This is a genomic window from Pseudomonas sp. UM16, from assembly GCF_050312595.1.
Lineage (GTDB): Bacteria > Pseudomonadota > Gammaproteobacteria > Pseudomonadales > Pseudomonadaceae > Aquipseudomonas.
This window is the reverse complement of the sequence record NZ_JBNPJT010000015.1, coordinates 1-56,602: the sequence shown is the minus strand read 5'-3', so window position 1 is coordinate 56,602 and position 56,602 is coordinate 1. Positions and strand designations below refer to the sequence as shown.

Sequence of the window (56,602 nt, the reverse complement as noted above, 5' to 3'; positions counted from 1 at the left end):
TGCCACGGATCATCTGTTCGCCCTGAGTCCACTGGCCCATCCAGTCGAACAGGCTGACATCGTCTTCGAAGTCGTGGGCGTGGTCCTGAGCGTAGTAGCCCAGCTCCGCGCTTTCGGTCCACTTGATCGCACCGGCATCCGGGCCCAGCTCACCGACCAGGGTGCGCAGCAGGGTGGTCTTGCCGATACCGTTCGGGCCAATGATCGCTACGCGCTCGCCGGCTTCAACGGTGAAGCTGAAGTTCTGGAACAGGGTCTTGCCGTCGAAGCCTTTGGACAGCTTTTCGATGGTCACGGCCTGACGGTGCAGCTTTTTGTTCTGCTCGAAGCGGATGAACGGGCTGACCCGGCTCGATGGCTTGACTTCGGCCAGCTGGATCTTGTCGATCTGCTTGGCGCGAGAAGTAGCCTGCTTGGCTTTCGAGGCGTTGGCCGAGAAGCGGCTGACGAAGGTCTGCAGCTCAGCGATCTGGGCTTTCTTCTTGGCGTTGTCCGACAGCAGCTGCTCGCGCGATTGGGTCGCGGCGGTCATGTACTCGTCGTAGTTGCCTGGGAACAGACGCAGCTCACCGTAATCCAGGTCAGCCATGTGCGTGCACACGCTGTTGAGGAAGTGACGGTCGTGGGAAATGATGATCATGGTGCTGTTACGCGCCGTGAGGATACTTTCCAGCCAGCGGATGGTGTTGATGTCCAGGTGGTTGGTTGGTTCGTCGAGCAGCAGCACTTCAGGGTCGGAGAACAGTGCCTGTGCCAGCAGCACGCGCAGTTTCCAGCCTGGTGCTACTTCGGTCATCGGGCCGAAATGTTGTTCCAGCGGAATACCCAGGCCCAGCAGCAGTTCACCGGCACGGGATTCGGCGGTGTAGCCGTCCATTTCGGCGAACTCGGTTTCCAGCTCGGCCACGGCCATGCCGTCTGCTTCGGTCATTTCTGGCAGCGAATAGATACGGTCGCGCTCAGCCTTGACCCGCCACAGTTCTTCGTGGCCCATGATCACGGTGTCGATCACGGTAAATTCTTCGTAGGCGAACTGGTCTTGGCGCAGTTTACCCAGGCGTACGTTCGGCTCAAGCATGACCTGGCCTGCGGAAGGCTCCAGGTCGGCGCCGAGGATTTTCATGAAGGTCGACTTGCCGCAGCCGTTGGCGCCGATCAGGCCGTAGCGATTGCCGTTGTTGAACTTGACCGAGACGTTCTCGAACAATGGCTTGGCGCCGAACTGCATGGTGATGTTAGCGGTAGAAATCAAGTGCTTATCCTGCGGGGGTTCCAGAGGTGTGTTTAGGTGCCGTCGTCTGTTTTGGGCCAGTTTTGGGCCAATCAGACTCTAGCCGGCAGCTTCTCCAGCTCCCTCCAATCCGAGGAGGAGCTGATCCATTTTGCGTAAGTAGAGAGCAACATCTCGACGCTATGGCCGAGCTGGTTCGCGATGAACGCGGGGTTCATCCCAGCCATTAGGCACATGGTTGCGTAGGTGTGGCGCGTGTCGTACTGACGACGTTCACGGATGCCAGCGCTGCGAGCGCGAGCTTGAAAGGCGCGATTGTACCACTTGACGCACTGATCCACATCCCGCCTTTGCCCGGTTGGAACACAAATGGACTGGTCGGGTGGCGGAATTCGAAGCCATCGGATGAAGATCGACCAAGCAGCGGGGCTTGCCTTGGGCATGCATTGGACTGAACCTATGTCTGCAAGGCAAGGTGCTCAGCGTCGCTAATGGTGCGGTCAATGCTGAAGTGGTGATCGAGTTGGCGGGTGGTTCGAAGGACTATCATTCTGGGTGTGCCGGTCTGATAACCCATCTGCGGCGGGGCGGTTGAGATCCCGCCGCAGGTGAACACGGTTTCAGCTTACTTGCTTCGCCCCACCTTGTAGATGCCCAACGCACGTTCGGCCGAAGAGTTGCACAACGCCTCATCCCCTGCCTTCTGCGCCTCTTTAGCTTGCTCCAGCAATTCGCGGAACTCGCCAGCCTTACCCCCGTCAAGGGCTTGACCATCACTTTTCGCTATGTCTTCCAGCTGTTTGATCTTGTCGTCGCAGTCGGTGGCAAAGGCACTGCTGCCGAAGGTCAATGCGACGATTAACGCTGCCAAATACCTCATAACGGTTCTCCCGAAAGGAATGAAGCCAGCCATGACGACGCGAGAAGAGCACGCTCGTGTCAACGTGCTGAGAATAGTTCACGCTCGAACCATTGAGTAGGAGCGTGTGTGGGCGGGATCAGACAAAAACCTGGTCATGAAAGCCTCGGGGTAAGCGTTGCAACCCAGGCATGGCAGTCAGACGTTCAACCCAGGCGGCGCGCCAGTCGTTGGCGGTATGTTGCGTCTTGGCCTTGCGTGCGGCACGGCGGGCAGCGTTACGCTGTTCGCGTCGTGCGTCCTTGTAAGCATCGGTGTTGCGACAGCTGCGGCACTTGACGCGGTTGAGTTCGCGGGTTGAGATCAGGTTGTTGCCATGGTGACCGCAAGCGAAATGGCCGGCGACTTTGAAGTGAGTGACCATTGGAAGTGTCCTCTGCACAGTTCACACAGGTTGTGACTGTCGCGCTGATCGATCGGTTCAGGACGAAGTGTGTTGTTGCACCGCGAATTGTTTGCGGAACCACTCATCGAGCATGGCCTTTTCCGCGTACAACCGATCATTGCTGGTGCTTCGGCCTGGACGCTGCAAGTAGAATTTGTCTGTCACGCGCGCATCGGCCTGACTTAGCGTCTGACCTTGTTGCGACAGCACGTAATGCAGGTCAATACTGGGCCAGGTGATGTCGCGCATAAAACGGATTGAGTAGGCCTGCGCGTGCCAGGGTTCGTAACGGCCTGCCAGGTCGATATCGGTTATATCGATACGCAAGGTCTGACCGGGCGGCAGGTAGCGTTTGCCCAGTGCCTGCAGGTAGCTACGCAGTTCCTTCATCACCTGCTCGTCGGCACCGCGTTCGTAGCCGTTACTGTTCAGGCTTGCATCGCGAAAGTGATCGGGCTTGTCGTAATTGACCTCGACCGAGGTGCTTGGCGGCGTTTGCGCCAGGCTGCTCGACGCCAATAGGCTCAAGGCGACAAAGGTCAGGGCAGGGCGCATGATTCACCTCCAGGTGCCACTGTATGCACAGCTTTTATTGTACGCCTGCCAAAGCCGCTGGTGAGGGGAGAACAGCGTGAGTCGGATCGAGCGGTTTGCCATCAATACACGGGGCCGGGATTATGCCGTGGGTGACATCCACGGGCACTTTCAGCGCCTGCAGGCAGCGTTGCGGGCGATCGGTTTCGATCCGGCGGTAGACCGCCTGTTCAGTGTCGGTGACCTTGTCGACCGTGGGCCGGAGTGCCTTCAGGCGCTGCACTGGCTGGCACAACCCTGGTTCCATGCGGTGCAGGGCAACCACGAGGCACTGGCGGTGACCCATGTCAGCGGTGGCTGGCTGGATTACGCTCAGTACCGGGCTGCTGGCGGAGGCTGGTTCCTTGACTTGCCAGCGCCCGAACAGGGTCGTTTTGCCGAGCGTTTTGCGCGCATGCCGCTGGCTTTGGAAGTCGAGACAGCGGATGGCCCTGTCGGTGTGCTGCATGCCGACTGCCCTTGTGCCAGTTGGGCCGAGTTGTGCGAACACCTGCAAGGTGAAGTGCCGCCCAAACTTCAGGAATATTGCCAATGGTCGCGACGCCGGCTGCAGGTGGCTGATCACCACCCTATCAGCGGCTTGCGTGCATTGATCGTCGGCCACACCCCGCTGCAGCAGGTGAAAGTGTTAGGCAACATCTGGCACATCGATACCGGCGGTTGGTCCCGTGGTCATTTCAGCCTGCTGGCGCTGAACAGCCTGAGCCTGGTTAACGCCACAGCAAGTGGATGATCACCGCCAGCGCTAATGCGATCAGCACAGCGCCCGCTACCCGCTCAAGCCATGGCAAATACCGCGAGAATTGTCGCCTTATGCGCAAGTTGCCGATGGCCATCGCCACCAGCACATCCCAGGCCAACACCACGCTGAACATCCATAGGCCGTAGAACAACTTCCAGCCTAGGCTGGCCTGGCTGACCATGCTCGCCAGGCTGACGTAGAACAACGCGTTCTTGGGATTGAGCAGCCCCGACAGCAGGCCCATACCCAGGCCTTGCCGCCAGGTTGCCTGAAGGGTTGGCGGCTGGCGGTTGTCGTCTGCGTGCAGTGAACTGCTACCGGCATGGCGGATGAACAGGCTGCCGATGTACAGCAGGTAAGCGCAGCCTGCCAACTGAATGACGATAAACAGGGTGCAGTGCGGCTGTAGCGCCGAGAGGCCGGCAAAGGCCGCCAGGATAAACGCACTATTGGCCAGCGCAATCCCCAGGCAAGCACCCGTGGCAACGCGCCAGCCGGCACTCATGGCGCTGCGTGTTACCAAGAAGAAATCAGGGCCGGGCGACAGTAGGGCAAGAAAATGCGTTGCGGCAACGATCAGAAACTGCTCCATGAGGCTCAATCTTCAGCAAGAGGGCTGGCCATTGTCCGGGCAGGATGCTGTGGCGGTATTGAAGAAAATTGCACGGCTTTAGTTGCGATAAAGCCCTGGGGTCACGCCGGTATGGGCTTTGAATACGCGCTGGAAATGACTTTGGTCGGCAAAACCCAGATCATAGGCGATATCCACCACGGGTGTGCCGCGACGCAGCCAGTCACGCGCAAGGTTGATTCGCTGATTCAACTGGTAAGCATGTGGGGTCAGCCCGGTGGCGGCGCGAAAGGCGCGGATCAATTGATAGCGGCCCATGCCCGCCAGTGCGGCCAGCTCGCCAAGCGTCAACAGCTGGTTGGCTGGCTCTTCAAGGCGCAGCAACAAGGCCTTCAGCGTGCTGTGCGGTAGCTGCGGCAACATAGAGCTTGCCAGTGGCGGATGTGCACTGGCGTCGTAGTCGCCGACAAATTCGATTAATGCCGCTTCTTTTGCAGCCGTATCTGCGTGGGAAAACAACATGTCGTTGAGCCGACAGAAGCGCTGGTAGAGACCCGCGTCACCGCTTATTCGCGCCGGTTCACCAGCGCGGGTCGCCTGGCCAGACTCCAGGCGCAGGGCCTGCAACCAGGCGCCATCCAGGTGCACCATTTGATAGCTCCAGAAAGCATCGAGCTCTGGGTTGCAGGCGTGTACACAGTACGCTGGGATAAACACCAGCGTGCCGGGCAGCAGGCGGCTCTGGCCTGTGCCGGCGCCAGTGAACAGGCTGCTGCCGTCGTCAACTGCACCGATGGAAAAGGTCGGGTGGCTGTGCGCCTTGTAGCACGCCCGGCTTTGGCAGGCCTGGCGGCTTTCGACGAAGGGCAGGGCCGGGTCACGCCAGAAGGCGCAGTGCTGCTCCGTGGCACGCGGGATGATCTTGTCCGCTTGCGGTGGCGAGTGCTGCACCCTGCTCATGAGTTGTCTCGACGGCAATGAAGGGGATGAACATGCAAGTTCATTGCGCCGTAGAAGTCAACCTTCAGCAGGTAAACACAGTTTCTGTGCACAACTGTACCTTGACACACAGGGGCGCTGGACCCGAATCTGGCGTTTCACGCTGTTGGAGAACCCTCATGGACCTGGCGTTACTCGCCCTGTTCGTACCTGCCTGCTTCGCCCTGAACATGGCGCCGGGTCCGAACAATCTATTGTCGCTGAACAATGCCAGCCGCTATGGCTTGCGTATTGCCTGTGTTGCCGGGATCGGCCGGTTGTTGGCGTTCGCCGGGATGATCGTTCTGGCGGCCATGGGCCTGGCCGTGGTGCTGCACACCAGCGAGTACCTGTTCCTGACGATCAAGTTGCTTGGCGCCGCGTATTTGTTCTACATCGCCTGGCAATTGTGGCGAGCCCCGGTGGCAAGCACCAGTGACTGTACCGTACGCCAGGCTGGCACTTTGCTTCTGGCGCGCCAGGAATTTTTGGTGGCGGCCGGCAATCCCAAGGCGATCCTGATTTTCACCGCGTTTCTGCCGCAGTTCGTGCAGGTCGCGAGCCCCATGCCGGTGTCCGAGCAGTTTGCCTGGCTCGGTGGCTTGTTCCTGCTGTTGGAATGGGCGGCGATTGCCATTTATGCCTGGCTCGGTGCCTACCTGCAACGCTGGTTCAACCAGCCTGGGCCACGGCGCTTGTTCAACCGGGTCAGCGCCACATTGCTCGGTTGCGCCGGGATCGGTCTATTGGCAGCACGCCGGGCCTGAGCAGGGGGTTCAATCGCGATAGAAGACCTGGACCAGGTGATAACCGAACTTGCTCTTGATCGGGCCGTGCACCACCCGTAGCGGTTTTTTGAAAATCACCTGGTCGATGGCGCCTACCATCTGCCCTGGGCGGACTTCGCCCAAATCGCCGCCGCGCTTGCCTGAAGGGCAGGTCGAATACTTTTTGGCCAGCACATCGAACGCCTCGCCTTTGGCGATGCGTTGCTTGAGCTGTTCGGCTTCTTCGGCGGTTTTGACCAGAATGTGCCGGGCCTGTGCTTTCATCTCGAGGTACCTTCGTAACGCGCTAAAACCGCGCATTATGCCTGATCACGCAGCTCCGGTCGGTCACGAAATTGTTCAAGGGCTTCGGGGTTAGCCAGGGCGTCGGTGTTTTTCACCGGTTCCCCGTGCACGACATTGCGAATCGCCAACTCAACGATCTTACCGCTGATGGTGCGTGGGATATCGCTGACGGCGGCAATCACCGCCGGCACATGGCGTGGCGTGGTGTTGCTGCGGATGACCTCGCGGATCTGCGCCTGTAACGTCTGGTCGAGCTGCAGGCCTTCGCGCAGGCGCACGAATAGCACCACGCGCACATCGTTGTGCCAACGCTGGCCAATGGCAACGCTCTCCAGCACCTCGTCGATTTTCTCCACCTGGCGGTAGATTTCCGCAGTGCCGATGCGCACCCCGCCAGGATTGAGCACCGCATCCGAACGGCCATGGATCAGCATGCCGCCTTCAGGCGTCTGCTCGGCGTAGTCACCCTGAGCCCAGACGCCGGGGAATTGGCTGAAGTAAGCGGCATGAAAGCGTTCGCCTTGCGGGTCCTTCCAGAAGCCCAGTGGCATGGCGGGAAAATGCCGGGTGCAGACCAGTTCGCCTTTTTCGCCGATCAGCGCCTGGCCGTTATCATCCCAGACCTCCACGGCCATACCCAGGCTCTTGCCCTGGATTTGCCCACGGCGTACCGCTAGCAGCGGACTGCCGATGACAAAACAGGAACAGATATCGGTACCGCCAGACATCGAGGCCAGGCACAGGTCCGCCTTGAACTCGCGGTAGACATAATCGTAGCTCTCCGGCGACAGCGGCGAGCCGGTAGACAGCAACAGCTTGAGCGAATCCAGACGATGGCTCAGGCGGGGTTGGACATGCGCATGCTCCAGCGCCGCCAGGTACTTGGCGCTGGTGCCAAAGGCGCTGATCTTTTCGTCGTCGATCAGATCGAGCAAGCGCTCGGGGCCGGGGTGCAAGGGCGAGCCGTCGTATAGCACCAGTGTGCTGCCGACGGCCAGGCCGCTGACCAGCCAGTTCCACATCATCCAGCCGCAGGTGGTGTAGTAGAACAACACGTCAGCCGGGCCCAAATCATTGTGCAGGCCATGTTCCTTGAGGTGCTGCAGCAGTACGCCACCGGCACTGTGGACGATGCACTTGGGCACCCCGGTGGTGCCACTGGAGTAAAGAATATATAGCGGATGCTCAAAGGGCAGCGGGGTGAACTGCGGCTCGCCGCCAGCCTGGTAAAAGTCGTCCCACAAGCTGACGCGGGCACTGCTGTGGAACTCATCGCTGCGGGTATGCGTACGGGTGTAGGGCACCACCAGCAGTTGTTCAAGGCTCGGCAGTTGGGCCACTACCTCGTTAATCTTGTCAACCTGCTCGAGGGTCTTGCCGGCGTACTGATAGCCTGCGCAAACCAACAGCAACTTGGGCTCGATCTGGCCGAAACGGTCGATGACGCCATGGGTGCCAAACTCGGGGGAGGAGCACGACCAGATGGCGCCCAGGCTGGTGCAAGCGAGCATGGCCACCAGGGTCTGCCAGGAGTTGGGCATACAGGCGGCAACGCGATCACCTGCGCCAATGCCAGCGGCCTGGAAACTACGCTGCAAGCCGGCGATCTGTTCGGCCAGTTCGACATGGCTGATGATTCGTCGCTCGCCATCCTCACGCACGGCAATCACTGCCGGGTGCGCGTCTCGCCGAAGCAGTAGGTGTTCGGCAAAATTCAGGGTGGCGCCGCTGAACCAGCGGGCATCGGGCATTTGTGGGCCCTCGTCGAGTACTTGTGTGCCAGGTTGATGCCAGCGCACGTGAAAGAACTCGGCGAGGGTTTGCCAGAACGCGGCACGCTGGTCGATGCTCCAGCGGTGCAATGAGTCATAGTCGCTAAGGTGCAGATCGAACCGGCGATTGACCTCGCGGCGAAAGGCATCCATGCGACTGGCCTGAATGCGCGCCTTGCTTGGGCGCCAGAGCACTTCACTCATGCCGCGTTCCTCTGTTGTTGTAGCTGCAGCGTCTTATTCCACTGTAGCGTGCTTCACGTCCTCTGAGGCCGTCCAGATGCGGTAGCGGACTTCGACGCCTTCAGGCACGTAAACCACCACCGGCAGCTTGCTGTTATAGCGCAGCAGGAAGCCGTCACCGACCACCGGTACGAAGGCTTGCTTGTTGGTGGTGTCCGGGCAGGCCATCAGCGTCGACGCCGGGCCCATGACCTTTTCCAGGCGATAGTAGCTGTAGCCCCAGCCTTGCAAGGTTTGCTCTTGCAGGCTGCCGCCCAGGTGCTGACGGTTGCAGTCGACCTGCAGGGTTTTGCCCGCCAGGACTTCCAGTTTGAGCGCCGACTCGTCGGCTTGCTGGGGCAAGTGGATGACCTGACGGCTAAAGCCTTTTTCGGCCTCGGGGTAGGGCGCGACATCCTTGAGGCTGGCAGCCTGTACCGCAGTACCGACAGCCAGGGTCAGGGTGAGCAACGCAGTGAAAGGGATTGGGCGCATAAGGCCTCCTTGCAGGTAAAAAAGACGACGCCGCAGCCAGATCCCGGGCCGCCCGTCATTGGGCCAACCAGCCGCCATCGATGTTCCAGGCTGCACCACGAACCTGACTGCCAGCCTCGCTACAGAGGAACAATACCAGCTCGCCCAGATGTTCGGGAGTGACGAAGGCCAACGACGGTTGCTTCTCGGCGAGCAGATCGTGTTGTGCCTGTTGCGCATCGATGCCGCTGGCGGCGCGGTCGTCGATCTGCTTTTGCACCAGTGGGGTCAGCACCCAGCCCGGGCAAATGGCATTGCAGGTGATGTTGCTGGTGGCGGTTTCCAGGCCCACCACCTTGGTCAGCCCGACCACGCCATGCTTGGCGGCCACGTAAGCGGCCTTGCCAGTGGAGCCGACCTGGCCGTGCACCGAGGCGATGTTGACGATCCGCCCCCAGTTGCGCTGGCGCATGCCAGGCAGCGCCAGGCGCGTGCCATGGAACACGGCAGAGAGGTTAATGGCGATGATTGCGTCCCAGCGCTCGACCGGAAAGGCTTCAACGGCGGCGACATGCTGAATGCCAGCGTTGTTGACCAGAATGTCGACGCCACCAAATTCACGCTCGGCGTAGGCAAACAGGTCTTCGATCTGCACTACGTCGCTCAGGTCGGCCGGATGGTGACCGACTTTGCCGCCGTGTCGGGCTACCTCGGCGACCGCCAGGTTGACATCGCCGAAGCCATTGAGAATCAGGTTGGCGCCCGCTCGCGCCAACACATGGGCAATACCCAGGCCGATGCCGCTGGTAGAGCCGGTGACCACTGCTGTTTTGCCGTTGAGTTGCATGGGATGCTCCTTAGACGATGCCGGTGGCGTAGAAGGTGGCGATGACCACAAACACTGCCAGGGTTTTGATCAGGGTAATACCGAAAATGTCTTTATAGGCCTCTCGGTGGGTCAGGCCGGTGACTGCCAATAGGGTGATCACTGCGCCGTTGTGCGGCAGGGTGTCCATGCCACCGCTGGCCATGGCAGCGACCCGGTGCAGGACTTCAAGGGGAATGTTGGCGGCATTGGCGGCGGCGATGAAGCTGTCGGACATTGCTGCCAGGGCGATACTCATGCCGCCGGAGGCGGAGCCGGTGATGCCGGCCAGCAAGGTCACCGTGATGGCTTCATTGACCAGTGGGTTGGGAATGGCGCGTAAGGCATCGGCGAGCACCAGAAAGCCTGGCAACGAGGCGATCACCGCACCAAAGCCGTACTCAGAAGCGGTGTTCATCGCCGCCAGCAACGCACCGCTGACGGCGCTTTTACTGCCTTCGGCCAGGCGGTTCTTGATCGCGCCAAAGCCGGCTATCAGCACCAGCAAGATACCCAGCAACAGTGCGGCCTCGACCGCCCAGATTGCGGTCAGCTTGGCGATGTCGGTCTGCACCGGCGCGCTCATGCCCGGCAGGCTGAGGCTATGGGTCTTGCCATACCAGGCCGGGATCCAGTGGGTGAACAGCAGGTTCATCACCCCCACCAGCAGCAGCGGTGAGAGCGCGAGTAAGGGATTGGGCAGTGTCAGGTCGGCGGCGGTTTCCGGTTCGTTGCGCAGCTCCGTGCCATAGCCTTCACCAGCACGTTGGGCCTTGTTGCGCTGGCGTTGCAGGTAGAGCATGCCGGTGCAGAACACGAACAGCGTGCCAATCAAGCCCAGCCAGGGGGCAGCCCAGGCGGTGGTGTTGAAGAAGGTGCTGGGAATGATGTTCTGAATTTGCGGGGTGCCGGGCAGGGCATCCATGGTGAAGGAGAACGCACCCAGGGCGATGGTCGCCGGAATCAGGCGTTTGGGAATATTGCTCTGACGGAACATCTCGGCGGCAAAGGGGTAGACCGCAAACACCACCACAAACAGCGAAACCCCGCCGTAGGTCAGCAGTGCACAAACCAGCACGATCACCAGCATGGCCTGACGCGTACCGAGCAAGCGGATCGCCGCGGCAACGATTGAGCGTGAGAAACCGGACAGCTCGATCAGCTTGCCGAACACGGCGCCGAGCAAGAACACCGGAAAGTACAGTTTGATAAAGCCAACCATTTTTTCCATGAACACCCCGGTGAAGGCTGGGGCCACGGCAGAAGGGTCGGTGAGCAGCACCGCGCCGAGGGCGGCGATGGGGGCGAAGAGGATAACGCTATAACCACGGTAAGCAGCCAGCATCAGCAGCGCCAGGGCTGCCAGGGCGATGATCACACTCATCGAGTGTCTCCTTGGGGGTATCTTGTTTTTGTTGATCGCCGGAGATAGCGGGAATCGTGCCAGTTTTATAACTGATTGAAATATAAGGTAAAAAAGTAATTTAATAGAAGGTCATGAATTCAATATCTCCATATCGAGACTGAGCCTGTAGGAGCCGGCCTTGTCGGCGATGGGCTGCACAGCAGTCCTAAGTCTGGCAAAGCGTTGCCTTGCATCGCCGGCAAGGTCGGCTCCTACAGGAGACGATGCAAGTCTCTTTTTAGAGATTTGAGTTTCTTTATTAAGACTTGATCCCCAGTGCGACCAGTTTTTTGTACAGAGTCGAACGACCCAAGCCTAACTGCTGCGCGGCGTGCGGCACATTGCCGGCGCAGCGGGCGAGGGTATCGGACAGCAACTGCCGTTCAAACGTAGCGCACGCTTGTTTATAGCTCAGTTGCGCTGCCGGCACCTGCAGCGGCATCAGTGTGCCTAGCGCAGCCTGCAGGTCGCGCGTACTCAACCGTTGTTGATCGGCCAATAAGGTTGCCCGCTCCAGCACATTGCGCAGCTCACGGATATTGCCCGGCCAGGCATGTCGGCTCAGTAGCGCTTGCGCCTCTTCATCCAACTCATGCTGGCTGCCAAGCTCTTCAAGAATGGCTTCGCTCAGCGCCGGCAGGTCATCCAGGCGTTCACGCAACGGCGGCACCTGGATCGGTAGCACGTTCAGGCGGTAGTACAAGTCAGCACGAAATTCGCCACGGGCCATGGCCGCCGAAAGGTCGGTGGACGTTGCGGCAATGATCCTGACGTCACTGCGCAGCATCTGGTTGGAGCCCACCGGTTCGTATTCTTTCTCCTGTAATACCCGAAGCAATTTACTTTGCAGCGGCAGCGGCATGTCGCCGATTTCATCGAGAAACAGCGTGCCGCCTTCCGCCAGTTGCAACTTGCCCGCGCGCCCTTTACGGTCGGCACCGGTATAGGCGCCGGGCGCTGTGCCAAAGAACTCGGCTTCCAGCAAAGTTTCCGGGATGGCGGCGCTGTTGATGCTGACAAATGCCTTGTGTGCCCGTGCTGAGGCGGCATGAATCGCATGGGCCAGCAGCTCCTTGCCAGTGCCGGTTTCGCCCAGCAGCAACACCGCCGAGTCACTGCTGGCCCCGCGCCGGGCGCGGCGCTTGGCCTCAAGGCTGGCGGCACTGGTGCCAATGAACTGGGCAAAGCTGTACTTGGCCTGGCGGGCGCGCAACTGCGAGCGGGTCGAGGCCAGCTCCTGCTGCATGCTGGCGTAGCGCTTGAGCAATGGCGACAGGCTGCGCAGTTCATCGAACAGGGCAAAACCGATGGCGCCAATCAACGCTCCGTCGCCGTCATGCACCGGTAGGCGCATGACCACCAGCGGCTCTTTCGGGGTGTCGAGCATGTCCAGCAGAACCGGCCGACCATTGCTCACCACCTCGCGCATCAGGCTACCGGGGATGACGCTTTCGCAGGGCTGGCCAATAACACTGGCGGCATCTTCAAGGCCAAAGCGCCGGGCATAGCGTTGGTTCATCCAGACAATGCGCGCATCGCGGTCGACGATCAGGGTGCCTTCACTGGACTGCTCGATGATTTCGAACAACGAACGGATCGCCAGTTGGCGCACCTGCTGATAATCCTTGAGGCTGTCACTGGCAGGCATGGGCCACTCCCTGAAGGTCAAAGGTTGCGATTATGCCCGTGGATCGAAGGCTTCGCGCAAGGCGTCACCAATGAAAACCAACAGTGAGAGGATCAAGGCCAGAGCAAAGAACGCGGTAAAGCCTAACCACGGCGCCTGCAGGTTCTGCTTGCCCTGGTTGACCAGTTCGCCCAATGAGGCACTGCCAGCCGGCATGCCGAAGCCGAGAAAATCCAGGGCGGTGAGGGTGGTGATGGCGCCGGTGAGAATAAACGGCAGGTAGGTGAACGTGGCATTCATGGCATTGGGCAAGATGTGCCGCAGAATCACCCCACTGTCGGGCAAGCCCAGGGCACGTGCGGCCTGGACGTACTCAAGGTTGCGCCCGCGAAGGAATTCGGCACGCACCACATCCACCAATGCCAGCCAGGAAAACAGTGCCATGATCCCTAGCAGCCACCAAAAGTTCGGCTCGACAAAACCGCTGAGAATGATCAGCAGGTAGAGCACCGGCAGGCCCGACCAGACCTCCAGAACGCGTTGTCCGATCAGGTCGACCCAACCTCCGTGGTAGCCCTGCAAGGCGCCGGCGGCAATGCCGATTACCGTGCTGATCAAGGTCAGCGCCAGGGCAAACAGAATCGACACCCGCGTGCCGTACAACACCCGGGCCAGTACATCGCGGGCCTGGTCATCGGTACCTAGCCAGTTGACCATCGACGGTGGGCTAGGTGTGGGCTGCTGCAGGTCATAGTTGGGTGTGTCGGCGCTGAACGGCACCGGGGCAAATAGCATCCAACCGCCCTGATTCTTGATCAACTGCTGCACATATTGGCTACGGTAGTCAGGCTGGAACGGCAACTGGCCGCCGAATTCCTGTTCGGTGTAGCGCTTGAACGCTGGGAAATACCATTGTCCCTGATAGCCCATGACCAAAGGTTTGTCGTTGGCCACCAGCTCTGCGCCCAGGCTCAGTAACAGCAGGGCGCCGAACAGCCACAGCGAATACCAGCCGCGGCGGTTGCGGCGAAAACGCTGCAGGCGTCTGCGGGAAACCGGCGACAGGCTGAACATCAATGTGCCCTCGTGGCGAAGTCGATGCGGGGATCGACCAGGGTGTAGCACAAGTCGCCGACTAGACGGATCAACAAGCCAAACAAGGTGAAAATGAACAGCGAGCCAAACACCACCGGGTAGTCCCGCGACACAGCGGCCTCATAACTCATACGCCCCAGACCATCGAGGGAGAAGATCACCTCAATCAGCAGGGACCCGGCGAAAAACACGCTGATCAAGGCTTGGGGGATACCCGCGACCACCAACAGGATCGCGTTACGGAACACATGGCCGTACAACACTCGATGCTCACTCAAACCCTTGGCCCGCGCGGTAACGACATATTGACGGGTGATTTCGTTGAGAAAGGCGTTCTTGGTCAGCAGGGTCAAGGTGGCGAAGCCGCCGATCACCAAGGCGCCGACGGGCAGCACCAGATGCCAAAAGTAGTCGGCCAGCTTGCCCAGCAGGCTGAGTTGGTCGAAGTTCTCCGAGACCAGGCCACGCACTGGAAACCAATTCAACGACGTGCCGCCGGCAAACAGTACGATCAGCAACAAGGCGAACAGGAACGAGGGCAGGGCATAGCCGATCACGATCAGGCTGCTGCTCCAGGCGTCAAACGCTGAACCGTGACGAATGGCCTTGCGAATGCCCAGGGGGATCGATACCAGGTAGGTGATCAAGGTCGCCCAAAAGCCCAACGACAACGTCACCGGCATTTTTTCCAGGATCAGGTCGGTCACCTTGGCACCGCGAAAGAAGCTATTGCCAAAATCCAGGCGAGCGTATTGCCCGAGCATCAGCCACAGGCGTTCGGGGGCCGATTTGTCGAAGCCGTACTGACGTTTGATGTCTTCAATCAGTTTCGGGTCCAGTCCGCGGCTGGCGCGCGAGCTGGTGTGCACGGTTTCCACGCTGGCCCCTGGTGCACCCGTGCCGATGCCCTGCAGGCGGGCGATGGCTTGTTCCACCGGGCCGCCAGGTGCGGCCTGGACGATGACGAAGTTGACCAGCAGGATGATCAGCAGAGTTGGAATGATCAACAGCAGTCGACGCAAAATATAGGCGGTCATGGCTGCTCCTCGAGGCGCTCAGCCATCTGCGCATTGGTCAGTGCCGTGGGGCTGACTTCCCACCAGCTGTCCAGGCCCTCGTCGTTGCTCGCTTGCACCTTGGGCAGGCCAAAGCGGTTCCACCACACCGTGGACGATCCCGGTGGGTAATAGTTGGGGATCCAGTAGTAATTCCACTGCAGTACCCGGTCCAGGGCATGGGCATGACGCAACATGTCGGCCTGGCTGCTGGCCTTGACCAGGCCGTCGAGCAATTGGTCTACAGCGGGGTCCTGCAGGACCATGTAGTTGTTCGAGCCTGGGTCATTGGCGGCCGCCGAGCCAAAATAGTTGTACAGCTCAAGACCCGGTGAGGGCGACACGGGGTAGCCCGTTACGATCAAGTCGTAATCACGGGCCATCAGACGGTTGACGTATTGCGAGGCATCGATACGGCGGATGTCGAGGGTGATGCCGATCTGTGCCAGATTGCGTTTCCAAGGCAACAGCAGGCGCTCGAAACCGGCCTGACCGTTGAGGAAGGTAAAGCGCAGAGGCTCGCCCTGGTCGTTGACCAGTTGATCGCCTTCGGGCTTCCAGCCAGCCGCCTGAAGCAGTGCCAGGGCTTGCAACTGTTTGTCGCGGATCAGCCCGGAGCCATCGGTGCGTGGTGCTTCGAAGACCTGGCTGAACACCTCATTCGGTACTTGGCCACGTAATGGTTCAAGCAACGCCAGCTCGTCAGCATCGGGCGGGGTGCGGGCGGCGAGGGCGCTGTTGGAGAAAAAACTTTGCTGGCGGATGTACAGGTTGCGCATCATCTGCCGGTTACTCCACTCGAAATCCCAGAGCATGGCCAGCGCCTGGCGCACGCGGCGGTCCTTGAACACCGGCCGTTGCAGGTTGAAGACAAAACCTTGGGCGCTTTGCGGCGCGTCCTTGCCCAGATGTGCCCGCTGCAGGCGACCGTTTTCCAGCGCCGGGCTGTTGTAACCAATCGAATAGCCGGTGGCAGAGAACTCGCGATTGTAGTCGTAGCCCCCGCCGCGAAGAACCTGGCGCGCGACATCGGTATCGCCGAAGTATTCAATGCGCAGTTGGTCGAAGTTGTAGCGCCCGCGGTTGACGGGCAGGTCCCGCCCCCACCAGTTCGGGTCGCGCTCAAAGGTGATGCTGCGGCCATTGTCGATCCGCCCAACACGGTACGGTCCACTGCCCAGCGGCGCTTCGAAACCACCACCGCTGGCGAAGTCACGGTGTTTCCACCAGTGCTCGGGCAACACCGGCAGGGTGGCCAGGTCCAGTGGCAGGGTACGGTTGAGGTTGCTCTTGAAGTGAAAGCGAATCTGCCGAGGGCCCTCGATCTCGACCCGTTCGACATCGGCGAACTGGGTGCGGTACTTGAGGTTGCCCTCACGCATCAGCAGCTCGAAGGTGTACCGCACATCTTCAGCACCAATAGCTTGGCCATCGGCAAAACGTGCGCGCGGGTCGAGGTAAAAACGTAGCCAACGTCCTTGCGGATCGCGTTCCAGCTGGCGAGCGACAAGCCCATAAACGCTATAGGGCTCGTCCTGGGAACGGACGGCCAGCGGTGCATACAGCCAGCCATCGACCTCGGCTACGCCAATGCCCTTGTCGATATAAGGCAACACATGGTCGAACTGGCCGATCTCGATGGCCGAGCGACGTAGACTGCCGCCTTTGGGGGCGTTGGGGTTGGCGTATTGGAAGTGGTGAAAATCGGCAGGGTAGCGGGGTGGCTCGCCATACACTGTGAGGGCATGGCCAGGTGCCGCCAGGGCAGCATGAGCCCAGGTCAAGGCTAAAGCGAACAGGAGGAAAAGAGGGGAGCGACCGGTTTGCAAGGGCCTGACTACCTGTACCCACGATTGTGGCTGTAGCTTAGCAGTTTCGGCCGCAGAGCCTGAACCGGCCCAAGCGGACCGGTTCAGGGATGGACTCAGTCCTGGCGGCTGGTCACTTCCAGCAGGTGGTAGCCAAACTGGGTTTTCACCGGGCCCTGTACGGTATTTACAGGTGCGCTGAACACCACGGTGTCGAACTCTTTGACCATTTGACCTGGACCGAAGAAGCCCAGGTCGCCGCCCTGACGGCTGGATGGGCAAGTCGAGTTGGCTTTGGCAATCTCAGCGAAGTCGGCACCGGCTTCGATCTGAGCTTTCAGTTCGTTGCACTTGTCTTCGGTGGCAACCAGGATGTGACGGGCAGTGGCTTTGGCCATGGGAGATACTCCTTTTCAAGAAAGTGCCGAGACTACCGGATTACAACCGATTTTTCCTGCGCAATATCAGCTAGTGCAGTTGCACCCTGGCGCAACAGGGCTTGGGTACTGTCCCATCCCAGGCAACCATCAGTGATGGAAACTCCGTACTTCAGTGGCGTCTTACCCAGGGCCTGGCATCCGTCGAACAGATGGCCTTCGAGCATCATGCCGACAATCGAGCGGTCGCCTGCCAGGCGTTGTTGCAGTACGTCTTCGAACACTGCCGGCTGGCGCAGCGGATCCTTGCCGCTGTTGGCATGGCTACAATCGACCATGATCCGCGCCGTCAACCCAGCTTTTGCCAACCCTTGGCGGGCGTGGGCAATGCTCGCTTGATCGTAGTTCGGGCCTTGGTGACCGCCGCGCAGCACCAAGTGCGTATCCGGGTTGCCCAGGGTCTCGATAATCGCCGGGTAGCCTTGAGCGTCCATACCGAAGTGGCGGTGCGCATGAGCGGCGCTGCGCATGGCGTCACAGGCAATCGCGACACCGCCGTCGGTGCCATTCTTGAAGCCCACAGGCAACCCCAGGCCGCTGACCATCTCGCGGTGAATCTGCGACTCGGTGGTGCGTGCACCAATCGCCGCCCAGCTCAGCAAGTCGTCGAAGTAGCCTGCGGCCATCGGTTGCAGCAATTCGGTGGCAATCGGCAGGCCGCGCTCGAGCATGCCCAGCATCAAGCCGCGGGACAGGGCGATGCCGGCATGCATGTCGTCACTGCCGTCCAGGTGCGGATCGTAGCTCAGGCCTTTCCAACCCACCGTGGTACGCGGCTTTTCGACGTAGGCGCGCATCACCAGCAGCATCTGGTCGCTGACCTCGGCACTGAGGGTGGCGAGGCGGTCGGCGTACTCCAGGGCTGAGCGTGGGTCATGAATCGAGCAGGGGCCGACGATTACCAGCAGGCGTGAATCACGACCTTCAAGAATGGCGCGCACGGCCTGGCGATGCTGTTCAACCTGGTGGGCAAGGGTATTGGACAGTGGCATCTGCTGCTTGAGCAAATGCGGGCTGGGCAGACGTTGGCTGACGGCACTGTTGGCCGCTTGAGGCTGGGTCAGGGGCAGAGCGAGCGAAGACGATTGCATGGCGATTTTTCCCTGGGCGGACGGCGGGTTCTGGCCCGCGCGGTCGGCCCTATCGAGGTGTTCGACAAAGAGCCGGATTGGCATTCTGTGTGGTGATGCCACCTGTGCTGGACCGATCGGAGGCGGCAGACTGGCCCGAACGGGATTGGCTAAATCGCCAGGCAGTGAAGCTTGGGTAACGGTGGTAAGTGGCGTAGTTCATGGGGTAAATCCTCGTTATCTGTTCGGTTTTCTGGGGCCTGAAAAAGCAAAACCCCCGGTCGGGGAGCCGACCGGGGGTTGAGTATTCTCGTATCGGCGGCCCCTTGAAAGTGGGCGCCGGTGTGGGTATCAGCGGCGCCTGTGGCTAAACCAATACCCAAAATAAAACGCAGCAGGAGCGACAGTCGCGCACTCGGCCACAGCCAGCACCGGACGCGACGGGCGACCTGCATGGTGAGCATGAGTGAGGGTGGATGGCGACATGGGACTCTCCAGTTGATGAGCCTGAGCTTACTTCAGGCGTTGCTGTCGTTTCAATCACTAATTTATACAGGTCCTCGCAAAGCGTGCGCAGCACGCGTCTACAACGCGTAATGCTTGAGCTCCCGCGCAATCAGCATCCGCTGAATCTCACTCGAACCTTCGTAAATCTGGGTAATCCGTGCATCGCGGTAGTAACGCTCTACTGGATAGTCCTCCAGGTATCCATAACCACCATGCACCTGAATCGCTTTGGAGCAGACGCGCTCGGCCATTTCCGAGGCAAACAGCTTGGCTTGCGACGCTTCGCTCAAACACGGTTTGCCGGCACTGCGCAGGCGCGCGGCATGCAGGATCAGTAGGCGCGCAGCATTGATCTGCACCTGCATGTCGGCCAGCAAGTTGGCGATGCTCTGGTGCTCATTGATCGGTTTGCCAAACTGGATACGGTCTCGGGAATAGGCCAGCGCGGCTTCAAACGCTGCGCGAGCGATGCCCAAGGCCTGAGCGGCGATGCCGATGCGACCACCCTCGAGGTTGGACAGGGCGATGGCCAGGCCTTTGCCGCGCTCGCCGAGCATGTTGCTGGCAGGAATACGGCAGTTGTTCAGGGTTACAGCGCAGGTGTCGGAGGCGCGGATGCCCATTTTGTGTTCGCTGCGGTCGACGACAAAACCTTCGTTGTCGGTAGGCACCAGGAACGCCGAGATGCCTTTCTTGCCAAGCTCTGGATCGGTCACCGCAAAGACGATGGCCAGGCCTGCACGCCGGGCATTGCTGACGAACTGTTTGGCCCCGTTGATGACCCAATGATCACCCTGCAGTTCAGCGCGGGTACGCAGGTTATGCGCTTCAGAGCCGGCTTGCGGCTCGGTCAGGCAGAAGCAGCCAATCACTTCGCCGCTGGCCAGGCGCTGCAACCAGGTCTGTTGCTGTTCAGCGCTGCCATAGGCGAGCAGGGGGCCGCAGCCCACCGAATTGTGAATGCTCATCAACGCACCGGTGGCGCCATCGCCTGCGGCGATTTCTTCCACGGCCAAGGCATAGGCGACGTAGTCGGTGTAGCTACCGCCCCATTGTTCGGGCACAACCATGCCGAGCAGGCCCAGCTCACCCATTTTCTTCACCACGGCATCATCGATCCACGCGGCTTTTTCCCAGGCCTGGGCATGCGGTGCGATCTCGCCACGGGCAAAGTCGCGGGCCATGTCGCGGATCATGATCTGTTCTTCGGTCAGTTCTAGGTCTTGCATCTGCGTACTCCAGGCCTTACAGGCCTTCGAAGAATTGATCCACGCGTGAACGGCTCAGGCCAGCGAGGGTCGCGGGGGTCCAGCGAGGCTGCTTGTCCTTGTCGATGATCAACGCGCGCACGCCTTCGATCAGGTCGCCATGCTCGAACCACTGTCGGTCCAGGTGTAGTTCCATTTTGAAGCAGTCTTCCAGGCTCAAGTGGCGGCCGCGGCGGAGCATCTCCAGGGTCACAGCCATCGCCAACGGCGAGCGGGTGTCCATCAGTTCGGCGGTTTTCACGGCCCATTCATGGCTGTCGGCGACGGTTACTGCCCGAAGTTGTTCCACGATACTGCTGACCTCGGGCAGGGCAAAGAAGTGATCGATGGCCGGGCGCAGTTTGGCCAGGGGCGCGTCGTCCAGCACTTGGGTACCGAGCTTGGCCAACACGCCCTGCAGATCCTTGAGCGGGTATTCAGTGAATTTCAGGCTATCGAGACGTTCATCGAGCAGGGACAGTTTGTTGCTGTCCAGGTACCAGTCGGCCAGGCCGCAGTACAGTGCGTCAGCCGCCTGCACCTGCACGCCGGTGACGCCCAGGTAGGTGCCCAGTTCGCCGGGCACGCGAGAAAGGAAATAGCTGCCGCCGACATCCGGAAAGTAACCGATGCCCACTTCTGGCATGGCCAGGCGACTGCGCTCGGTGACTACCCGCAGCTCGGCGCCCTGGGCCAGGCCCATGCCGCCGCCCAGGGTAAAGCCGTCCATCAGTGCCAGGATCGGCTTGCGGTAATGGTGGATGCACAAGTCGAGGGCGTATTCTTCGACGAAAAAATCCTGGTGCAGACGCTCACCGGCTTTGTAGCTGTCATACAGCGAACGGATGTCACCGCCAGCGCAGAAGCCTTTCGGGCCTTCACCGCGCAACACCACGGCGTGTACCTGATCATCACCGGCCCAGGTATCGAGCTGCTGCTGCAGGCTGCGAACCATGTCCAGGGTCAGGGCGTTGAGGCCGGCGGGGCGGTTGAGGGTCAAGTGGCCAATATGGTTGCGAACCTGGGCCAGAATCGGCGCTGCAGTCGGCGTTTGAACGTGCGCGGTCATCGCTGTCTCCCTGCTTTGTTATTGATTTTCCAGGTGAATTGTCACGATCTGGAGAGATGCTAGAGGATCGACGGATCCTACCAGTGCAAATTTGCCCAGTACAATCGACAAAACTGCAGGCTCAATCTGCATTTTTGCATACATCGACGTGCCTACCGTGGCAGGCGTCCGCTGACAAAATGCGCGACATCGTTGTAGCCGTGGGTGGAGGCGTGCCCCGGCATCACCAGCGAGTCAATGAAGGCTTCGTCATCAGCTGTGATCGTGACCTGCAGCGCACCACTGTAGGTGTCCCACTGCGCCTCGGTGCGCGGCCCGACGATGGCTGAGCTGATCAACTGATTGTTGAGTACCCAGGCAATGGCGAACTCGACCATGCCCACACCTTTGTCTTGGGTATAAGCGTGGATTTTTTCGGCAATGGCCAGCGACTCTGAGCGCCACTCGGTTTCCAGGATGCGCTTGTCCTGACGCCCCGCGCGGCTGCCCGCATCCGGTGCGGCATTGGGCGCGTACTTGCCACTGAGTACACCGCGGGCCAATGGGCTGAAGGGCACAATCCCCAGACCGTGGTAGGCGGCGGCATGAAACTGTTCCGGTTCGGCCTGGCGGTTGACGATGTTGTACAGCGGCTGACTGACCACTGGCTTTGGTACACCCATACGTTCGGCCAGATTGCAGATCTCAGCGATGCGCCAGCCACGGAAGTTGGACACGCCCCAATGACGGATCTTGCCTTGGCGCAGCAGATCGCCCATAGCAGCGACGGTAACCTCCAGCGGCGTACTGTGGTCTTCGCGGTGCAGGTAATAGATGTCCAGGTAATCGCTGCCCAGGCGGCTCAGGCTGGCGTCGATGGCATTGAAGATGTGCTTGCGGCTCAAACCGCTGCGATTCGGGACGCCATCAGCCGGACCGAAGCCGACCTTGCTGGCCAGGATCCAGTCGTGGCGGTTGCGGGCAATGGCTTCACCGACAATCTCTTCGCTGCGTCCGGCGTTGTACACATCAGCGGTGTCGATGAAGTTGATGCCCTGGTCCCAGGCGTTGTTGATGATGCGCAGTGAGTCTTCGGCGCTGGTTGCGTCGCCGAACATCATGCTGCCCAGGGTCAGGGCGGACACTTGCAGGCCGCTGCGGCCCAGTGGACGGTAGATCATGATCAGGATCCCATGGCGGTTTGGATCCGATCTGTTTTACACAGTTAGCGCGGTGATTGAAAGCATCGCCAGCAAGGCTGGCTCCCACCATTAGCCCGTAACACAGACCCAGTGGGAGCTGGCTTTGCCAGCGATGCAGATGCTTAGTTCACCTGCTCACCCACCAGCCCACCTGCCCGTACCCGCGATACCCGCAAGGCCACCAGGCTGCCGACCACAATCAACGCTGCTAGCGAGTACAGCGCAGCATCGGTCGAGCCCGTCTGATCCTTGATGAAGCCCACCAAATAGGGGCTGAGGAAGCCCGCCATCTGCCCGACCGAGTTGATGATCGCCAGGCCTGCCACCGCAGTACCGGCGCTGAGCAGGGCCGTGGGCATTGGCCAGAACATTGGCAAGCCGGTGAGGGCGCCCATGGTGGCGATGCTCAGGCCAATAATGGCAATGACCGGGTTGTGGGCGAAGTTGACCGCAATCAGCAGACCGAGCGCGCCCATCAGCATCGGCACCACCAGGTGCCAGCGCCGTTCGTTACGCAGGTCTGCCGAGCGGCCCACCAGCAACATGAACACACCTGCCAGCAAGTACGGGATCGCGCTCAGCCAACCGATCAACAAAGCATCACTGAAGCCCAGGCTCTTGATGATCGACGGCAGCCAGAAATTGATCGCATACACACCACTCTGAATACAGAAGTAGACGAAGCCGAAGGTCCAGATCATTGGGTTGGTGAACACCGACATCAGGCTGTCACTGGCAGTGACTGGCCTGCTGGCGGCATCCACCGCCAAGTCGTGCTTGATCATTTCACGCTCTGCCGGGCTCAGCCATTTCGCTGTGGCGTAGCCGTCGCTGAGCAGGAAGATGGCGAGGAAACCGAGCAACACGGTCGGCAAACCTTGAATCAGGAACATCCACTGCCAGCCAGCCAAGCCATGTTGGCCTGCGGCAAAGTGATTGAGGATCCAGCCGGAGAACGGTCCGCCGAGCAGTCCCGATACCGGGATTGCCGACATGAACAGAGCCATGATCCGGCCACGGCGGGTCGCCGGGAACCAGCGCGAGAGGTACAACACGATGCCGGGGAAGAAGCCCGCTTCAGCCGCACCCGTGAACAGGCGCAGCACGTAGAACTCCATCGGCGTGGTGACGAATAGCAGGCAGGTCGAAAGCATGCCCCAGGCAATCATCATCAGCGCGATCCAGCGCCGCGGGCCAAAACGGTTGAGCGCCAGGTTACTGGGCAGGCCGCACAGCACATAGCCAATGAAGAAGATGCCGGCACCGAGGCCGTAGATGGTTTCGCTGAATTTCAGGGCGTCGAGCATCTGCAACTTGGCAAAGCCAACGTTGACCCGGTCCAGGTAATTGAACAGGTAGCAGATGAAGATGAACGGGATCAGCCGCAGAGTGATGCGCCGATACAGCGCGTTGCGGGTGTCGTCTTGGCCTTGGTCAGGGGCAGGGCTGTATGACATGATTTGCTCTCTGTTGTTATGTTTATCGCCGCCACCTGCGTTGAGGCGGCTAGCGATGAGTCTCGGTGAGCGGACCGTGGCTGTCTTTGTGCTTTTGCACAGCATTTTCGGTGGCGTGCTGTGCCCCGGACCAATCATTGCGACAACAAGGATCCTCCTATGTTCGAACTGGACCATGACCTGGCGCAAGATATCGTCGATCGGGCGATGGCCATTTTGCCTTGTAATGTCAACGTCATGGACAGCCAGGGGCTGATCCTCGGCAGTGGTGAGCCGGAGCGTATCAATACCCGTCACGAAGGCGCACAACTGGTGTTGGCTAACGGTCGGATTGTCGAGCTGGATGTCGATGCAGCCAAGTGCCTGAAAGGCGTGCAGCCGGGTATCAACTTACCGCTGATGCTCGACGGCCGCCTGATCGGTGTGCTGGGGCTGACGGGGGACCCGCAACAGTTGCGCACCTATGCCGAACTGGTGCGCATGACCGCCGAAATGCTCCTGGCCCAGCGCCACCTGCAGGTCGAGCAGCAATGGCGGCGGCAGCGCTGTGACGACTTGCTGGCCTTGCTGCTGGGCGGTTCCGGCGATTCGCCGCGCCTGGTTGATGAGGCCCGGCAGTTGGGGCTCAAGCCGCAGTTGCCGCGAGTGCCTTGCCTGTTCGAGCTGGATGGCGGATCCACTGCCGAGACTTTGGCCAGTTGGTTGATGAGCCGTTATCCGGACAGTTGGTGTGTCAGCCCCGCACGGCAATCGCTGTTGTGGTGCCGTCCAGCCGGCGTCAGCCTGGATGAGCCACGGTTGCTGGAAAGGCTTCAGCGCCATGGTTGGCAGGTGCAGCGCCTGGCCACGGGTTCACCGGCACAGAGCCTTGAACAGTTGCGCCGTAGCTATCGCCGCGTACGCGATCTGTTGGCCTATGGCCGTGAAGTGTTGCCCGCCGAGCAGATGCTTAGCCTGAGCCGCTACCGCCTGCCGGCGTTGCTCTGGCGTCACCGCAATGATGACGCTCTGGACGAGTTGCTCGAGCCCTTACAACGCATCCGTGCCAAGGACAACAGTGGTCAGTTGCTCGCCACCCTGCGCGCCTGGTGCGCCCACGAGGGCCAGAGCCAGGCTTGCGCCGACGCCCTGGGCATCCATCGCAACAGTCTGCGTTATCGCCTGGAGCGCATTGGCGAGTTGAGTGAAGTCGATCCCTTGCGCCTGGATGGCATGTTGAGCCTGTATCTGGGCTTGCAGTTGCTGCCTGCCGACGCCTGATTGGGCAAACTGACCAAAGCCTGTGTGCAGCCTTTGTGCATCCGACACAAGCGCGCCGGTTGTCTAGCTGTCAGCATGCAACGATCTGCAGCAGGAGAATTTGCATGAAAATCGTCATCGCCCCCGACTCGTTCAAGGACAGCCTCAGCGCCGCAAGCGTGGCCGACGCCATTGGCCTGGGGTTGGCCCAGGTCTGGCCCACCGCGCAACTGCTCAAGTGCCCGATGGCCGACGGTGGCGAAGGAACCATGGAGGCGATCATTGCCGCCTGTAGTGGTGAGCTGCGTAGTCAGCAAGTACGAGGCCCGTTAGGCGAGCCGGTACAAGCCGGCTGGGGCTGGCTGGCCGACAGCCACACAGCGATTATCGAAATGGCTCAGGCCAGCGGTTTGCAGTTGCTCCGCCTCGACCAGCGTGACGCCTGTCGCAGCAGTACTTACGGCACCGGCCAACTGATCAGTGCCGCGCTCGACGCCGGGGCGCAGCGCATCATTCTGGCCATCGGTGGTAGCGCCACCAACGATGCCGGTAGCGGCATGCTGCGAGCGCTAGGGCTGCACCTGTTCGATGCCGAGGATCAGCCGCTGGCCGAGGGTGGCTTGGCATTGGCCCGGTTAGCGCGCCTGGAGGCCAGTGAGCTGGACCCGCGTTTGGCCCGCGTCCAGCTGGAAGTGGCTGCCGACGTCGACAACCCATTGTGCGGCAGCAATGGCGCTTCAGCGATTTTCGGCCCGCAAAAAGGTGCCAGCCCTGAGCAAGTGCAATGCCTGGATCAGGCCTTGGGTCATTTTGCTGATCACGTCGCACAGGCGCTTGGCCAGGACGTGCGCGACTTTCCAGGTTGCGGCGCGGCCGGCGGCATGGGCTTTGCCGCTAAAGCCTTCATGCAGGCGACATTCCGCCCGGGCATTGACGTGGTGGCGGAACTGGCCGGGCTGGAAGCAGCGGTGCAGGGCGCCGACCTGGTCATCACCGGCGAAGGTCGCTTCGATGCGCAAACCTTGCGCGGCAAGACCCCGTTTGGCGTGGCCAGGATTGCCAAGCTTCATGGCGTGCCGGTGGTGGTGATTGCCGGGACGTTGGGAGAAGGCTATGAGCAGCTGTACGCTCATGGCATCGATGCCGCATTTGCCCTGACAAGTGGGCCGATGAGCCTTGAGCAAGCCTGTGCCAATGCTGCGACACTGCTGCAGGCCCGGGCCGGAGACATCGCTCGCCTGTGGCGCTGTGCCGGCAAATCAGCTCATTGAGCGGGAAGGGTGAGCGGCTGCGCTGCGCTGTCGAGTAGCGCCAGCTCGCCGAAAGACACCGATGCATCAATGTAACGCAGGGCCGACTTGGCATCTTTCCAGCCGACGTGACTCATCAGCGCCTTGAGCTCCCAGCCATTGCTGGTGGCCCAGGTGGCGAAGCCTCGGCGCAGTGAGTGGCCGGTATATAAAGAAGCAGGCACGCCGCCACGCTCAAGAATCCGGCGCAGCAGGGTGATCAGGCTATTGCTGTTGAGTGGCGCCTGGCCAAGGTTGCCCCAGCGATCGAGCTTGCGAAACACCGGGCCGTGCGCAACCCCTGCCACTTCAATCCATTGCAGGTAAGCCTGGACCGGGCACAGCACTTTCAGCGCTGGGGCCTGATGGCGAACGCCAAGCGCCTGGCGGTCGCCTTTGCTGCGCGGCAGATAGATCGTCAGGCCTTTGCCGGCCTGGGCCTGAATATGTTCGACCTGCAGGCGCGCCAGCTCATCGCCGCGAAACCCTCGCCAGAAACCGATCAACAGCAACGCCGCATCGCGCCTTGCCCGTAACAAGGCGGGCAGGTTGTGCTGCTCGCGAGCTTGTCGGGCTTCTTGCTCCAGCCCCGTTACTGCCTGCTGCAGATGTTGGATCTGTAGCGGTGCAGCCTGCCGCGTTTGCGCCGGATGCAGGGTGCGAATTCCCTTGAGGACCTGACGCACCAACGGCGCCTTGGTCGGATCCGGAAAGCCCTGACTGACATGCCATTGCCCCAAGGCGGCAAGACGTTGCTTCAAGGTGCTGATCGCATGGCTGTCGGCGTGGTCGGCCAGGTAACGGGCGACACTGTCAGCTGTGGCCGGAAGAAAACCACCCCAACTCACTTCGAAGTGTTCTACCGCTGCCTGATAGCTGCGTCGGGTGTTATCCCGGGTCGCGGCCTGCAGGTAGCGTTCGATGCTGTTCATTGCTGTGTTCCCTCGCCAAGCGTAACGCCTTGAGTACTTCAAGCGAGCATTCTAGAGGATCAAATGCGATAAGCCGTGATTATTTTATCTTAATGATGGTTTTTTTAAGCATCAATTTTTTCATTCAGATACCATGTAAATACGTAGTACGTACCACAATACGAAATAGTAGGAGGCTCTATGGCTCGCGGCGGTATCAACAAGGCGGTAGTGCAGAAAGCGCGTCAAGTGCTGCTGGCCCGCGGTCTCCATCCGAGCATCGATGCGGTACGTATCGAGCTGGGTAATACCGGCTCGAAAACCACGATTCACCGCTATTTGAAAGAGCTGGACAGCCAGCACCCCGCGCAGACAATGAGTACCCCTAACCTCAGTGATGCATTGGCAACGCTGGTTGAGCAGTTGTCCGAACAGCTGCGTGAAGAGGGCGAAGCGCGCATCAATGAGGTTCGTAGCGCGTTTGAGACCGAGCGGCAAACGTTGCTGGCGCAAGTACAGATCAGTCAACAGGCATTGGCGGCGTTGCAACAGCAGCATGAGATCCAGGCAGCAGCGCTGGCCGTGGAGTCAGCCGAGTTGGCCACCACCTGCAGTACCCTGCAAACCGAGCAAACCCGCAATGCCACGCTCAATCAGGCCGTGGGTGAGCTGAACCTGCGCCTTGTCGACAAGGATGAGCAGATCGCCTCGCTGGAAGAAAAACACCAGCACGCCCGCGACGCCTTGGAGCATTACCGCAACGCCAGCCGTGAACAACGCGAGCAAGAGCAGCGCCGTCATGAAGGGCAAGTGCAGTTACTGCAGGTCGAGTTGCGTCAGTTGCAGCAGACCCTGATCGTCAAACAAGACGAGCTGACTCGCTTGAATCGCGACAACGAAGGTTTGTTGGTGCAGAGTCGAACCCTGAAGGATGCCCAGCGCACGCTCAAAACCCAGGGTGAACGGCGCCAAGCGCAAATCCAGGGGCTGGAAGTGAACCTGGCACAACTGGAAGGTTCGCGGGCTGAGCTGGAAAAACAGAACCAGAACCTGGCGCTCAGCCTGGCTGAGCGGGTGACCGAGCTACGTCAGCAATTGCAACTGATCGGTAAGCTTGAGGCGCAACTAAATCAAGCGGAAAAAACACTTGAACGGTTACGCTCTTCTGAAGATTGATGGATCCAATAAAGTCAATCTGTTGGCCCGTCATCCACTCAGATAAAGGTTGCTCGCCATTGCCGGGCGATAATCGAACAGAAATTCGTTAATCGTATTTGTTTACCAAAAGATTGATAAATAACGATTTAATAGAGATTACAGCAACAGATTAGGCATTTTTCATACTGAAGTGCGCAGGGTCCTTCGAAAACACCCCATTGTCTATGGATCCATTATCTGATTGATTAGCGCCTGGCGACGGCGGGAGCCCTCCTGCCCGTAGACGATAACAATTACAAAAAGGGTTCAGTCATGAATGGCTTATCAACGGTGCGGAACTGCCAGGGTTCCCACCGCCTTCTTTGCGTGCGCGTGTGCTTCTGTACTCTCTCGCCTCAGGTCGTCGCCGACTCGCAGGTGACCCCATGAGTATTGATCTCAAGCACCGCGTGGATAACGACCCAATGGGCAGGTTCCAATGCCTGGCCATCGGCATGTGCATTGTGCTGAACATGATCGACGGCTTCGACGTGCTGGTGATGGCGTTTACGGCTGCCTCGGTTTCAGCGGAGTGGGGGCTGGGTGGGGCGCAGATCGGCCTGTTGCTCAGCGCCGGCTTGTTCGGTATGGCCGCCGGGTCGTTATTTATTGCGCCTTGGGCCGACCGTTGCGGCCGCCGCCCATTGATCCTCTTTTGCCTGGCACTGTCGGGTATTGGCATGTTGCTTTCGGCATTGAGCCAGACCCCTGTACAACTGGCGCTGCTGCGCGGCCTGACCGGGTTGGGCATCGGCGGCATCCTTGCCAGCAGTAATGTCATCGCCAGCGAATATGCCAGCAAGCGTTGGCGCGGCCTGGCGGTGAGCCTGCAATCCACCGGTTATGCCCTGGGCGCGACACTTGGCGGCCTGTTGGCGGTGTGGCTGTTGAGTCATTGGGGGTGGCGCTCGGTGTTCCTGTTTGGCGGTATTGCCACCTTGCTGGTAATCCCGCTGGTACTGCTGTGGCTGCCCGAATCGCTGGATTTCTTGTTGGCGCGGCGCCCAGCCAATGCACTGGCGCGCGTCAATCAACTGGCCGTGCGTCTCGGGCAACCGCAGCTGGCAGAGTTGCCGCCGCAACAGCTGAAAGAGGCAGGTGCCGTGACCGGTTTCAGACAGTTGCTGACCCCCAGCATGCGCCGCACCACGTTACTGATCTGGCTGCTGTTTTTCCTGGTGATGTTTGGCTTCTATTTCATCATGAGCTGGACCCCGAAACTGCTGGTCTCCGCAGGCTTGTCGGCACAGCAAGGCATCACCGGGGGCGTGCTGCTGAGCGTTGGCGGCATCCTTGGTGCGGCACTGATCGGTGGTCTGTCCTCGCGCTGGCCGCTTAGCCGGGTGCTGTCATTGTTCATGCTGATCACCGCCGGGCTGCTGGTGGCGTTTGTCGGCAGCGGCTCATCGATCGTTGCCGCCCTGGGGCTGGGCTTGCTGATCGGGTTGTTCTCCAACGGCTGCGTGGCCGGGCTCTACGCCTTGTCGCCAGTGGTCTACGACGCTTCGGTGCGTGCCACCGGGGTTGGCTGGGGTATCGGCATCGGCCGCATCGGCGCGATTCTGTCGCCGACAGTGGCCGGTGTGCTGCTCGACGGTGGTTGGCAACCGCTGCATTTGTATGGGGTTTTCGCCGCCGTGTTTGTCATTGCCGCTGGCTGCCTGTTGCTGCTCAAGCCCACGCCAACACCTGTGCAGCCGGTGATGGCTGGCGCTTAAGCCTGGCCGTCGATGATCGCCTCGGCGACCGTGGTGCAGAACCATTGCAGGGCGGCGGAGTTGTCGCTGTTGGGGTGCCAGTTCAACGAGACGTTGAACTCGGCAACCTGGAACGGCAGCTCGAGCATTTTCAAGCCGCCTTCCTTAACGAAAAGCCGGGCGATCTGCGCCGGCAAAACGGCGAGCAAGTCGGTCCCGGGAATGATCTTCGGCAGCACCGAGAAATGCGGGACCTGCAAGCTGATCCGGCGCTGTATCTGCATGCTGTTCAACACATCTTCGACGCTGCCGTGACCGGTGGTGCGGGTGACGGTGATATGACGCTCTGCAACGAACTGTTCAAGGCTCAACTCACCTTTGATGCGTGGGTGTTCCACGCTCAACAGGCAGACATAACGCTCACGCATCAGCACCTGGCTGCGGGTACCGGGTACCGGCGGGCGGCAAATGGCAGCGTCAATCTTGCCGCCCGCCAGCCATTCACCGACCTGGTCGACCTGCAACGGCAGCACTTCGACTTCGGCATGCGGCGCCTCGCGGTTCAGACGCGCGAGGATCAGTGGCAGAAAGCCCATCTCGCCGAGGTCGGAAAGGGCAATGCGAAACCTGCGCTCGGTGCTACCAGGGTCAAACTGGCGTGTGCTCTGCACCGCACTTTCGATGCGGGTCAGCGAGTCGCGCAGTGTTGCGTACAACTGTTCGGCGACAAAGGTCGGCTGGATACCGTCACGGGTGCGACTGAACAAAGCGTCGTCAAACAGTTCACGCAGGCGCGCGAGGCCGTAGCTGACCGAGGGTTGAGTAACGAACAGGCGCTCGGCGGCGAGCGTCACGCTGCGGGCTTCGTAGAGGGTAACGAAGGTGCGGATCAGGTTCAGGTCGATGTGGCTCATGGGGACTCGAAGTGTGCGTGATGATATAGACCGGTTTTATGTTATGTAGAAATAGTATCAATTTGATCAATTTGGCGGTGGCTGCAAAAGTAACTCAAATTTTAAAAACACGCTGCAAGGGTCTTTATGAAAACTGTTCACCGCGCTTCCTACGACATTCTCCGCCAGCACGGCCTGACCACGATTTTTGGCAACCCAGGTTCTAACGAGCTGCCTTTCTTAAAGGGCTTTCCAGAAGATTTTCGCTATATTCTCGGCCTGCACGAAGGGGCGGTGGTGAGCATGGCCGATGGTTATGCCCTGGCTACCGGTCAACCAACCTTCGTCAACTTGCACGCCGCCGCCGGCACCGGCAATGGCATGGGCGCGCTGACCAATGCCTGGTACTCCCACAGCCCGCTGGTGATCACCGCCGGCCAGCAAGTGCGCTCGATGATTGGTGTGGAGGCGATGCTGGCCAACGTCGATGCCGCGCAATTGCCCAAGCCGCTGGTGAAGTGGAGCCACGAGCCGGCCTCGGCACAAGATGTGCCACGCACACTGAGCCAGGCAATTCATATGGCCAGCCTGCCGCCTCGCGGGCCGGTATACGTGTCGATTCCGTATGACGACTGGGCGTGTGAAGCGCCAGCTGGGGTCGAACACCTGGCCCGACGTCACGTGGCCAGTGCCGGCCTGCCTTCGGCCGCGCAACTGGAACAGCTTTGCGAGCAACTTGCAGCAGCACGCAACCCGGTGCTGGTGCTGGGGCCCGATGTCGATGGCAGCGGGGCTAATCATCTAGCGGTGCAACTTGCCGAGAAGCTGCGCATGCCAGCGTGGATCGCGCCTTCGGCATCGCGTTGTCCGTTTCCGACCCGTCACGCCTGTTTTCGCGGCGTGCTGCCAGCAGCCATTTCGGGTATCAGCCGCTGCCTGGCCGACCACGACCTGATTCTGGTGGTGGGCGCGCCGGTGTTTCGCTACCACCAATACGCACCGGGCGACTATCTGCCTGCCAATTGCCAGTTACTGCATATCACCTGCGATGCGGGGGAGGCGGCGCGCGCACCGATGGGCGATGCCCTGGTCGGCGACATTGCCCAGACCCTTGCAGCGCTGGTCGACAGCGTGCCGTATGTCGATCGACCCATGCCAACGGCTTTGCCCAACGTACAGCCAGTGGTCGAGGAGGGTGGCTTGCTGCGGCCGGAAACGGTGTTTGACCTGATCAACGCGCTGGCCCCCAAAGACGCCATCTACGTCAAGGAATCCACCTCCACCGTCGGTGCATTCTGGCAGCGCGTGGAAATGCGCGAGCCGGGCAGCTACTTCTTTCCGGCTGCCGGCGGCCTTGGCTTTGGCTTGCCGGCGGCGGTCGGCGTGCAACTGGCGACCAGCGCAAGGCGCGTGATCGGCATCATCGGCGACGGTTCGGCGAACTACGGCATCACCGCCTTGTGGACGGCCGCGCAATACAACATCCCGGTGGTCTTCATCATTCTGAAGAACGGCACCTATGGCGCGCTGCGCTGGTTTGCCGATGTGCTCAGCGTCAGCGATGCGCCGGGGCTGGACGTGCCAGGCCTGGATTTTTGCGCCATCGCCCAGGGTTACGGCGTACGGGCTGTGCATGCAGCGACTGCGGCTGAATTTGCCAGTGCGTTCAGTGAGGCGTTGGCAGGCAACCGGCCAGTGCTGATTGAGGTGCCCACCCAAACCATCGAACCCTGAGCCGCAATCGCGTGGCGCAAGCCCGCTCCGACACAACAATAAAAACAGAGGTGGCTATGAACAAGACTTCCGTCAGTGACGTGATCGACGCTGCACCCTTCAATCGCACCCATCTGCTGATTCTGCTGTGGGGCTGTTTCATCATGCTGTTCGATGGTTACGACATGGTGATCTACGGCTCGGTGGTGCCTCGCCTGATGCAGGAGTGGCAACTCAGCCCGCTTGAAGCTGGCACGTTGGGCAGCTGCGCGCTGTTCGGCATGCTCTTTGGCGGCACCTTGCTTGCGCCACTGGCGGATCGCTTCGGTCGACGCAAGCTGATTATTGTCACCACATTGATGGCCAGCCTGGCGGCCTTCATGACTGGGCATGCGAGCACACCGATAGAGCTTGGAGCCTGCCGGTTGGTGACTGGATTGGCATTGGGAGCGCTGGTGCCCAGTGCCGTGAACCTGATCAGCGAATTCGCCCCACAGGGGCGGCGCAGCACCATGATTACCGTGATGTCCAGCTTCTACTCGGTGGGCGCAGTGCTGTCGGCTTTGCTGGCGATTGCGGTAATCCCCCAGTGGGGCTGGCAGGCAGTGTTCTACGTCGCGGTACTTCCGGTTCTGGCGGTGCCGTTCATGCTGCGTTACCTGCCCGAATCTGCAGCGTTTCTGGAGCTCAAGGGGCGCCGCGCCGAGCTGGAGCAATTGCTGGTCAAGGTCGATCCGGGCTTTCGCCCAGGCACAGCGTTGAGCTTGCCCCGTAGCGACAAACAGACTCAGGCCGCTCGTTTACCGCAGTTGTTCAGTAAAGGCCGTGCCCTGGCGACCGTGCTGCTGTGGGTGGCGTTTGCCATGTGCATGCTGATGAGTTACGGGCTCAACACCTGGCTGCCCAAGCTGATGGCGCAGGGTGGTTATCCACTGGGCTCCAGCCTTGCCTTTCTGGTGACGCTGAACATTGGTGCAACCGTGGGTGCGCTGTTCGGTGGCTGGCTCGCTGACCGCCTTGGCGTGCAGCGCACCCTGGCGCTGTTCTTTGTGCTGGCGGCGTTGTCGCTGGCGGCCTTGGGCTTCAAGCCAGATCCGCTGCTGCTCAACCTGCTGTTATTGGTCGCCGGCGCCACCACCATTGGCACTCTGGCGGTGATTCATGCCTATGCCTCGATCGCCTATCCCGCGCATATTCGCTCTACCGGGCTTGGCTGGGCCGCTGGCGTCGGGCGCCTGGGGGCGATTGCCGGCCCGATGCTCGGTGGCAGTCTGCTTTCCCTGGAGCTGCCTTTGCAGCAGAACTTCCTGGCCTTTGCCCTGCCAGGGGTGATTGGCGCGCTAGCCATTGTCTGTATTCAGGTGCGAGCGCCACAGCAGACTGGTGAGCCTGAAGCCATCAGTAAACCCACTGTTTGAATTACCCTGTCCAAGGAGCGCTTCATGTCTGATACCTGCCCTCGTTACAGTGAACTTCACCTGCAGCCAATTGCTGGTCAATGGCGAGCCGGCGCTGCCGGTAAAACCCTGCGCGTGACGAACCCGTTCAATGATGCCGTGTTGCTGGAAATTCCCCAGGCCAACCGTGACGACCTCGATGCTGCGTACCGCGAAGCGGCGCGGGTCCAGCCGCAGTGGGCCGCGCTGGGCCCTGCGGCAAGAGCGGCGGTGTTGCATCAAGTGGTGGCGGTGTTCGACCGGCGCCGCGACGAAATCATCGACTGGATCATTCGCGAGTCCGGCAGCACCCGGCTCAAGGCGCAACTGGAATGGGGCGCGGCGCGGGCGATTGCCCTGGAGTCAGCCTCCTTCCCCTCGCGGGTCCACGGGCGCATCGTCGACTCCAATGTGCCCGGCAAGGAAAGCCGCGTGTATCGCAGCGCGCTGGGTGTAGTGGGGGTCATCAGCCCGTGGAACTTCCCCCTGCACCTGACGCAGCGCTCGATTGCCCCGGCGTTGGCGCTGGGCAATGCCGTGGTGGTCAAGCCTGCCAGTGACACGCCGGTGTGCGGTGGCCTGCTGCTGGCGAAGATTTTTGAAGAAGCCGGGCTGCCCGCGGGTGTGCTCAGCGTGGTGGTCGGTGCGGGCAGCGAGATCGGCGATGCCTTTGTCGAACATGAAATGCCGTCGCTGATCACCTTTACCGGTTCGACCCCGGTAGGGCGTGGCATTGGCCGTATCGCCAGTGGCGGCGAACACCTCAAGCACGTCGCCCTGGAACTGGGCGGCAACAGCCCCTTCGTAGTGTTGGACGATGCCGACCTCGAACAGGCAGTCAACGCCGCGGTGTTTGGCAAGTTCCTGCACCAGGGGCAGATCTGCATGGCGGTCAATCGCATCATTGTCGATAACCGCCTTTACGACGCCTTTGCCGAACGTTTTGTCGAGCGGGTCAAGGGCCTTGCGGTGGGTGATCCGAACTTGCAGGAAACGGTGATTGGCCCGGTGATCAATGCCCGTCAGTTGCAGGGTTTGCAGGAGAAAATCGCTCTGGCCCGTCACGAGGGCGCCGAGCCGCTGTACGAGGGTGGGGTGGACGGCAACCTGCTGGCGCCGCATGTGTATGGCGAAGTCACGATCGACATGGACCTGGCCCGCAATGAAATATTCGGGCCCCTGGTGGGGCTGATACGAGCGCGCGACGAGGCGCATGCCCTGGAGCTGGCCAACGCCAGCGAGTTCGGGCTCTCCAGTGCAGTGTTCAGCCGCAACCTGGAACGCGCGGTGCGCTTTGCCCGACAGGTGCGTGCCGGCATGACACATATCAACGACATCCCGGTCAACGATGAGGCCAACGCGCCGTTTGGCGGTGAGAAAAATTCCGGGCTCGGGCGTTTCAACGGTGATTGGGCAATTGATGAATTCACCCGTGATCACTGGATCAGCGTGCAGCATTCACCGCGTCAGTATCCCTTCTGATGCGCTGAGTCACTGAGTGTCGCCCGGCTTTGCCGGGCCTTTACGCAGCTGTTGATGGACGGGCCCTGAGCGGCCTGTTGGGGGCGGCTGCGCCCATGAAAAGCGGAGAACAATAATAATGAACCACACTCCTTGCACCCTGGCGCGATCCGTCGCCACCGCCTCCTTGGCGTTGGGCTTGAGCTTGCCCGCCTGGGCAGCGGACGGCGGTTTTTTCGAGGATGCCAAGACGGACCTGGTGCTGCGCAATTATTACTTCAATCGGGACTTTCGCGACCCAGGTGCGGCCAAGAGCAAGGTTGAAGAGTGGGCCCAGGGCTTCACCCTCAAATTCAGCTCGGGCTACACCCCGGGCGTTGTCGGTTTCGGCCTGGATGCGATTGCCATGTTTGGCGTGAAGCTGGACAGCAGCCGTGACGTCAGCGGTTCTGAACTGCTGCCCGTGCATGATGACGGACGCGCGGCAGATGACTTCGGGCGCGCCGGGGTGGCAGCCAGAATGCGCGTTTCAGCCACGGAACTCAAAGTCGGTGAGCTGATGCCAGACATTCCCCTGCTGCGTTACGACGATGGTCGCCTGCTGCCGCAGACGTTTCGTGGCGCCATGCTCGACTCGCGAGAAATCGCAGGCCTGAGCCTGCAGGCCGGCCAATACCGCGAGGTGAGCCTGCGCAACTCGTCAGACATGCAGGACCTTTCCGCTTGGGCCGCACCGGGCGTGACGTCCGACGGGTTCAATTACGCCGGTGCCGAGTACCGCTTCAACCAGCAACGCACGCTGATCGGTGCCTGGCATTCGCAGCTTGAAGACATTTATCAGCAAAGCTACTTCAACGTGCTGCACAAGCAACCGGTGGGTGATTGGGTGTTGGGCGCCAACCTTGGTTACTTCATCGACAAGGAAGACGGTCAGGCGCGCATTGGCGACATTCAGAGCCGCACCGGCTATGCCTTGCTGTCGGCGGCGAACGGTGGTCACACGCTGTACCTGGGGTTGCAGAAAGTCAGTGGCGACAGCCAGTGGATGTCAGTGTACGGCAGCAGTGGCCGGACTTTGGGCAACGACATGTTCAACGGTAACTTCAGCAACGCCGACGAGCGTTCCTGGCAGGTGCGCTACGACTACAACTTTGCCGCCATGGGCGTGCCTGGCTTGTTGGCGATGGTGCGCTATGGTCACGGTGACAATGCCACCACCAAAGCGGGCAGCAACGGCAAGGAGTGGGAGCGTGATACCGAACTCGGTTACACCGTTCAGAGTGGCACGCTCAAGAGCCTCAGCATCCGGGTGAACAACGCCACCAACCGGCGCAGTTTCAATAGCGACTTTGACCAGACGCGCTTGATTGTCAGTTATCCGCTGTCGTTCTAAGCCATCCTATCCTCCTGGTTTTGCGCAGTGGGGCCGGCCTTGCCGGCCCCACTGCGTCGTTGTGTCAGCGGCTATTGCTTGCGGTAGTATGACGGTCCATGTGTTCTGGAAGCTGCCTGGATGAGTAAGCCCGGTCAATTGGTACTGGTTGCGTTGCGCAAGATGATCGCCTCAGGCGAGCTGGCCGCCGGTGCGCGGCTGATGGAAATCCCTACCGCCGAATTGTTCGGCGTTTCGCGCATGCCCGTACGCATGGCGTTTCGCACCCTGGAGCAGGAAGGGTTGCTGGTGCGTTTTGGCGGGCGCGGCTTTCAGGTGCGCTCGGTCAGCGCCGATGACATCGCCGGTGCCGTGGAGGTGCGCGGTGTACTCGAAGGCCTGGCCGCACGCCAGACCGCGGAGCGTGGGTTGTCGCCAGAAGCACGGGAAACCCTCCAACGCTGCCTGCATGAAGGCGATAAATTGTTCGATAAAGGCTTTGTCACCGAGGAAGACCTTGAGGCCTATCACGACCTCAACATGCGCTTTCACCAGGTGATTGTCGAAGGTAGCCATAACCCGGCGATTGCTGATGCGCTGGCGCGTAACGACCATCTACCGTTCGCTTCGGTCACTGCGCTGGCGGTGGATCGCCATGACTTGGCGCGAGAATATCGACGCTTCAATTACGCGCACATGCAGCACCATTCGGTGTTCGACGCCTTGGTCAACGGGCAGGGCGCCCGTGCCGAAGCGATCATGCGCGAGCACGCCAATGCCACCTTGCGTTACGCCGAAACCTTCGGTGTGGCAATCACTGACGAGCGCATGAAGGTCATACTACCCTCGCCGTGATCGGGTTCAGATATCGAGGACCAGTAGCGGCGTTTTCGAGCGTGAGCAGCACGGTGTGAACTGGTCGTTGCGCGCTTGTTCCTCTTCGGTAAGGAACAGGTCGCGGTGCTCCGGAACACCGTCCAGCACCCGGGTCAGGCAGGTGCCGCAAATGCCTTGCTCGCATGACATAGCGATTTCTATGCCGTGACGCTCCAGAACCTGCACCACACTTTGCTCGGCAGGTACTTCGAAGACCTGCCCAGTGCTGGCAACCTGAACTGAAAAACTGCCATCGTTGCCGCTATCGACCGCTGCGGCGGCGAAGTACTCACGGTGCAGGCAGTCTTCTTGCCAGCCCAGCGTCCTGGCACTGTCGAGCACGTGTTGCATGAAGCCACCGGGGCCACAGACATACAGATGGACATCAGCTTGCGGGTTAGCCAGCACCTGGGTCGCGTTCAGGGCGGTCTCTGGTTGTTCATCGAAATGCAGGAACAGTCGGTCGGCGAAGGGCGCAGTGCGAATGCGCTCGACAAAGGCGGCGCGTTCGCTGGAGCGGGCGCAGTAATGCAGCTCGAAGTCCGCCCCGGTATGGGCCAGGCGCTCGGCCATGCACAGGATCGGAGTGATGCCGATACCGCCGGCAAACAGCAGGCTGCGTCGGGCACCGTGTGCCAGCGGGAACAGGTTGCGCGGCTCACTGATGCGCAGTTGGGCACCGCGGTGGATCTGTTCATGCAGGCTGCGCGAGCCACCCCGTGAAGCCGGGTCCTTGAGCACGCCGATCAGGTAGCGGTGGCGTTCCTCTGGGTGGTTGCACAGCGAGTATTGACGAATCAGGCCATCGGGCAAATGCACGTCGATATGCGCGCCGGCGCTAAACGTCGGCAATGGGCTGCCATCGACCGCGGCCAGTTCATAACTGCAGATGTCTTGCGCTTCATTGTTACGCGATACCACCACGACATCGATCATGTTCGGTCCTCGGAGTATGGGTGGATTAAGCCGGGGTGACGGTGGTGGCAATCAACTGCGGTTCGGGGGTGCGTTCCTTGGCAATCAAACGCTCGAGCACCTTACGCGACTGGACACCGCCCGCATCGATATTGAGCTTGAGCAGATTGCGCTGCGGGTTGGCCAGCAAGTTCTGTTGCTGACGTTCGAGCATTTCCAGGTCTTCGCTGAAGATCTTGCCCTGGCCCTCGCGGATACTCTCGGTGAGCGCCTGGTCTTGGGCGGCGAAGTTGCGCGCCATGCCCCAGAAGTACCAGATCGAGGTGTCGGTCTCCGGGGTGATGAAGTCGACCACAATGCTTGAAGCCTTGTGCTGCGGCTCGGCGTGATAGCCGCCTTTACCCGCGTGGGCCACGCCGACTTCGATCAACACATGACTTGGCGGGGTGAAGCGGCAGATCTGCCAGCGGTCGACCGGCACATCGTCGGCCAGGCCGTTGCCGCGCAGGGCCATGCGCCAGAACGGTGGGGCCATGATGTTTTCCATGTGACGGGCCGTTACTACTTCGTCGCCGTGGACAGTGGTTACCGGTGGTGCTTCGTCGATCTCTTTCTGGCCGATGCTGGAGGCATGCACGTAGGTTTCGTGGGTCAGGTCCATCAAGTTGTCGATCATCAGGCGGTAGTCGCAGCCGATATGAAACAGTCCCCCACCATAGGCCCACTCGTCGTTGACGGCCCACTCCAGATGCGGAATCAGGTCGGGATCGGCCTGCGCCTGATCGCCAGGCCAAACCCAGATAAAGCCATAGCGTTCGATCACCGCGTAGGGCTTGATGCACGGAAACCCTCTGACCCGTTGCCCAGGCATTTCTACGGTCTTGCCGTCGCCGCCCATCACCAGGCCGTGATAGCCACACACCAGGTTGCCGTTTTCGACATAGCCCAACGACAGTGGCGCACCGCGGTGCGGGCAAAAATCTTCGACTGCCGCCACGCGACCTTCCTGGGCGCGGTAGAACGCAATCTTCTCGCCGCAGATTTGTCGGCCCAGGGGCTTATCGGTGAGTTCGTCAGCGGTGCAGGCGACATACCAGGTGTTTTTGGGGTACATGAGGGCTCTCCGGCTAATGCTTGTTTTTATTTAATGGATCCATTAAATATGCCGGGGATAGCTGCCGTCAATGATGTATAGGATTTTAGCTGGCGATGCTGGGCGATTATCGAACGGGTCTTCGATTTTTAACTTTCAGTGGATCCATTGTTGGCGCCAGGTCATTCCAGACAGGTCAGTCCATTACCTTAAAGTCCAGACGCATGGCACACCGATCAGGCAAACCGTCGGCCGCCTCGGCCGCGAGCTGGCGCTGCAAGAACTCATCGAGCTGCGGCGGGTCAAGTTGCTTGAACCCAAGCCGTACATAGAACGGCGCATTCCAGGGCACTGAAGCGAAGGTGGTCAGGCTGAGCCCGGCAAAACCCTGCTCACGAGCCCAGACTGCCGCCTCGCTAATCAAGCGTCGCCCCAGGCCCTGACCCTGTGCTGACTGCTGCACGGACAACTCAACAATGTGCCAATACGCGCCGCAATCCTGACCACAGAGAAACCCGAGTGGGCGGTCCTGGGTATCCACTGCCAGCCATTCGCGCTGCTGGAGAATGAACGTCAGATGTTGTTCAACGCTGAGGGGCGGGCTGCTGGCGATAAACGCCAAGCCTTTCTGGCTGACAAAAGCGTGTGCTGCAGAGCGTTCGACGTCAGGGAGCAGCGGAGCATCTTCCGGGCGGGCAAGGCGAATGGCAAATGGCATGGTGTGAGGTGTTTGGCGATAGACCAGGGCAGTTTGGTTGATGCTCGGGTGATTCGCAATCGGCTCAGACAGGTGCTCAAAATCCAGCGTAGATTGACTGGCAAAGCCTGCGCAGGTGCCTATCTAGCGGGTTGTACAGCCTCGAAGCTTTTTACTCTCTAGCAACGACAAAAATCATAATTTCGCCTTTGTCAGCCTTTACACAGAATGCGGCCTACACCCACCCACGGCCATCCGCGTGGGAAACCTCAGTAGGGCGCAGCGATGACAAATAATAAAACAGCAATAGACACGCTTGTAGTGGGCGCCGGGCAAGCCGGTGTGGCCATGAGTGAACACTTGAGCCGACTCGGCGTGCCGCACCTGGTGATAGAGCGCAACCGTATCGCTGAAGCCTGGCGCACCGGTCGTTGGGATTCGCTGGTTGCCAATGGCCCGGCCTGGCACGACCGCTTCCCCGGCCTTGAGTTCGACGGCCTGGATCCGGATGCCTTCGCCGCCAAAGATCAGGTGGCCGAGTACTTTGAAGCCTACGCAAAGAAATTCAACGCACCGGTACGTACCGGTGTCGAGGTGACCAAGGTTCAGCGCAACGTCGGTCGCCCGGGCTTCACCATCGAGACCTCAGACGGTGTCATTGAAGCCAACAACGTGGTGGTCGCCACCGGTCCATTTCAGCGCCCGCTGATTCCGGCAATTGCACCGGTTGGCGGCAAGGTCAAGCAAATGCACTCTGCCGAATACCGCAACCCTCAGCAACTGGCCGAAGGCGCTGTGCTGGTGGTCGGCGCTGGTTCCTCCGGTGTGCAGATCGCTGACGAGCTGCAGCGCGTCGGCAAGCAGGTCTACCTTTCGGTGGGTGCTCACGACCGTCCGCCACGGGCGTACCGTAACCGTGACTTCTGCTGGTGGCTGGGCGTGCTTGGCCTGTGGGACGCCGAAGGCGTGCAGCCCGGCAAGGAGCACGTAACCATTGCTGTCAGCGGCGCACGCGGTGGCCATACCGTCGACTTCCGTCGCCTGGCTCAGCAGGGCATGACCCTCGTTGGCCTGACCAAAGCCTTTAACAACGGTATGGTGAGCTTTGAAGCCAACCTGGCCGAGAACATTGCGCGTGGCGATGAAAACTACCTGGCGCTGCTCGATGCCGCCGATGAGTACATCGACCGCAATGGCCTGGACCTGCCGGCAGAGCCGCAAGCGCGGATCATGCTCCCGGACCCGAACTGCATCACTCAGCCCATCCTCGAACTGGACCTGGCCAAGGCTGGCATCACCACGATCATCTGGGCCACGGGTTACTCGGTGGATTACGACTGGTTGCAGGTCAACGCTTTCAAGCCTGACGGCAAACCACAACATCAGCGCGGCGTCTCCAGCGAGCCGGGTATCTACTTTGTCGGCCTGCCTTGGCTGGCCCGTCGCGGCTCGGCCTTTATCTGGGGTGTGTGGCACGACGCCCGGCATATCGCCGAGCACATCATCAAACAACGCGCCTATTTCGAGTACCGGGATGCCTCGCAACGCCAGGCCGCTGCTCCCCAGACCACCTTTCAATCAGCCAGCCTTATGGAAGTCCGTTGATGCCTACTCATACCCGCATCCGCATGTTCAACACCAAAGACACCTACCCGAACCAGACCCTGGACAACGACCTGTGCCAGGCAGTACGTGCCGGCAACACCGTGTATGTGCGCGGCCAGGTGGGCACTGACTTCAACGGTCAGCTGGTAGGCCTGGGTGATCCGCGGGCGCAGGCCGAGCAGGCCATGCGTAATGTCAAGCAATTGCTGGAGGAGGCCGGCAGTGACCTGAGCCACATCGTCAAAACCACCACCTACCTGATTGACCCGCGCTACCGCGAACCGGTGTACCAGGAAGTCGGCAAGTGGCTTAAGGGCGTGTTCCCGATTTCTACCGGCCTGGTGGTCAGTGCCTTGGGCCAGCCGCAGTGGCTGATGGAAATCGACGTGATTGCGGTCATCCCCGAATAAGGAGCGTGCCATGACTTTCTCCATCGTCGGTCGCTGCGCCGAAACCGGCCAACTGGGTATTGCCATCAGTTCATCGAGCATCGCCGTGGGTGCCCGTTGCCCGTGGCTGCGCTCCGGTGTGGGCGCGGTGTCGAGCCAGAACATCACCTTGCCAGCCCTTGGTCCGCAAGTGCTTGATGCGCTGAGTGAAGGGCTGACGCCGAATCAGGCGCTGGATCATGCGCTAACGCGCAATGGTTACAGCCAGTACCGCCAGGTCGCGGTCGTCGATGCCCAGGGGCGTACCGCAGTATTCAGTGGCAACCATACCCTGGGCACGCACAACGCCCTGGCAGGCGAGCAGTGTGTGGCGGCGGGTAACCTGCTGGCCAACAGCGCGGTGATCGAACGCATGGTCGACGCGTTTGAGCGCAGCGAAGGTTGCCTGGCGGTGCGTTTGCTCAGTGCACTGCAAGCCGGGCAGACAGCAGGCGGGGAGGCGGGGGCGGTGCATTCGGCAGCCCTTTCAGTGGTGGGCGAACTGATTTGGCCGATCGTCGATCTGCGTGTGGATTGGGCTGAGGAAAACCCCATCGGCGAGTTGCAAAAACTCTGGAACGCCTATGAGCCGCAACTGCAGGACTACCTGACCCGTGCGCTGAACCCGACCCTGGCACCGAGCTACGGAGTGCCGGGCGATGAGTGAGCTGCGCAGCCGCGCCTTGCTGGCCAAGCTGATTGGTTTTGCCACGGTCAGTCGCGACTCGAACCTGGCACTGATCGAGTTCGTGCGTGACTACCTGCAGGGCCTTGGGGTGAGCTGCGAGCTGATCTACAACGCCGAGCGCAGTAAAGCCAATCTGTTGGCCAGCATCGGCCCGGCGGTGGCGGGCGGTGTGGTGCTGTCGGGGCACACCGACGTGGTGCCGGTGGACGGTCAAGCCTGGACGGTTGAACCGTTTGTGCTCAGTGAACGCGACGGCAAGCTCTACGGGCGCGGCGCGGCAGACATGAAAGGCTACCTGGCCTCGGTACTGGCCGCCGTGCCGGTGTTTCTTGCCAGCCCCCTGCGCCGACCGGTGCACCTGGCCTTTTCGTATGACGAGGAGGTCGGTTGCCTGGGTGTACGCAGGCTGCTTGAAGTGTTGCCACTACGTGTCGAGCAACCGGCCTTGTGCCTGATCGGCGAGCCGACGGAGCTCAAACCGGTGCTCGGGCACAAAGGCAAGCTGGCCATGCGTTGTCATGTGCACGGCGCGCCGTGTCATTCGGCCTACGCCCCTTACGGGGTCAATGCCATCGAACAGGCTGCGCGGCTGATTGGCCGCCTCGGTGAGATTGGCCAGCGTCTGGCCGCACCAGAGCACCATGATGGGCGTTTTGATCCGGCGTATTCCACCGTGCAGGTCGGGGTGATTCAAGGCGGCACCGCTTTGAACATCGTTCCGGCGGATTGCCGCTTTGACTTCGAAGTGCGTGCCTTGCCGGCGTTCGAACCGCAGGCGGTGCTTGATGAGCTGCAAACCTATGCCGAACAGGCGCTGCTCCCGGCGATGCAGGCAATCAAGGCAGATACCTCAATTCGCTTCGAGCCAATTTCCGCCTACCCAAGCCTGGCCACCGCGCCTGAAAGCGCCGCGGCGCAACTGATTGCGCAACTGTGCGGCAGCGACGATTTCAGCACCGTGGCCTTTGGCACCGAAGGCGGTTTGTTTGACCAGGCCGGCATCCCGGCGGTGGTCTGCGGTCCCGGCAGCATGGTGCAAGGGCATAAGCCCGACGAATTCGTCAGCGTCGCGCAAATGGTCGCATGTGACCACTTGATGGATCGCCTCGCGGCCTACCTCTCCACCCCCGGATGCTCCAACACCCGATAACAATAAGGAGTCTGCAGTGACCGATTTCAACCACTGGACAACCCTGGCAAAGCACCAACGACTGATCGATACCGCATTGATCGAGGGTAAGCCCTGCCAGGCGCAGAACGATGCACGGCTTGAGGTAATCAACCCGGCTAACAACGGCGTGCTAGCCCGGGTGGTTGCCTGTGGCCAGGCCGAAGTCGACCTGGCGGTCAGCAGTGCCCGTCGTGCATTCGAACACGGCCCTTGGGCAAAAATGGCCCCGAGCGAGCGCAAGGCGGTGCTGCTGCGCCTGTCGCAGCTGATGCTCGAACACCGTGATGAGCTGGCGCTGCTCGACTCGTTGAGCATGGGCAAACCGGTAATGGATGCCTGGAACATCGATGTACCCGGCGCCGCCCAGGTGTTTGCCTGGTACGGCGAAAGCCTCGACAAGCTGTATGACCAGGTGGCACCGACGGCCAGCAATGTCCTGGCCACCATTAGCCGGGTGCCGTTGGGGGTGATTGGCGCCGTGGTGCCGTGGAACTTTCCGCTGGACATGGCCGCCTGGAAACTGGCCCCAGCCCTGGCCGCCGGTAACAGCGTGGTACTCAAACCGGCTGAGCAGTCGCCGTTCTCAGCACTGCGCCTGGCCGAACTTGCGCTGCAAGCGGGTATCCCGGCAGGCGTGCTCAACGTCGTGCCAGGTCTGGGCGAGGAAGCGGGGCGTGCGCTGGGCTTACATATGGATGTTGATGCGCTGGTGTTCACCGGCTCCACCGAAGTGGGCAAGTACTTCATGCAATACGCGGCACAGTCGAATCTCAAGCAGGTATGGCTGGAGTGTGGCGGCAAGAGCCCGAACCTGGTGTTCGCCGATTGTCAGGACCTTGACCTTGCCGCCGAAAAGGCTGCCTTCGGCATCTTCTTCAACCAGGGTGAAGTCTGTTCGGCCAATTCGCGATTGCTGGTGCAGCGCTCGATTGCCGATGAGTTCGTTCAGCGTCTGATCGACAAGGCCCGCCAGTGGCAACCTGGCAATCCGCTGAACCCGACCAGCCGCGCCGGCGCCATCGTTGATGCGCGTCAAACCCAACGGATCTTGCAGTACATCGAACAGGCCCAGGGCGAGGGCGCGCAGTTGGTCTGCGGCGGCCACCGGCTGAGCGTCGACGGTTCGAACAATTTCATCGAGCCGACGATTTTCACCGGTGTCACTGCCGAGATGGCCCTGGCCCGCGAAGAAGTCTTCGGGCCGGTGCTGGCAGTCAGCGTGTTCGATGACGAAGAGCAGGCTATTGCCTTGGCCAACGATCACATCTACGGCCTGGCGGCATCGGTGTGGACCGACGATTTGAACCGTGCCCACCGTGTGGCCCGGCGCCTGAATGCCGGAACTGTATCGGTCAATACCGTCGATGCCCTGGATGTCACGGTGCCCTTTGGTGGTGGCAAGCAATCGGGCTTTGGCCGGGATTTGTCGCTGCATTCGTTCGACAAGTACACGCAACTCAAGACCACCTGGATTCAGTTGCGCGGCTGAGGGAATCGCCATTGCGGGAGCCGGCCTTACCGGCGATGGGCTGCACAGCAGCCCCACTCTGTTATCGAAAAATACAAAAACAAAACGGAGCAACCAATGAGCAGTAATGCAAGCGTGTCCACCGGCGCTTTGGCGCCACCTGCAAGTAGCAAAAAACTCGGCCTGACCGCGCTGCTGGCGGTGGCCATCGGCCTAGTCGTGTCCCAGGGCGTGATGGTACTGATGCTGCAAGGTGTCGGCATCGCCGGCCCAGGCTTTATCGTACCGCTGGCCCTGGCCTGGTTGTTGGCCTTGAGCTACGCCTGCTCGTTCTCCGAGCTGGCTTTGATGATCCCCCGCGCCGGTAGCCTGAGCAGTTACACGGAAGTGGCCATCGGGCAATTCCCGGCGATCCTGGCGACCTTTTCCGGCTATGTGGTCGTGGCGATGTTTGCGCTCTCGGCGGAGCTGCTGTTGATGGAGTTCATCATCGACAAGGTCTACCCGCACTCAATGCCGCCATTGACCGTGGCTCTGGGCGTGCTGGCGCTGTTCACCGTGCTCAACCTGTTCAACATCGACATCTTTGCCCGCCTGCAGACGATACTGGCGGTGGTCATGGTAGTGGTTTTGCTGGTGATGGGCCTGAGCGCGATGAACAGCGATATCGTCTCGCCCAACCCCGGCTTGTTCGAGGTCGGCAGTTGGAACCCGCTGGGCTTGGGCGTGATTGCCCTGACGGCAATGGCGGTATGGGGCTTTGTCGGCGCCGAGTTCGTCTGCCCGCTGGTGGAGGAAACCCGCCGCCCGCAGCGCAACATTCCCGGCTCGATGATGATTGGCCTGACCGTGATCTTCGTGATCATTGTCCTGTATTGCCTGGGCGCGTTGCTCACCGTGCCGCAGGCGGAGCTGGCCAGCAATGGCCTGCCGCATTACCTGTTCGCCACCACCGTGTTCGGCGAGGCGGGTCAGGTGTTCCTGGTCACCGCAGCGATCACGGCCACGTGCAGTACCCTCAACAGTTCGCTGGCGGCGATCCCGCGCATGCTGCTGGGCATGGCCCGCAACGGCCAGGCCTTTGGCGTGCTTAAACGTGTGGGCAAGCGCAGCGGTGCGCCGTGGGTGGCGGTGCTGTTCGTCTCGGCCATCACCGGCCTGCCGCTGTTGCTGATGCATGACCATCCCGATGCCATCAACCAACTGTTGTTGGCCGCCGCGCTGGCCTGGTTGCTGGCCTACATCATTACCCACATCAACGTAATTGCCTTACGTCGACGCTACCCGCAGGCCGCCCGGCCGTTCCGCACACCGTTCTATCCGTTGCCGCAGCTGTTTGGCATCGCCGGCATGCTCTTTGCGATCTGGCATGTCTCGCCAAGCCCGGAGATGACCTTCGCGATCTTCGCCTATGCCGGCCTGGTGCTGCTGGTGGTGTCGATCATCGCCGTGCTGTGGATCAAGTGCGTCATGCACAAACCGCTATTCCAGCCTGAACCTCTGGCGTCCGTACTGGGCACCTCGACCGATAAAAACCCGCAAGGAGATTCGCAATGACCGCTCAAGTGAAACCCGATCGCAGCACCGGTGATTACCAAGCCCTGGATGCCGCGCACCACATTCACGCGTTTCTCGACCAGAAGGCCCTGAACGAGGAAGGCCCGCGGGTGATCGTGCGCGGTGAAGGCCTGGCGCTCTGGGATAACGACGGCAAGCGCTACCTGGACGGCATGTCGGGCCTGTGGTGCACCAACCTCGGTTATGGGCGCAAAGACTTGGCTGCCGCCGCCAGCAAACAGCTTGAACAGCTGCCGTACTACAACATGTTCTTCCACACCACCCACCCGGCGGTGGTGGAGCTGTCGGAGCTGCTGTTCAGCCTGCTGCCGAGTCACTACAGCCACGCGATCTACACCAACTCAGGCTCCGAGGCCAACGAGGTGCTGATCCGTACCGTGCGCCGCTACTGGCAGATCCTCGGCAAGGCGCAGAAGAAGATCATGATCGGCCGCTGGAACGGTTATCACGGCTCGACCCTGGGCGCCACGGCCTTGGGCGGAATGAAGTTCATGCATGACATGGGCGGGGTAATCCCGGATGTCGCCCACATCGACGAACCTTACTGGTTTGCCCACGAAGGCGACCTGACCCCAGCCGAATTCGGCCTGCGTGCCGCCCGCCAGCTGGAAGAAAAGATTCTCGAACTGGGCGCCGAGAACGTCGCTGCCTTTGTCGCCGAACCGTTCCAGGGCGCAGGCGGCATGATCTTCCCGCCAGAAAGCTACTGGCCGGAAATTCAGCGCATCTGCCGTCAGTACGACGTGCTGCTGTGCGCCGATGAGGTGATTGGCGGCTTTGGCCGAACCGGTGAATGGTTTGCGCACGAGCATTTCGGTTTTGAGCCCGACACCCTGTCGATCGCCAAAGGTCTGACCAGCGGCTACATCCCCATGGGCGGGCTGATTTTGTCCAAGCGCATGGCCCAGGCGCTGGTGGAGCAGGGCGGGGTGTTCGCCCACGGCCTGACCTATTCCGGTCACCCGGTGGCGGCGGCGGTAGCGATTGCCAACCTCAAGGCCCTGCGCGACGAAGGCATCGTCACCCAGGTCAAACAGGAAACCGGGCCCTACCTGCAGCGCTGCCTGCGTGAGGTGTTCGGCAACCACCCGTTGATTGGCGAAGTACAGGGCACTGGCCTGGTGGCGGCGCTGCAATTTGCCGAAGACAAAGCCAGCCGCAAACGCTTTGCCAATGAAAACGACATGGCCTGGCGCTGCCGCACCATCGGCTTTGAAGAAGGCCTGATCATCCGTTCGACCCTGGGCCGGATGATCATGGCGCCGGCCCTGGTCGCAGGCAAAGCCGAGCTCGATGAGCTGGTGGACAAGACCCGTATCGCCGTCGACCGCACTGCGCGCGAATACGGTCTGTTGTAAGCCCCCGTACACCGGCTCGTGCAGGCGAGCCGGCACTCATTGCCATGGTCGATGTTGGCCATATCAGTGCCGCGCAGTTTGTGCCGGGCACCCTGAGCGAGTGCGGGGTGGCCCCGACCTCGTGGGCGGACTCCTGGACTATCAGCGAGTACCCCGGTAAACGTGGCTTAGGCAAGGCCGCCAAGTACACCCTGGAAATCGCTTTGCTCGCCGATGGTGTCAAGCCTGATCAGCTGTACCAGATGTTGGCGACCCCGCAAGGGGTGAGCCGGGCGTTTTGCCAAGCTCGGCCTTTGCCAGTCAGCCGCAGGCGCAGAAGGTGTTCTCCGAGGAGGTTCCTTATGGGCCGGTGCATCGCGATGCGTTGAAGTTATTACCTGAGGCGGTGCAACAGCAGCTGCCGACGGCGCAGGCGAACCTGGCCCAAGCGCAGGCGGTGGATGCCGCGTTCTGGGTCGATCATGGTGAGGAGCTGGAGAAGCGATTCAACGGCTGGGCGGCGCGCTGAGGCTTTTTGCCAAGGTCAGTTCCTACAGGTAGGAGTCGGCCTTGCCGGCGATGGCCCGCAACGCGGTCCCACGCTGTCATTTCAACCACGCCGCAAACTGCTCCTTGCAGTAATCGACAAACAACTGCGCAGGCTTGGTCAGCTGCGCACGCTTCAACCACCCGGCCACCAGCCCTGAGCCAGTGACATCTTCAGCCAGTTCCACACACACCAAGGCTTGGCCATCATAGGTGCTGGTGGTCTGCGGGCGAGTGACCAGCACCGCAAAGCCAAAACCTTGACCGACCATCCCGCGCACCATCTCGATCGACGGCGAGCTGAAGATAATGTTCGGGCTCAGCCCCAACTCCTCGAAGATACTCACGAAGTAAGTCCGGCTGGGCTGCACATCGAGCAGAATCATCGGTTCCAACGCCAAATCCCGCAACGACACCTGCGTCTGTTCAGCAAAACGATGCCCCGCCGGCAAAAGCGCGTAAGGCCGTTGCGGTGCCATCAAAGCTTCGGTTTCGATGGTGCTGTCCAGGTCGTGATCGTAAAAGATCGCCAGATCGAAACGCCCACCCGTCAGGCCCTGCACCAGTTCCTGCTGCTCACCGTCCTGCAGACGGATCTCAACACCAGGAAAGCGCTCATGAAAGCCTTTGATCAAGCGTGGCAGGTAGAGTGGGGCAACAGTCTCGAAGCAGCCGATATCGATCTGCCCGCAGACCACGTCATTGTCGGCCAGGGCGTTCTGTTCGAACTCACGGGCCATGCGCAGCAGTTCCTGGGCCTTGCGATAGAACCGTGCGCCAGCCGGTGTAAGGGATACGCCTTGAGCATGATGACGGATAAACAGCTGCACGCCGAAGCTGTCTTCCAGGCCTTTGATTGCGGTTGAAATTGACGGTTGCGCGATGTACAGCTTGCGCGACGCCTCGGCGACGCTGCCGCACTCGACGGTGGTGACGAAATACTTCAACTGACGCAAGGTATAGGACGCCACAGTGCACCTCTGGCTGATTATTTTGCTACACGATACCCCTTCGCGTGCTGGGTGCTGCAGCGGATTTTGCTGGGCATTGAGCATATTTACGCTACCCAGCCGTTGATCGCCTCGACGGCACCGGGGGCAGGGGGCCTGGCTCGAACCTATACGGTGCGGCTTTCTTCGTGCCGGCTTTGAGAGGTTATTGCCATGAGCCACCCACGTCCTGAAGATGATCCGCTGTGGAAGGATCCGCTGAACAACCCGCAACGTGAGCACGATCCGGTCACTGACCCTAACGTAGACGGCGACCCGCAACGACATGAGCACCCTCAGGACATCGAGCGACTGCCCGATGCCCCGGATCAAGACCAGCGCCTGCCGGAGGCTGATCAACCCACGCCGTTGTCGGACGAGCGCCGTTAGTCAGCCGTCAGCGCCTGCACTTGCCAGCGCACGGCGCTGACGCCTTTTTCCAGGCTGACCCGACTGACCAGGCGTTCCAGTTGGGTTGGCGCCTCGGGGCTGCCCAGCAGTTCGGCACGCACTTCAAGCTTGGCCGGGTTGGCCAGGTCTTCACTGTGCAGCGACTGCAGGCGCAGGCCGCCATTGCTGAAACCGTGGAGCATCAGGCTGCGTACCTGGATCTCGTCTTCGGCACGGCAGATGATGCGCACCTCAAAACGCTGTTCAGCCTCATTGGCGGGCAGCACCTGCTGTTGATTCAGGCGCTGAGCAATATCGCGCAGCAGAATGTTGGCGCACAACACCACACAGCTGCCCAGCGTCGCCTCCAACAGCAGGCCCAGGCTGCACAGCACACCGATAGCGGCGGTGCACCAGAGCGTGGCCGCGGTGTTCAGACCACGCACGTTCAAACCATCGCGCATGATCACGCCACCGCCAAGAAAGCCAATGCCCGAGACCACGTACGCGGCAATGCGTGAGGCATCGGTAGCGACCATGCCCGGCACTGCCTGGGTCATCAATACAAACAGGCAGGCACCGGTGCTGACCAAGGCATTGGTGCGCAGGCCAGTCAGACGCTGACGCAGTTGACGTTCGGCGCCGATCAGGGCGCCCAGTACAAGCGCGACGCTAACGCGCAGGAGAAATACTTTCCAATCCATGACAAACCTCAAATCCACGGCATACGCCGCTACGGCATCGAAGCTTTTCGATGCAGGGATGAACAAATGGATTGCGCAGGGTCACACGCCAAGGCCACGAATGTTGGTGCTGGGCGTGCCGGGAGGGAAAATGATGCGAGGCACCACTGACCGCCAGAGACGGCGAGGCAGTGGCAGAAAGAGTCTGCTGAACTAGCGCGCCGTATGAGCCTGTCGCAATCGACTAGGGCAACTGTCCAATGCAGGACTCCTGTATAGGCATGCAAAAATGCGGGCGGGAAACTAACGTTCAATGGCAGCAAGGTCAAGGTTGTTTTGATGAAAATTGCTTGCGACAGCACCTGGATCGCCACTGTTCCGGATTTGCAACGCTGTAGTGTGTGAACGCCGCTTCCGCCGGCCCGTCATTGTGGCTAAGGTGATGAACGCGGCGCGACGAGGGAGCGGTATGCAGCCACTGATCAACTATTTCAAGATGGTTCTGCACCCAGGGCCGGACACGTTTCGTTTCGCCCTGCGCACCATTGTCGCCTGTTTGCTGACCCTGTACCTGGCCTTCATCTTTGACCTGGACCAACCCAAATGGTCGATCATGGCCGTGTTTATCGTCAGTCAGCCGCTGGGTGGCATGACCCTGCAACGCAGCTTTGCCCAAGTGGTGGGCACCACCATAGGTGCCGCAGTGGCAGTCCTGATCATGGCGCTGTTCCCCCAGGCGCCGTTGCCATTCATTGTTACCCTGGCGCTGTGGCTGGCTCTGTGTACCGCCGGTGGCACTTTGTTGCGCTACACAAGCTCCCATGCCTTCGTGCTCAGTGGCTTCACCGCCGTAGTGGTGGCCATGCTGGCTATCCCCGAACAAGACAATACCTTGATGCTGGCCATCACCCGGGTCACCGAAACCCTGCTGGCGGTGGCCTGCGTGAGCGTGGTCAGTTTACTCAGTGCCAGACCGCAGGCGGTGACCCGCGGTTACTTTGCCAAGGTCGACAACTTGATCAAGCTGATGGCCAGCCATGCCGCCGCAGCCATCCGTGGTGAAGAAACGGCGGCCGCCTTCAGTCAGCGGCAAATGCAGATCCTCGGCGAAATCAGCGCGCTGGAGAGCTTTCGCCGCCACCTGTATTTCGATGCGCCACACCTACGCGGTGCCAACGGCCTGGTGCAACTGCTGGGCAATCAGCTGGTGTTGCTCACCTCCAGGCTCACCGTGCTGCGCAACCAGAAACTGATGATCGCCGAGCGCTGGCAGGGTGCTTATCCAGATTTCATCAACCGCCTGCTCACTGACGAGCTGGCGTTCCTCGATCAGTTGGCACAACAGGGCAGGGCCATGCCAGCCAGTGTCCGTGAGCACTTCAGTGCCTTGCAGCGACGCTTTGATCAGGCCGCGCTGCAGGCGGAACAACTGCAGAGTGACATGCCAGCCACGCTACGTTCGCTGGCGTGGGCCTTGCGCTGGGAGCAGGCGCGGATGTTGGAGCAATTGAGTGAAATGCTCGAACTCAGTGACGCGATTCAGGAGGGTCGGGCAGGGGATTGCCGGTATCGCCAGGCCCGCACCAATCCTTTGCACCTGGACTTTCGTCTGGCTGCGATGAACGCCAGCCGTGCGTTCATCGCCTTGCTCTGCGCGGGCATAATCTGGATCGAGACCGCATGGGACGGTGCCCGTGCCGGGGTGATCATTGTTGGCATCCTGTGCTCACTGATGGCCACCTTCCCACGACCGCTCATGGCTGCGCAAAACTACGTGCGCGGCCTCGGCCTGGCCCTGGTGGTGTCGGCCTTGTATCAGTTCTGGCTGATCCCTCAGGTGGTCGATGTCGAAATGCTGTTCCTGCTCCTGCTGCCGTTGCTGTACGTGGTCGCGGTCGGGCTTTCGACGCCGATGACGGCGGGCATTGGTATGGGCCTGGGGTTGTCCAGTTTTCTGCTGTTTGGCCCGCAGAACATTGGCGCCTGGCAGAACACGGCCATGCAGTGGTTCGAATTTGCTGGTGCCTATGTCTGTGGCGGGGTGCTGTCGTTGCTGGTGTATGCCTGGGTATTCCCGTTCAATCCGCAACTGCGCATCGAGCGGCTGTTTCGCGAGACCCGCGAACAGGTCTATGCACTGCTCAAAGGGCCAACCTCCGATGAGCGCCAATTCGCCTTCGAGAGCCGCATGGTTGACCGCCTGACGTTGATCCTTGGCCTGTTGCCAGCCACTCAGGATGCCCGTTCCAAGGCACTATTTGAGGTCAATCTGGCCTGCATGGCGTTGGGTGTGGCGTTGCGCCAGCTACAGGAGCAAAGCCGCGACAACCCGCTGATCGGGCCGCAGACCCGCGTGCACCTGGAGCAGGTGCTGCGCGATACCGGCCGTTATGTTGCCGGGCGTACGCGGGTGCAACTGGCGGCATTGCTTGACACCTTGCAGGCCCTGGGTGAAGCGCTCGACGCCTTGCACAGCGAGCAGTTCAGCGCCCCCGCCGAGGATCTGCGTTCGCTGTTTCGTATCCGTGTCGCGCTGCTGGTGATCGCCGGCTTCTTGCGCCATTACAGCAGCTACCTTGATCCCGCAACTGAAGGAGCGCCAGCCCTTGCCCATTGATTTCGAGGTGGGCGGCGTCTACTTGCCGCCGATTGCCCAGGCCCTGTTGCTGGCCATGCCGTTGTTGTTTGCACTGTTGTGGCTGCTGCAGCGCCTGGGGGTGATGCAGCGGGTGTGGCACCCGGCGCTGTTCGAAGGGGCGCTGTACACCTGCATTTGTGCCTTGATCATCCTGTTCATGGGGAGCTGAAACCGTGAAAAAAGTTGTCGCCCAGGCCTCGACCCTGGCAATTGTGCTGCTGGCGCTGCTCCTTGGCTGGTATGCCTGGGAGCATTACACCCGTGATCCCTGGACCCGCGATGCACGGGTGCGCGCTGACGTGGTGACACTCTCGGCGGATGTCTCCGGGCGCATCATCGCCTTGCATGTGGACGATAACCAGCATGTGAACAAGGGCGACCTGCTGCTGGAAATCGACCCGGCGCGCTATGCCCTGGCGGTGGAGTACGCGCGACGGGCCGTGGAAGTGTCCAAGGCCAGCGAAGGCCAGGCGCGCGCGCAGATCGTTTCCAGCCAGGCGCTGCTCAAACAACGGCAAAGTGAGGAACAACGGCGGCGCACCCTGAAGCAAGGCTTTGCGATTTCCGGTGAAGAATGGGAGAAGTCCAACACTGATGTCGCCGTCGCCCAGGCCGAGCTGATGCGCGGGCAGTCGGACCTGAGCCTGGCCCTGGCCAATATCCAGCTCGCCGAAGCCGCTTTGACCCAGGCTCAGCTGGACCTTGAACACACGCGCATCTATGCGCCGGTCAGTGGCTATGTGACCAATCTATTGACCCGCCAGGGCGACTACGCCAACAGCGGGATCGGCTTGCTGGCACTGGTTGACAGCGCTTCGTTCCATGTCAGTGGCTACTTTGAAGAAACCAAACTGCCACGGATTCATCCCGGCAGCCGCGTCGATATTGCCTTGATGAGTGGCGAACGCTTCGAGGGTACGGTGCAGAGCATTGCCTACGCCATTACCGATCGCGAAAATGCGCTGGGCAACCGCCTGCTGGCCAACGTCAACCCCAGCTACACCTGGGTCAAACTGGCCCAGCGCATCCCGGTACGTATCCAGATCGACCCCAACTATGCCGGCAAAGACCAGCTGCGTGCCGGCACTACCGCCACTGTTACGGTGCGTGATTGAGGCCGTCAGGTTAGCGTTGCCGGCGTGCTCAGTCGTGCACGATCATTACTTTGGCATGCTGCTCCGGGCGGGCCAACTGAGTAAAGGCATCGGCAACGCCGTCCAGGCCGACCGTGCCAGTGATCATCGCGGCAGCATCGAGGCTGCCATCCGCCAGGGCGTGCAGGGTGTGCACGAACTCTTCAGCCGTATAGCCAAAGGTAAAGTGCACATTGAGCTCCTTGGGCAAGGCCATCAGCGGTTCTATCTGGTCGCTCTGCATGCACATGCCGACTACGATCAGGCGCGAGCGCGGCGGTGCGTGCTGAATCATCTGCTGGATCATGCCTGGTACGCCGACGCATTCGAATACCACACAGGGGCGTGGTTGCCGGCCCAGCCCCAGCAGCGCCAGAGGGCTGCGCATGTCGTAGTCGCTCGGGGCGGCGACCTGAAGCCACGACGCATAGGGCGAGTTTACGGCCGGATCGACCACCTGGTCGGCACCGAACTTTTCTGCCAGGGCGCGCCGCGCCGGGGAAAAGTCCGCGGCAATCACTGGGCCCACGCCTCTGGCCTTGAGCGCAGCAATCACGGCCAGGCCAATTGGCCCGCAGCCGATCACCAACGGCACTTCCTCACCGCTCAGTTGCGCGCGATTGACCGCATGTACGGCCACGGTCAAGGGCTCGGTCAACGCCGCGATAGGCGCTGGCAAGTCCCCTGGCACCGCTACCAGCATCGGTTCGGCAAGCACCATTTGCTCGCCATAGCCACCGGGATAGGGGGTGGAGAAGCCGATATGCTCGAAACGTGTCGGGCTGATCACAAATGGCAAGGCGCAGACCCGCGTGCCAACCTTTAGCTTCTTATCGCAATCGGGGCCGTGATCGAGAATCTCGGCGCAGTACTCGTGGCCCATTACCAAGCCCTGTCTGGGGTCAAAGGCCACCGGGATGTTGGCATTGCGAAAACCGCTGAGCACGTTTTCACAGTGGTGGTACATGTGCAGGTCAGAACCGCAGATGCCACAGGCCAGGGTTTTCACCAGTACCTGGCCGTGGGCCGGTTGAGGTGCCGTGAGCTGTTCAACGACCAGCGTTTGGTTACGCATTACGACTGCTTTCATGGGGCAGGCTCCTAAGAGGCAGGTTCAGCTCAGTTGCCCGGTTTCGCTCAGCCAGGCTTTGGACCGGCGCAGGCCTTCTTCCAGGGCGACCTTGGGCTGGTAGCCGAGCAGGCGTCTGGCCTTGTCGATGGAGATCCCACCCCTGCGGGAAAACATGTACATCACGTCCGGGGTGACTTCGTCGTGGCGGCCGAGCCACTGATTGATCGTATCCGCTCCATGAAGACCACATTCCAAGCGACTAACTGAAACCCGATGCTGCGCTCCCGATTTCTTTCTGGAGTC

52 protein-coding genes and 3 pseudogenes (1 of these 55 cut by a window edge) are annotated in these 56,602 nt (G+C 60.8%); 24 read left to right on the top strand and 31 right to left on the bottom strand.

What is annotated here, in order from left to right:
* Positions 1–1,252, bottom strand: the 5' portion of a protein-coding gene (locus ACQRAX_RS18535) for an ABC-F family ATPase (protein ID WP_412040855.1). 335 nt of this gene lie to the left of the window's left edge; the window shows 1,252 of its 1,587 coding nt (coding positions 1–1,252); its start codon is at positions 1,250–1,252; its stop codon lies off the left edge, out of view.
* A 71-nt stretch (positions 1,253–1,323) separates the two neighbouring features.
* A pseudogene (locus ACQRAX_RS18530) lies at positions 1,324–1,633 on the bottom strand (integrase).
* Between the two features lie 58 nt (positions 1,634–1,691).
* Between ACQRAX_RS18530 and ACQRAX_RS18525 the strand changes: the two are divergent.
* Positions 1,692–1,778: pseudogene (locus tag ACQRAX_RS18525) on the top strand (TOBE domain-containing protein); the annotation flags it as partial.
* A gap of 78 nt (positions 1,779–1,856) precedes the next feature.
* Here ACQRAX_RS18525 and ACQRAX_RS18520 read toward each other — a convergent pair.
* The 3 genes from ACQRAX_RS18520 to ACQRAX_RS18510 all read right to left on the bottom strand — a co-directional run bounded on the left by ACQRAX_RS18520 (position 1,857) and on the right by ACQRAX_RS18510 (position 3,090).
* Complete coding sequence (locus ACQRAX_RS18520; protein WP_412040854.1) at positions 1,857–2,111, bottom strand: hypothetical protein; 255 nt, start codon at positions 2,109–2,111, stop codon at positions 1,857–1,859.
* Positions 2,112–2,229: 118 nt separating this feature from the next.
* A complete protein-coding gene (locus tag ACQRAX_RS18515) occupies positions 2,230–2,514 on the bottom strand; it encodes a hypothetical protein (protein ID WP_412040853.1) in 285 nt (94 codons plus the stop codon).
* A 57-nt stretch (positions 2,515–2,571) separates the two neighbouring features.
* Entirely contained in the window at positions 2,572–3,090 is a 519-nt protein-coding gene (locus tag ACQRAX_RS18510; protein WP_412040852.1) for a DUF3016 domain-containing protein, read from the bottom strand.
* Between the two features lie 76 nt (positions 3,091–3,166).
* On the opposite strand from ACQRAX_RS18510, the gene ACQRAX_RS18505 reads away from it, so the two are divergent.
* Positions 3,167–3,862: a metallophosphoesterase gene (locus ACQRAX_RS18505; protein WP_412040851.1), complete on the top strand. Its 696-nt coding sequence runs from the start codon at positions 3,167–3,169 to the stop codon at positions 3,860–3,862.
* Here the strand turns inward: ACQRAX_RS18505 and ACQRAX_RS18500 are convergent.
* Positions 3,840–4,463: a LysE family translocator gene (locus ACQRAX_RS18500; RefSeq protein ID WP_412040850.1), complete on the bottom strand. Its 624-nt coding sequence runs from the start codon at positions 4,461–4,463 to the stop codon at positions 3,840–3,842. The two genes, ACQRAX_RS18505 and ACQRAX_RS18500, sit on opposite strands and share 23 nt — an antisense overlap.
* A 78-nt stretch (positions 4,464–4,541) precedes the next feature.
* A complete protein-coding gene (locus tag ACQRAX_RS18495; protein WP_412040849.1) occupies positions 4,542–5,402 on the bottom strand; it encodes a helix-turn-helix transcriptional regulator in 861 nt (286 codons plus the stop codon).
* A gap of 158 nt (positions 5,403–5,560) precedes the next feature.
* Here ACQRAX_RS18495 and ACQRAX_RS18490 point away from each other — a divergent pair, with 158 nt between their 5' ends.
* Positions 5,561–6,187 (top strand): LysE family translocator, encoded by a 627-nt coding sequence (locus ACQRAX_RS18490; RefSeq protein WP_412040848.1) that lies wholly within the window; start codon positions 5,561–5,563, stop codon positions 6,185–6,187.
* Between the two features lie 9 nt (positions 6,188–6,196).
* Here ACQRAX_RS18490 and ACQRAX_RS18485 read toward each other — a convergent pair whose 3' ends face one another.
* From ACQRAX_RS18485 to ACQRAX_RS18415, 15 genes are all read right to left on the bottom strand, one after another.
* Positions 6,197–6,472 carry a peptidylprolyl isomerase gene (locus ACQRAX_RS18485; RefSeq protein WP_038611202.1) on the bottom strand — a complete coding sequence of 92 codons (276 nt, stop codon included), beginning with the start codon at positions 6,470–6,472 and terminating at the stop codon, positions 6,197–6,199.
* 35 nt (positions 6,473–6,507) lie between these two features.
* Positions 6,508–8,469 carry an acetoacetate--CoA ligase gene (locus tag ACQRAX_RS18480; protein ID WP_412040847.1) on the bottom strand — a complete coding sequence of 654 codons (1,962 nt, stop codon included), beginning with the start codon at positions 8,467–8,469 and terminating at the stop codon, positions 6,508–6,510.
* A 33-nt stretch (positions 8,470–8,502) separates the two neighbouring features.
* Complete coding sequence (eco, locus tag ACQRAX_RS18475) at positions 8,503–8,982, bottom strand: serine protease inhibitor ecotin (RefSeq protein ID WP_412040846.1); 480 nt, start codon at positions 8,980–8,982, stop codon at positions 8,503–8,505.
* 55 nt (positions 8,983–9,037) lie between these two features.
* Positions 9,038–9,808 (bottom strand): 3-hydroxybutyrate dehydrogenase, encoded by a 771-nt coding sequence (hbdH, locus tag ACQRAX_RS18470; protein WP_412040845.1) that lies wholly within the window; start codon positions 9,806–9,808, stop codon positions 9,038–9,040.
* 10 nt (positions 9,809–9,818) lie between these two features.
* Complete coding sequence (locus tag ACQRAX_RS18465) at positions 9,819–11,210, bottom strand: GntP family permease (protein ID WP_412040844.1); 1,392 nt, start codon at positions 11,208–11,210, stop codon at positions 9,819–9,821.
* Between the two features lie 280 nt (positions 11,211–11,490).
* Complete coding sequence (locus ACQRAX_RS18460; protein WP_412040843.1) at positions 11,491–12,879, bottom strand: sigma-54 interaction domain-containing protein; 1,389 nt, start codon at positions 12,877–12,879, stop codon at positions 11,491–11,493.
* A 30-nt stretch (positions 12,880–12,909) separates the two neighbouring features.
* A complete protein-coding gene (locus ACQRAX_RS18455) occupies positions 12,910–13,932 on the bottom strand; it encodes an ABC transporter permease (protein WP_412040842.1) in 1,023 nt (340 codons plus the stop codon).
* Positions 13,932–14,990: a microcin C ABC transporter permease YejB gene (locus ACQRAX_RS18450; protein WP_412040841.1), complete on the bottom strand. Its 1,059-nt coding sequence runs from the start codon at positions 14,988–14,990 to the stop codon at positions 13,932–13,934. The genes ACQRAX_RS18455 and ACQRAX_RS18450 overlap by 1 nt, the downstream gene beginning before the upstream one ends.
* The gene (locus ACQRAX_RS18445) at positions 14,987–16,807 is read right to left on the bottom strand and encodes an extracellular solute-binding protein (protein WP_412040939.1); all 1,821 of its coding nucleotides are present in this window, start codon (positions 16,805–16,807) and stop codon (positions 14,987–14,989) included. Before ACQRAX_RS18445 ends, ACQRAX_RS18450 begins: the two co-directional genes overlap by 4 nt.
* Before the next feature lie 125 nt (positions 16,808–16,932).
* A complete protein-coding gene (locus tag ACQRAX_RS18440) occupies positions 16,933–17,214 on the bottom strand; it encodes a peptidylprolyl isomerase (RefSeq protein WP_412040840.1) in 282 nt (93 codons plus the stop codon).
* A gap of 32 nt (positions 17,215–17,246) precedes the next feature.
* The gene (locus ACQRAX_RS18435; RefSeq protein ID WP_412040839.1) at positions 17,247–18,344 is read right to left on the bottom strand and encodes a 3-deoxy-7-phosphoheptulonate synthase; all 1,098 of its coding nucleotides are present in this window, start codon (positions 18,342–18,344) and stop codon (positions 17,247–17,249) included.
* A gap of 563 nt (positions 18,345–18,907) precedes the next feature.
* On the bottom strand, positions 18,908–20,059 hold the full coding sequence (locus ACQRAX_RS18430) for an acyl-CoA dehydrogenase family protein (RefSeq protein WP_412040838.1): 1,152 nt from the start codon (positions 20,057–20,059) through the stop codon (positions 18,908–18,910).
* A gap of 16 nt (positions 20,060–20,075) precedes the next feature.
* On the bottom strand, positions 20,076–21,146 hold the full coding sequence (locus ACQRAX_RS18425; RefSeq protein WP_412040837.1) for an enoyl-CoA hydratase/isomerase family protein: 1,071 nt from the start codon (positions 21,144–21,146) through the stop codon (positions 20,076–20,078).
* A gap of 152 nt (positions 21,147–21,298) precedes the next feature.
* Positions 21,299–22,306, bottom strand: a complete 1,008-nt coding sequence (locus tag ACQRAX_RS18420) for an aldo/keto reductase (RefSeq protein WP_412040836.1) — start codon at positions 22,304–22,306, stop codon at positions 21,299–21,301.
* A gap of 143 nt (positions 22,307–22,449) precedes the next feature.
* Positions 22,450–23,784, bottom strand: a complete 1,335-nt coding sequence (locus tag ACQRAX_RS18415; protein WP_412040835.1) for an MFS transporter — start codon at positions 23,782–23,784, stop codon at positions 22,450–22,452.
* A 159-nt stretch (positions 23,785–23,943) separates the two neighbouring features.
* Between ACQRAX_RS18415 and ACQRAX_RS18410 the strand changes: the two genes are divergently transcribed.
* The gene (locus tag ACQRAX_RS18410) at positions 23,944–25,044 is read left to right on the top strand and encodes a sugar diacid recognition domain-containing protein (RefSeq protein ID WP_412040834.1); all 1,101 of its coding nucleotides are present in this window, start codon (positions 23,944–23,946) and stop codon (positions 25,042–25,044) included.
* A gap of 104 nt (positions 25,045–25,148) precedes the next feature.
* Positions 25,149–26,294, top strand: coding sequence for a glycerate kinase (locus tag ACQRAX_RS18405; RefSeq protein ID WP_412040833.1), 1,146 nt, complete (start codon positions 25,149–25,151; stop codon positions 26,292–26,294).
* Here the strand turns inward: ACQRAX_RS18405 and ACQRAX_RS18400 are convergent.
* Positions 26,288–27,244, bottom strand: coding sequence for a site-specific integrase (locus ACQRAX_RS18400; protein WP_412040832.1), 957 nt, complete (start codon positions 27,242–27,244; stop codon positions 26,288–26,290). The two genes, ACQRAX_RS18405 and ACQRAX_RS18400, sit on opposite strands and share 7 nt — an antisense overlap.
* A 180-nt stretch (positions 27,245–27,424) precedes the next feature.
* Here ACQRAX_RS18400 and ACQRAX_RS18395 point away from each other — a divergent pair, with 180 nt between their 5' ends.
* Together ACQRAX_RS18395 and ACQRAX_RS18390 are read left to right on the top strand one after the other, a co-directional pair.
* Entirely contained in the window at positions 27,425–28,399 is a 975-nt protein-coding gene (locus ACQRAX_RS18395; RefSeq protein ID WP_412040831.1) for a DNA-binding protein, read from the top strand.
* Between the two features lie 407 nt (positions 28,400–28,806).
* Positions 28,807–30,138, top strand: coding sequence for an MFS transporter (locus tag ACQRAX_RS18390; protein WP_412040830.1), 1,332 nt, complete (start codon positions 28,807–28,809; stop codon positions 30,136–30,138).
* Here the strand turns inward: ACQRAX_RS18390 and ACQRAX_RS18385 are convergent.
* A complete protein-coding gene (locus ACQRAX_RS18385) occupies positions 30,135–31,031 on the bottom strand; it encodes a LysR family transcriptional regulator (protein ID WP_412040829.1) in 897 nt (298 codons plus the stop codon). The genes ACQRAX_RS18390 and ACQRAX_RS18385 overlap by 4 nt on opposite strands.
* Positions 31,032–31,157: 126 nt before the next feature.
* On the opposite strand from ACQRAX_RS18385, the gene mdlC reads away from it, so the two are divergent.
* The 5 genes from mdlC to ACQRAX_RS18360 all read left to right on the top strand — a co-directional run bounded on the left by mdlC (position 31,158) and on the right by ACQRAX_RS18360 (position 37,847).
* The gene (gene mdlC / locus ACQRAX_RS18380) at positions 31,158–32,744 is read left to right on the top strand and encodes a benzoylformate decarboxylase (protein ID WP_412040828.1); all 1,587 of its coding nucleotides are present in this window, start codon (positions 31,158–31,160) and stop codon (positions 32,742–32,744) included.
* 56 nt (positions 32,745–32,800) lie between these two features.
* Entirely contained in the window at positions 32,801–34,141 is a 1,341-nt protein-coding gene (locus ACQRAX_RS18375) for an MFS transporter (RefSeq protein WP_412040827.1), read from the top strand.
* Positions 34,142–34,165: 24 nt separating this feature from the next.
* On the top strand, positions 34,166–35,641 hold the full coding sequence (locus tag ACQRAX_RS18370) for an aldehyde dehydrogenase family protein (protein ID WP_412040826.1): 1,476 nt from the start codon (positions 34,166–34,168) through the stop codon (positions 35,639–35,641).
* A 118-nt stretch (positions 35,642–35,759) separates the two neighbouring features.
* Entirely contained in the window at positions 35,760–37,013 is a 1,254-nt protein-coding gene (locus tag ACQRAX_RS18365; RefSeq protein WP_412040825.1) for an OprD family porin, read from the top strand.
* Between the two features lie 120 nt (positions 37,014–37,133).
* Positions 37,134–37,847, top strand: coding sequence for a GntR family transcriptional regulator (locus tag ACQRAX_RS18360; RefSeq protein WP_412040824.1), 714 nt, complete (start codon positions 37,134–37,136; stop codon positions 37,845–37,847).
* Positions 37,848–37,853: 6 nt separating this feature from the next.
* Here the strand turns inward: ACQRAX_RS18360 and ACQRAX_RS18355 are convergent, their stop codons facing one another.
* The 3 genes from ACQRAX_RS18355 to ACQRAX_RS18345 form a co-directional block, all read right to left on the bottom strand.
* Positions 37,854–38,804, bottom strand: coding sequence for a PDR/VanB family oxidoreductase (locus ACQRAX_RS18355; protein WP_412040823.1), 951 nt, complete (start codon positions 38,802–38,804; stop codon positions 37,854–37,856).
* A 25-nt stretch (positions 38,805–38,829) separates the two neighbouring features.
* Positions 38,830–39,897, bottom strand: coding sequence for a Rieske 2Fe-2S domain-containing protein (locus ACQRAX_RS18350; protein ID WP_412040822.1), 1,068 nt, complete (start codon positions 39,895–39,897; stop codon positions 38,830–38,832).
* Between the two features lie 175 nt (positions 39,898–40,072).
* Positions 40,073–40,594 carry a GNAT family N-acetyltransferase gene (locus ACQRAX_RS18345; RefSeq protein WP_412040821.1) on the bottom strand — a complete coding sequence of 174 codons (522 nt, stop codon included), beginning with the start codon at positions 40,592–40,594 and terminating at the stop codon, positions 40,073–40,075.
* 264 nt (positions 40,595–40,858) lie between these two features.
* Here ACQRAX_RS18345 and ACQRAX_RS18340 point away from each other — a divergent pair, with 264 nt between their 5' ends.
* The 8 genes and pseudogenes from ACQRAX_RS18340 to ACQRAX_RS18305 form a co-directional block, all read left to right on the top strand.
* The gene (locus ACQRAX_RS18340) at positions 40,859–42,178 is read left to right on the top strand and encodes a flavin-containing monooxygenase (protein WP_412040820.1); all 1,320 of its coding nucleotides are present in this window, start codon (positions 40,859–40,861) and stop codon (positions 42,176–42,178) included.
* A complete protein-coding gene (locus ACQRAX_RS18335) occupies positions 42,178–42,588 on the top strand; it encodes a RidA family protein (RefSeq protein ID WP_003201555.1) in 411 nt (136 codons plus the stop codon). Before ACQRAX_RS18340 ends, ACQRAX_RS18335 begins: the two co-directional genes overlap by 1 nt.
* Positions 42,589–42,598: 10 nt before the next feature.
* Entirely contained in the window at positions 42,599–43,273 is a 675-nt protein-coding gene (locus ACQRAX_RS18330; RefSeq protein WP_412040819.1) for a DUF1028 domain-containing protein, read from the top strand.
* Positions 43,266–44,444, top strand: a complete 1,179-nt coding sequence (gene argE, locus ACQRAX_RS18325; protein ID WP_412040818.1) for an acetylornithine deacetylase — start codon at positions 43,266–43,268, stop codon at positions 44,442–44,444. The genes ACQRAX_RS18330 and argE overlap by 8 nt, the downstream gene beginning before the upstream one ends.
* A gap of 16 nt (positions 44,445–44,460) precedes the next feature.
* Positions 44,461–45,954, top strand: a complete 1,494-nt coding sequence (locus ACQRAX_RS18320) for an aldehyde dehydrogenase (protein ID WP_412040817.1) — start codon at positions 44,461–44,463, stop codon at positions 45,952–45,954.
* A gap of 96 nt (positions 45,955–46,050) precedes the next feature.
* Positions 46,051–47,490, top strand: coding sequence for an APC family permease (locus ACQRAX_RS18315; protein WP_412040816.1), 1,440 nt, complete (start codon positions 46,051–46,053; stop codon positions 47,488–47,490).
* Positions 47,487–48,869, top strand: a complete 1,383-nt coding sequence (locus ACQRAX_RS18310) for an aspartate aminotransferase family protein (RefSeq protein WP_412040815.1) — start codon at positions 47,487–47,489, stop codon at positions 48,867–48,869. Before ACQRAX_RS18315 ends, ACQRAX_RS18310 begins: the two co-directional genes overlap by 4 nt.
* 71 nt (positions 48,870–48,940) lie before the next feature.
* A pseudogene (locus ACQRAX_RS18305) lies at positions 48,941–49,377 on the top strand (ABC transporter substrate-binding protein); the annotation flags it as partial.
* Between the two features lie 76 nt (positions 49,378–49,453).
* On the opposite strand, the gene ACQRAX_RS18300 reads toward ACQRAX_RS18305, so the two are convergent.
* The gene (locus tag ACQRAX_RS18300; protein WP_412040814.1) at positions 49,454–50,365 is read right to left on the bottom strand and encodes a LysR family transcriptional regulator; all 912 of its coding nucleotides are present in this window, start codon (positions 50,363–50,365) and stop codon (positions 49,454–49,456) included.
* 192 nt (positions 50,366–50,557) lie between these two features.
* On the opposite strand from ACQRAX_RS18300, the gene ACQRAX_RS18295 reads away from it, so the two are divergent.
* On the top strand, positions 50,558–50,773 hold the full coding sequence (locus ACQRAX_RS18295; RefSeq protein WP_412040813.1) for a hypothetical protein: 216 nt from the start codon (positions 50,558–50,560) through the stop codon (positions 50,771–50,773).
* On the opposite strand, the gene ACQRAX_RS18290 is transcribed toward ACQRAX_RS18295, so the two are convergent.
* Complete coding sequence (locus tag ACQRAX_RS18290; protein ID WP_412040812.1) at positions 50,770–51,477, bottom strand: MgtC/SapB family protein; 708 nt, start codon at positions 51,475–51,477, stop codon at positions 50,770–50,772. The two genes, ACQRAX_RS18295 and ACQRAX_RS18290, sit on opposite strands and share 4 nt — an antisense overlap.
* Before the next feature lie 448 nt (positions 51,478–51,925).
* On the opposite strand from ACQRAX_RS18290, the gene ACQRAX_RS18285 reads away from it, so the two are divergent.
* Genes ACQRAX_RS18285 through ACQRAX_RS18275 form a run of 3 tightly spaced genes read left to right on the top strand, consistent with a single transcriptional unit; the run spans position 51,926 to position 55,209 of the window.
* Positions 51,926–54,073 carry an FUSC family protein gene (locus ACQRAX_RS18285; RefSeq protein WP_412040811.1) on the top strand — a complete coding sequence of 716 codons (2,148 nt, stop codon included), beginning with the start codon at positions 51,926–51,928 and terminating at the stop codon, positions 54,071–54,073.
* Positions 54,063–54,263, top strand: a complete 201-nt coding sequence (locus ACQRAX_RS18280; RefSeq protein WP_101293556.1) for a DUF1656 domain-containing protein — start codon at positions 54,063–54,065, stop codon at positions 54,261–54,263. Before ACQRAX_RS18285 ends, ACQRAX_RS18280 begins: the two co-directional genes overlap by 11 nt.
* 4 nt (positions 54,264–54,267) lie before the next feature.
* Positions 54,268–55,209, top strand: a complete 942-nt coding sequence (locus ACQRAX_RS18275) for a biotin/lipoyl-binding protein (protein WP_412040810.1) — start codon at positions 54,268–54,270, stop codon at positions 55,207–55,209.
* A 28-nt stretch (positions 55,210–55,237) separates the two neighbouring features.
* On the opposite strand, the gene ACQRAX_RS18270 is transcribed toward ACQRAX_RS18275, so the two are convergent.
* Together ACQRAX_RS18270 and ACQRAX_RS18265 are read right to left on the bottom strand one after the other, a co-directional pair.
* Entirely contained in the window at positions 55,238–56,317 is a 1,080-nt protein-coding gene (locus ACQRAX_RS18270; protein ID WP_412040809.1) for a zinc-binding dehydrogenase, read from the bottom strand.
* Between the two features lie 24 nt (positions 56,318–56,341).
* The coding region (locus ACQRAX_RS18265; protein WP_427867748.1) for a hypothetical protein at positions 56,342–56,602 on the bottom strand (261 nt) is incomplete at its 5' end.

Excerpts from the sequence above, each read along its gene's own strand:
- ACQRAX_RS18520 (WP_412040854.1), bottom strand. The coding sequence starts at position 2,111 with ATGAGGTATTTGGCAGCGTTAATCGTCGCATTGACCTTCGGCAGCAGT.
- ACQRAX_RS18515 (WP_412040853.1), bottom strand. The coding sequence starts at position 2,514 with ATGGTCACTCACTTCAAAGTCGCCGGCCATTTCGCTTGCGGTCACCAT.
- ACQRAX_RS18510 (WP_412040852.1), bottom strand. The coding sequence starts at position 3,090 with ATGCGCCCTGCCCTGACCTTTGTCGCCTTGAGCCTATTGGCGTCGAGC.
- ACQRAX_RS18500 (WP_412040850.1), bottom strand. The coding sequence starts at position 4,463 with ATGGAGCAGTTTCTGATCGTTGCCGCAACGCATTTTCTTGCCCTACTG.
- ACQRAX_RS18495 (WP_412040849.1), bottom strand. The coding sequence starts at position 5,402 with ATGAGCAGGGTGCAGCACTCGCCACCGCAAGCGGACAAGATCATCCCG.
- ACQRAX_RS18490 (WP_412040848.1), top strand. The coding sequence starts at position 5,561 with ATGGACCTGGCGTTACTCGCCCTGTTCGTACCTGCCTGCTTCGCCCTG.
- ACQRAX_RS18485 (WP_038611202.1), bottom strand. The coding sequence starts at position 6,472 with ATGAAAGCACAGGCCCGGCACATTCTGGTCAAAACCGCCGAAGAAGCC.
- ACQRAX_RS18480 (WP_412040847.1), bottom strand. The coding sequence starts at position 8,469 with ATGAGTGAAGTGCTCTGGCGCCCAAGCAAGGCGCGCATTCAGGCCAGT.
- eco (WP_412040846.1), bottom strand. The coding sequence starts at position 8,982 with ATGCGCCCAATCCCTTTCACTGCGTTGCTCACCCTGACCCTGGCTGTC.
- hbdH (WP_412040845.1), bottom strand. The coding sequence starts at position 9,808 with ATGCAACTCAACGGCAAAACAGCAGTGGTCACCGGCTCTACCAGCGGC.
- ACQRAX_RS18465 (WP_412040844.1), bottom strand. The coding sequence starts at position 11,210 with ATGAGTGTGATCATCGCCCTGGCAGCCCTGGCGCTGCTGATGCTGGCT.
- ACQRAX_RS18460 (WP_412040843.1), bottom strand. The coding sequence starts at position 12,879 with ATGCCTGCCAGTGACAGCCTCAAGGATTATCAGCAGGTGCGCCAACTG.
- ACQRAX_RS18455 (WP_412040842.1), bottom strand. The coding sequence starts at position 13,932 with ATGTTCAGCCTGTCGCCGGTTTCCCGCAGACGCCTGCAGCGTTTTCGC.
- ACQRAX_RS18450 (WP_412040841.1), bottom strand. The coding sequence starts at position 14,990 with ATGACCGCCTATATTTTGCGTCGACTGCTGTTGATCATTCCAACTCTG.
- ACQRAX_RS18440 (WP_412040840.1), bottom strand. The coding sequence starts at position 17,214 with ATGGCCAAAGCCACTGCCCGTCACATCCTGGTTGCCACCGAAGACAAG.
- ACQRAX_RS18435 (WP_412040839.1), bottom strand. The coding sequence starts at position 18,344 with ATGCAATCGTCTTCGCTCGCTCTGCCCCTGACCCAGCCTCAAGCGGCC.
- ACQRAX_RS18430 (WP_412040838.1), bottom strand. The coding sequence starts at position 20,059 with ATGCAAGACCTAGAACTGACCGAAGAACAGATCATGATCCGCGACATG.
- ACQRAX_RS18425 (WP_412040837.1), bottom strand. The coding sequence starts at position 21,146 with ATGACCGCGCACGTTCAAACGCCGACTGCAGCGCCGATTCTGGCCCAG.
- ACQRAX_RS18420 (WP_412040836.1), bottom strand. The coding sequence starts at position 22,306 with ATGATCTACCGTCCACTGGGCCGCAGCGGCCTGCAAGTGTCCGCCCTG.
- ACQRAX_RS18415 (WP_412040835.1), bottom strand. The coding sequence starts at position 23,784 with ATGTCATACAGCCCTGCCCCTGACCAAGGCCAAGACGACACCCGCAAC.
- ACQRAX_RS18410 (WP_412040834.1), top strand. The coding sequence starts at position 23,944 with ATGTTCGAACTGGACCATGACCTGGCGCAAGATATCGTCGATCGGGCG.
- ACQRAX_RS18405 (WP_412040833.1), top strand. The coding sequence starts at position 25,149 with ATGAAAATCGTCATCGCCCCCGACTCGTTCAAGGACAGCCTCAGCGCC.
- ACQRAX_RS18400 (WP_412040832.1), bottom strand. The coding sequence starts at position 27,244 with ATGAACAGCATCGAACGCTACCTGCAGGCCGCGACCCGGGATAACACC.
- ACQRAX_RS18395 (WP_412040831.1), top strand. The coding sequence starts at position 27,425 with ATGGCTCGCGGCGGTATCAACAAGGCGGTAGTGCAGAAAGCGCGTCAA.
- ACQRAX_RS18390 (WP_412040830.1), top strand. The coding sequence starts at position 28,807 with ATGAGTATTGATCTCAAGCACCGCGTGGATAACGACCCAATGGGCAGG.
- ACQRAX_RS18385 (WP_412040829.1), bottom strand. The coding sequence starts at position 31,031 with ATGAGCCACATCGACCTGAACCTGATCCGCACCTTCGTTACCCTCTAC.
- mdlC (WP_412040828.1), top strand. The coding sequence starts at position 31,158 with ATGAAAACTGTTCACCGCGCTTCCTACGACATTCTCCGCCAGCACGGC.
- ACQRAX_RS18375 (WP_412040827.1), top strand. The coding sequence starts at position 32,801 with ATGAACAAGACTTCCGTCAGTGACGTGATCGACGCTGCACCCTTCAAT.
- ACQRAX_RS18370 (WP_412040826.1), top strand. The coding sequence starts at position 34,166 with ATGTCTGATACCTGCCCTCGTTACAGTGAACTTCACCTGCAGCCAATT.
- ACQRAX_RS18365 (WP_412040825.1), top strand. The coding sequence starts at position 35,760 with ATGAACCACACTCCTTGCACCCTGGCGCGATCCGTCGCCACCGCCTCC.
- ACQRAX_RS18360 (WP_412040824.1), top strand. The coding sequence starts at position 37,134 with ATGAGTAAGCCCGGTCAATTGGTACTGGTTGCGTTGCGCAAGATGATC.
- ACQRAX_RS18355 (WP_412040823.1), bottom strand. The coding sequence starts at position 38,804 with ATGATCGATGTCGTGGTGGTATCGCGTAACAATGAAGCGCAAGACATC.
- ACQRAX_RS18350 (WP_412040822.1), bottom strand. The coding sequence starts at position 39,897 with ATGTACCCCAAAAACACCTGGTATGTCGCCTGCACCGCTGACGAACTC.
- ACQRAX_RS18345 (WP_412040821.1), bottom strand. The coding sequence starts at position 40,594 with ATGCCATTTGCCATTCGCCTTGCCCGCCCGGAAGATGCTCCGCTGCTC.
- ACQRAX_RS18340 (WP_412040820.1), top strand. The coding sequence starts at position 40,859 with ATGACAAATAATAAAACAGCAATAGACACGCTTGTAGTGGGCGCCGGG.
- ACQRAX_RS18335 (WP_003201555.1), top strand. The coding sequence starts at position 42,178 with ATGCCTACTCATACCCGCATCCGCATGTTCAACACCAAAGACACCTAC.
- ACQRAX_RS18330 (WP_412040819.1), top strand. The coding sequence starts at position 42,599 with ATGACTTTCTCCATCGTCGGTCGCTGCGCCGAAACCGGCCAACTGGGT.
- argE (WP_412040818.1), top strand. The coding sequence starts at position 43,266 with ATGAGTGAGCTGCGCAGCCGCGCCTTGCTGGCCAAGCTGATTGGTTTT.
- ACQRAX_RS18315 (WP_412040816.1), top strand. The coding sequence starts at position 46,051 with ATGAGCAGTAATGCAAGCGTGTCCACCGGCGCTTTGGCGCCACCTGCA.
- ACQRAX_RS18310 (WP_412040815.1), top strand. The coding sequence starts at position 47,487 with ATGACCGCTCAAGTGAAACCCGATCGCAGCACCGGTGATTACCAAGCC.
- ACQRAX_RS18295 (WP_412040813.1), top strand. The coding sequence starts at position 50,558 with ATGAGCCACCCACGTCCTGAAGATGATCCGCTGTGGAAGGATCCGCTG.
- ACQRAX_RS18290 (WP_412040812.1), bottom strand. The coding sequence starts at position 51,477 with ATGGATTGGAAAGTATTTCTCCTGCGCGTTAGCGTCGCGCTTGTACTG.
- ACQRAX_RS18285 (WP_412040811.1), top strand. The coding sequence starts at position 51,926 with ATGCAGCCACTGATCAACTATTTCAAGATGGTTCTGCACCCAGGGCCG.
- ACQRAX_RS18270 (WP_412040809.1), bottom strand. The coding sequence starts at position 56,317 with ATGAAAGCAGTCGTAATGCGTAACCAAACGCTGGTCGTTGAACAGCTC.